49 protein-coding genes and 1 pseudogene are annotated in these 55654 nt (G+C 72.2%); 24 read left to right on the top strand and 26 right to left on the bottom strand.

The features are described from left to right. Positions 1-32: 32 nt before the first annotated feature. Genes ACZ4V1_RS03740 through ACZ4V1_RS03730 form a run of 3 tightly spaced genes read left to right on the top strand, consistent with a single transcriptional unit; the run spans position 33 to position 2800 of the window. Complete coding sequence (locus ACZ4V1_RS03740; RefSeq protein WP_468328726.1) at positions 33-959, top strand: metal-dependent hydrolase; 927 nt, start codon at positions 33-35, stop codon at positions 957-959. Continuing rightward, positions 956-2053: a PDR/VanB family oxidoreductase gene (locus ACZ4V1_RS03735; RefSeq protein ID WP_468328724.1), complete on the top strand. Its 1098-nt coding sequence runs from the start codon at positions 956-958 to the stop codon at positions 2051-2053. Before ACZ4V1_RS03740 ends, ACZ4V1_RS03735 begins: the two co-directional genes overlap by 4 nt. A gap of 57 nt (positions 2054-2110) precedes the next feature. Then, positions 2111-2800 (top strand): TetR/AcrR family transcriptional regulator, encoded by a 690-nt coding sequence (locus tag ACZ4V1_RS03730; RefSeq protein ID WP_468328721.1) that lies wholly within the window; start codon positions 2111-2113, stop codon positions 2798-2800. Here ACZ4V1_RS03730 and ACZ4V1_RS03725 read toward each other — a convergent pair. The 3 genes from ACZ4V1_RS03725 to ACZ4V1_RS03715 form a co-directional block, all read right to left on the bottom strand. Then, positions 2797-3153, bottom strand: a complete 357-nt coding sequence (locus tag ACZ4V1_RS03725; protein WP_468328719.1) for a 5-carboxymethyl-2-hydroxymuconate Delta-isomerase — start codon at positions 3151-3153, stop codon at positions 2797-2799. The genes ACZ4V1_RS03730 and ACZ4V1_RS03725 overlap by 4 nt on opposite strands. A gap of 55 nt (positions 3154-3208) precedes the next feature. Next, positions 3209-8581 carry a pullulanase-type alpha-1,6-glucosidase gene (pulA, locus tag ACZ4V1_RS03720; RefSeq protein ID WP_468328717.1) on the bottom strand — a complete coding sequence of 1791 codons (5373 nt, stop codon included), beginning with the start codon at positions 8579-8581 and terminating at the stop codon, positions 3209-3211. 143 nt (positions 8582-8724) lie between these two features. Further along, the gene (locus ACZ4V1_RS03715) at positions 8725-10098 is read right to left on the bottom strand and encodes an alpha-amylase (protein ID WP_468328715.1); all 1374 of its coding nucleotides are present in this window, start codon (positions 10096-10098) and stop codon (positions 8725-8727) included. Between the two features lie 217 nt (positions 10099-10315). On the opposite strand from ACZ4V1_RS03715, the gene ACZ4V1_RS03710 reads away from it, so the two are divergent. Continuing rightward, the gene (locus ACZ4V1_RS03710; RefSeq protein WP_468328713.1) at positions 10316-11326 is read left to right on the top strand and encodes a hypothetical protein; all 1011 of its coding nucleotides are present in this window, start codon (positions 10316-10318) and stop codon (positions 11324-11326) included. Between the two features lie 77 nt (positions 11327-11403). On the opposite strand, the gene ACZ4V1_RS03705 is transcribed toward ACZ4V1_RS03710, so the two are convergent. The 4 genes from ACZ4V1_RS03705 to ACZ4V1_RS03690 form a co-directional block, all read right to left on the bottom strand. After that, positions 11404-13086 carry a glycoside hydrolase family 13 protein gene (locus ACZ4V1_RS03705; protein ID WP_468328711.1) on the bottom strand — a complete coding sequence of 561 codons (1683 nt, stop codon included), beginning with the start codon at positions 13084-13086 and terminating at the stop codon, positions 11404-11406. 117 nt (positions 13087-13203) lie between these two features. Continuing rightward, positions 13204-14115: a sugar ABC transporter permease gene (locus tag ACZ4V1_RS03700; protein WP_468328709.1), complete on the bottom strand. Its 912-nt coding sequence runs from the start codon at positions 14113-14115 to the stop codon at positions 13204-13206. A 13-nt stretch (positions 14116-14128) separates the two neighbouring features. Then, positions 14129-15133, bottom strand: a complete 1005-nt coding sequence (locus ACZ4V1_RS03695) for a carbohydrate ABC transporter permease (protein ID WP_468328707.1) — start codon at positions 15131-15133, stop codon at positions 14129-14131. Positions 15134-15270: 137 nt separating this feature from the next. Further along, positions 15271-16542 (bottom strand): extracellular solute-binding protein, encoded by a 1272-nt coding sequence (locus ACZ4V1_RS03690; protein WP_468328705.1) that lies wholly within the window; start codon positions 16540-16542, stop codon positions 15271-15273. Between the two features lie 389 nt (positions 16543-16931). Between ACZ4V1_RS03690 and ACZ4V1_RS03685 the strand changes: the two genes are divergently transcribed. Both ACZ4V1_RS03685 and ACZ4V1_RS03680 read left to right on the top strand, forming a co-directional pair. After that, complete coding sequence (locus ACZ4V1_RS03685; RefSeq protein WP_468328703.1) at positions 16932-17966, top strand: LacI family DNA-binding transcriptional regulator; 1035 nt, start codon at positions 16932-16934, stop codon at positions 17964-17966. A gap of 89 nt (positions 17967-18055) precedes the next feature. Then, complete coding sequence (locus tag ACZ4V1_RS03680; RefSeq protein ID WP_468328701.1) at positions 18056-18910, top strand: phosphatase PAP2 family protein; 855 nt, start codon at positions 18056-18058, stop codon at positions 18908-18910. A 159-nt stretch (positions 18911-19069) separates the two neighbouring features. Here ACZ4V1_RS03680 and ACZ4V1_RS03675 read toward each other — a convergent pair whose 3' ends face one another. Further along, positions 19070-22078 (bottom strand): bifunctional [glutamine synthetase] adenylyltransferase/[glutamine synthetase]-adenylyl-L-tyrosine phosphorylase, encoded by a 3009-nt coding sequence (locus ACZ4V1_RS03675; protein WP_468328699.1) that lies wholly within the window; start codon positions 22076-22078, stop codon positions 19070-19072. A 196-nt stretch (positions 22079-22274) separates the two neighbouring features. Here ACZ4V1_RS03675 and ACZ4V1_RS03670 point away from each other — a divergent pair, with 196 nt between their 5' ends. The 3 genes from ACZ4V1_RS03670 to ACZ4V1_RS03660 all read left to right on the top strand — a co-directional run bounded on the left by ACZ4V1_RS03670 (position 22275) and on the right by ACZ4V1_RS03660 (position 23308). Continuing rightward, entirely contained in the window at positions 22275-22538 is a 264-nt protein-coding gene (locus ACZ4V1_RS03670; protein ID WP_468328697.1) for a type II toxin-antitoxin system Phd/YefM family antitoxin, read from the top strand. Continuing rightward, positions 22535-22789: a Txe/YoeB family addiction module toxin gene (locus tag ACZ4V1_RS03665; protein ID WP_468328695.1), complete on the top strand. Its 255-nt coding sequence runs from the start codon at positions 22535-22537 to the stop codon at positions 22787-22789. Before ACZ4V1_RS03670 ends, ACZ4V1_RS03665 begins: the two co-directional genes overlap by 4 nt. Before the next feature lie 72 nt (positions 22790-22861). Further along, positions 22862-23308 (top strand): VOC family protein, encoded by a 447-nt coding sequence (locus ACZ4V1_RS03660; protein WP_468328693.1) that lies wholly within the window; start codon positions 22862-22864, stop codon positions 23306-23308. 24 nt (positions 23309-23332) lie between these two features. Here the strand turns inward: ACZ4V1_RS03660 and ACZ4V1_RS03655 are convergent, their stop codons facing one another. From ACZ4V1_RS03655 to ACZ4V1_RS03645, 3 genes are all read right to left on the bottom strand, one after another. Beyond that, on the bottom strand, positions 23333-25087 hold the full coding sequence (locus ACZ4V1_RS03655) for an NAD+ synthase (RefSeq protein WP_468328691.1): 1755 nt from the start codon (positions 25085-25087) through the stop codon (positions 23333-23335). Between the two features lie 66 nt (positions 25088-25153). Then, positions 25154-25780, bottom strand: a complete 627-nt coding sequence (locus ACZ4V1_RS03650; protein ID WP_468328689.1) for a DUF305 domain-containing protein — start codon at positions 25778-25780, stop codon at positions 25154-25156. Further along, positions 25777-26445 (bottom strand): DUF3105 domain-containing protein, encoded by a 669-nt coding sequence (locus ACZ4V1_RS03645; protein ID WP_468328687.1) that lies wholly within the window; start codon positions 26443-26445, stop codon positions 25777-25779. The genes ACZ4V1_RS03650 and ACZ4V1_RS03645 overlap by 4 nt, the downstream gene beginning before the upstream one ends. A 275-nt stretch (positions 26446-26720) precedes the next feature. Between ACZ4V1_RS03645 and glnA the strand changes: the two genes are divergently transcribed. Beyond that, positions 26721-28082: a type I glutamate--ammonia ligase gene (gene glnA / locus ACZ4V1_RS03640; protein ID WP_055416613.1), complete on the top strand. Its 1362-nt coding sequence runs from the start codon at positions 26721-26723 to the stop codon at positions 28080-28082. Positions 28083-28151: 69 nt separating this feature from the next. Here the strand turns inward: glnA and ACZ4V1_RS03635 are convergent, their stop codons facing one another. Continuing rightward, positions 28152-29060 (bottom strand): hypothetical protein, encoded by a 909-nt coding sequence (locus ACZ4V1_RS03635; RefSeq protein ID WP_468328685.1) that lies wholly within the window; start codon positions 29058-29060, stop codon positions 28152-28154. 407 nt (positions 29061-29467) lie between these two features. Between ACZ4V1_RS03635 and ACZ4V1_RS03630 the strand changes: the two genes are divergently transcribed. Then, positions 29468-29695 carry a hypothetical protein gene (locus tag ACZ4V1_RS03630; RefSeq protein ID WP_468328683.1) on the top strand — a complete coding sequence of 76 codons (228 nt, stop codon included), beginning with the start codon at positions 29468-29470 and terminating at the stop codon, positions 29693-29695. A 52-nt stretch (positions 29696-29747) separates the two neighbouring features. On the opposite strand, the gene ACZ4V1_RS03625 is transcribed toward ACZ4V1_RS03630, so the two are convergent. From ACZ4V1_RS03625 to ACZ4V1_RS03610, 4 genes are all read right to left on the bottom strand, one after another. Beyond that, on the bottom strand, positions 29748-29954 hold the full coding sequence (locus ACZ4V1_RS03625) for a DUF397 domain-containing protein (RefSeq protein ID WP_468328681.1): 207 nt from the start codon (positions 29952-29954) through the stop codon (positions 29748-29750). Next, on the bottom strand, positions 29951-30805 hold the full coding sequence (locus tag ACZ4V1_RS03620) for a helix-turn-helix domain-containing protein (protein ID WP_468328973.1): 855 nt from the start codon (positions 30803-30805) through the stop codon (positions 29951-29953). The genes ACZ4V1_RS03625 and ACZ4V1_RS03620 overlap by 4 nt, the downstream gene beginning before the upstream one ends. A 127-nt stretch (positions 30806-30932) precedes the next feature. Then, on the bottom strand, positions 30933-32159 hold the full coding sequence (locus ACZ4V1_RS03615) for an MFS transporter (protein ID WP_468328679.1): 1227 nt from the start codon (positions 32157-32159) through the stop codon (positions 30933-30935). 127 nt (positions 32160-32286) lie between these two features. Continuing rightward, complete coding sequence (locus ACZ4V1_RS03610) at positions 32287-33339, bottom strand: endonuclease/exonuclease/phosphatase family protein (protein WP_468328677.1); 1053 nt, start codon at positions 33337-33339, stop codon at positions 32287-32289. Positions 33340-33653: 314 nt separating this feature from the next. On the opposite strand from ACZ4V1_RS03610, the gene panB reads away from it, so the two are divergent. The 3 genes from panB (at position 33654) to ACZ4V1_RS03595 (ending at position 36547) form a co-directional block, all read left to right on the top strand. Next, entirely contained in the window at positions 33654-34529 is an 876-nt protein-coding gene (panB, locus tag ACZ4V1_RS03605) for a 3-methyl-2-oxobutanoate hydroxymethyltransferase (protein ID WP_468328675.1), read from the top strand. 174 nt (positions 34530-34703) lie between these two features. Further along, complete coding sequence (locus ACZ4V1_RS03600; protein WP_468328673.1) at positions 34704-35732, top strand: ATP-binding cassette domain-containing protein; 1029 nt, start codon at positions 34704-34706, stop codon at positions 35730-35732. Continuing rightward, on the top strand, positions 35729-36547 hold the full coding sequence (locus tag ACZ4V1_RS03595; protein ID WP_468328671.1) for an ABC transporter permease: 819 nt from the start codon (positions 35729-35731) through the stop codon (positions 36545-36547). The genes ACZ4V1_RS03600 and ACZ4V1_RS03595 overlap by 4 nt, the downstream gene beginning before the upstream one ends. Positions 36548-36557: 10 nt before the next feature. Here ACZ4V1_RS03595 and ACZ4V1_RS03590 read toward each other — a convergent pair whose 3' ends face one another. After that, positions 36558-40016, bottom strand: coding sequence for an AfsR/SARP family transcriptional regulator (locus tag ACZ4V1_RS03590; RefSeq protein ID WP_468328669.1), 3459 nt, complete (start codon positions 40014-40016; stop codon positions 36558-36560). A gap of 229 nt (positions 40017-40245) precedes the next feature. Here ACZ4V1_RS03590 and ACZ4V1_RS03585 point away from each other — a divergent pair, with 229 nt between their 5' ends. Then, complete coding sequence (locus ACZ4V1_RS03585; protein WP_468328667.1) at positions 40246-41043, top strand: site-2 protease family protein; 798 nt, start codon at positions 40246-40248, stop codon at positions 41041-41043. Here the strand turns inward: ACZ4V1_RS03585 and ACZ4V1_RS03580 are convergent. Then, the gene (locus ACZ4V1_RS03580) at positions 41033-41224 is read right to left on the bottom strand and encodes a hypothetical protein (protein WP_468328665.1); all 192 of its coding nucleotides are present in this window, start codon (positions 41222-41224) and stop codon (positions 41033-41035) included. The genes ACZ4V1_RS03585 and ACZ4V1_RS03580 overlap by 11 nt on opposite strands. An 85-nt stretch (positions 41225-41309) precedes the next feature. Continuing rightward, complete coding sequence (npdG, locus tag ACZ4V1_RS03575; protein ID WP_468328663.1) at positions 41310-42017, bottom strand: NADPH-dependent F420 reductase; 708 nt, start codon at positions 42015-42017, stop codon at positions 41310-41312. Between the two features lie 208 nt (positions 42018-42225). On the opposite strand from npdG, the gene ACZ4V1_RS03570 reads away from it, so the two are divergent. Next, positions 42226-42828: a hypothetical protein gene (locus ACZ4V1_RS03570; protein WP_468328661.1), complete on the top strand. Its 603-nt coding sequence runs from the start codon at positions 42226-42228 to the stop codon at positions 42826-42828. A gap of 63 nt (positions 42829-42891) precedes the next feature. Here the strand turns inward: ACZ4V1_RS03570 and ACZ4V1_RS03565 are convergent, their stop codons facing one another. After that, complete coding sequence (locus ACZ4V1_RS03565; RefSeq protein ID WP_468328659.1) at positions 42892-43125, bottom strand: hypothetical protein; 234 nt, start codon at positions 43123-43125, stop codon at positions 42892-42894. A gap of 66 nt (positions 43126-43191) precedes the next feature. Between ACZ4V1_RS03565 and map the strand changes: the two genes are divergently transcribed. Together map and ACZ4V1_RS03555 are read left to right on the top strand one after the other, a co-directional pair. Then, positions 43192-44049, top strand: coding sequence for a type I methionyl aminopeptidase (map, locus tag ACZ4V1_RS03560; protein ID WP_121746690.1), 858 nt, complete (start codon positions 43192-43194; stop codon positions 44047-44049). Positions 44050-44179: 130 nt separating this feature from the next. Next, positions 44180-44827, top strand: a complete 648-nt coding sequence (locus ACZ4V1_RS03555) for a biliverdin-producing heme oxygenase (protein ID WP_468328657.1) — start codon at positions 44180-44182, stop codon at positions 44825-44827. 63 nt (positions 44828-44890) lie between these two features. Here ACZ4V1_RS03555 and ACZ4V1_RS03550 read toward each other — a convergent pair whose 3' ends face one another. From ACZ4V1_RS03550 to ACZ4V1_RS03535, 4 genes are all read right to left on the bottom strand, one after another. Next, complete coding sequence (locus ACZ4V1_RS03550; RefSeq protein ID WP_468328655.1) at positions 44891-45103, bottom strand: hypothetical protein; 213 nt, start codon at positions 45101-45103, stop codon at positions 44891-44893. A gap of 90 nt (positions 45104-45193) precedes the next feature. Beyond that, positions 45194-45838, bottom strand: a complete 645-nt coding sequence (locus ACZ4V1_RS03545; protein ID WP_468328653.1) for a PhzF family phenazine biosynthesis protein — start codon at positions 45836-45838, stop codon at positions 45194-45196. Between the two features lie 261 nt (positions 45839-46099). Next, positions 46100-47701 carry an HtaA domain-containing protein gene (locus tag ACZ4V1_RS03540; protein WP_468328651.1) on the bottom strand — a complete coding sequence of 534 codons (1602 nt, stop codon included), beginning with the start codon at positions 47699-47701 and terminating at the stop codon, positions 46100-46102. 55 nt (positions 47702-47756) lie between these two features. Next, positions 47757-49184 carry an HtaA domain-containing protein gene (locus ACZ4V1_RS03535; protein WP_468328649.1) on the bottom strand — a complete coding sequence of 476 codons (1428 nt, stop codon included), beginning with the start codon at positions 49182-49184 and terminating at the stop codon, positions 47757-47759. Between the two features lie 102 nt (positions 49185-49286). Here ACZ4V1_RS03535 and ACZ4V1_RS03530 point away from each other — a divergent pair, with 102 nt between their 5' ends. The 5 genes and pseudogenes from ACZ4V1_RS03530 to ACZ4V1_RS03510 all read left to right on the top strand — a co-directional run bounded on the left by ACZ4V1_RS03530 (position 49287) and on the right by ACZ4V1_RS03510 (position 53500). After that, the gene (locus tag ACZ4V1_RS03530) at positions 49287-50405 is read left to right on the top strand and encodes a heme/hemin ABC transporter substrate-binding protein (protein WP_468328647.1); all 1119 of its coding nucleotides are present in this window, start codon (positions 49287-49289) and stop codon (positions 50403-50405) included. After that, entirely contained in the window at positions 50402-51511 is a 1110-nt protein-coding gene (locus tag ACZ4V1_RS03525; protein ID WP_468328645.1) for a FecCD family ABC transporter permease, read from the top strand. Before ACZ4V1_RS03530 ends, ACZ4V1_RS03525 begins: the two co-directional genes overlap by 4 nt. A gap of 38 nt (positions 51512-51549) precedes the next feature. Beyond that, a complete protein-coding gene (locus ACZ4V1_RS03520; RefSeq protein ID WP_468328969.1) occupies positions 51550-52374 on the top strand; it encodes a heme ABC transporter ATP-binding protein in 825 nt (274 codons plus the stop codon). 27 nt (positions 52375-52401) lie between these two features. Next, a pseudogene (locus ACZ4V1_RS03515) lies at positions 52402-52539 on the top strand (iron transporter); the annotation flags it as partial. After that, a complete protein-coding gene (locus ACZ4V1_RS03510) occupies positions 52499-53500 on the top strand; it encodes an SCO2278 family lipoprotein (RefSeq protein WP_468328643.1) in 1002 nt (333 codons plus the stop codon). The pseudogene ACZ4V1_RS03515 and the gene ACZ4V1_RS03510, both read left to right, overlap by 41 nt. Positions 53501-53657: 157 nt before the next feature. On the opposite strand, the gene ACZ4V1_RS03505 is transcribed toward ACZ4V1_RS03510, so the two are convergent. Beyond that, positions 53658-54389, bottom strand: a complete 732-nt coding sequence (locus ACZ4V1_RS03505; protein WP_468328641.1) for a bifunctional DNA primase/polymerase — start codon at positions 54387-54389, stop codon at positions 53658-53660. A 149-nt stretch (positions 54390-54538) separates the two neighbouring features. Next, complete coding sequence (locus ACZ4V1_RS03500) at positions 54539-55189, bottom strand: TetR/AcrR family transcriptional regulator (RefSeq protein ID WP_468328639.1); 651 nt, start codon at positions 55187-55189, stop codon at positions 54539-54541. Positions 55190-55287: 98 nt separating this feature from the next. Between ACZ4V1_RS03500 and ACZ4V1_RS03495 the strand changes: the two genes are divergently transcribed. Next, complete coding sequence (locus tag ACZ4V1_RS03495; RefSeq protein WP_468328637.1) at positions 55288-55500, top strand: DUF6243 family protein; 213 nt, start codon at positions 55288-55290, stop codon at positions 55498-55500. Positions 55501-55654: the final 154 nt, after the last annotated feature.

The raw sequence follows: 55654 nt of genomic DNA, 5'->3' as shown, positions 1-55654 counted from the left end.
CCCGGAGCCCTACCCGTCAGTACATTGACGCCATGTCTAATACGCATGTCCCGCTCAAGGCGCGGAAGGTGTCCTTCGCCTGGGAGGACACCCCGCTGCACTGGGTGCCGGGGGACCCGTTCACGACGCACACCATCAATGTGCTGCACCTGCTGCTTCCCGCCGGGGAGCGCTGGTTCGTACACGTCTACAAGCAGGTGCTGCCGTACGTCCGGGACGAGCGGCTGCGCGAGGACGTCATCGGGTTCATCGGGCAGGAGGCGATGCACTCCCAGGCCCACGACGAGGTGCTGCCGCACCTCAAGGACCAGGGGCTCGATCCGACGCCGTACACCGCGCAGGTCGACTGGCTCTTCGAGAAGCTGCTCGGCGACCGCACCCTGCCGCCGGGCCGGCCGCGCCGGTGGTGGCTGATGGAGCGGGTCGCGCTGATAGCGGCCATCGAGCACTACACGGCGTTCCTCGGCGACTGGGTGCTGAACGCCGACGCGCTCGACCGGCGGGGCGCCGATCCGACCATGCTGGACCTGCTGCGCTGGCACGGCGCCGAGGAGGTCGAGCACCGCTCCGTGGCCTTCGAGGTGTTCCTGCACGTGGACGGGGGTTACGCGAGGCGGGTGCGCACCTGGGCGACCGCCTTCACGGCGCTGGTGTTCCTGTGGCAGCGCGGGACCAGGTTCTTCATGGAGAACGATCCGGCACTCATCGACGGCCGCGCCACCTTCCGGGACTTCCACCGGCGCGGCCGGCAGGGCCTGCTGCCCTCGACCGGCGCCGTGGTCCGCTCGGTGCCGCGCTATCTGAGCCGTGCCTACCACCCGTCCCAGGAGGGCTCGACCGAGCAGGCGGCCGCCTACCTGGCCGGCTCTCCCGCCGCACTGGCCGCCGATAAGTCACAGCCCTCGCAGAACCCGCAGAAGCCGCAGAAGCCGCAGACCCCGCAGGAGGACGCCGTATGAAGCCCAAGCCGATGGCGCTGCTGCTCGCGGCCGGTGCCGCGCTCGTCGTCCGCCGGGCACTGCGGCGCCGCGTCCAGGGCTCGCCGCTGTGGCCGATGCCCGCGCTGGAGCCGCCGGTCTCCGGGCAGCCCCGCTCGCGCGCGCTGACGCTGCTGGTCACCGCGCACGAGCGGATAGCCGACGGGGTGGTCCGGATCCGCCTGGAGGGACACGACCTGCCGCGCTGGGAGCCGGGCGCCCACCTGGACCTGGTGCTGCCGTCCGGGCTGGTGCGGCAGTACTCGCTGTGCGGCGACCCCGAGGACACCTCGTCCTACACCGTCGCCACGCGCCTGGTCGAGGACGGGCGGGGCGGCTCGCGCGAGGTGCACGAGCAGGTGCGGGAAGGCGTCGAGCTGGAGGTGCGCGGACCGCGCAACCGCTTCCCCCTGGTCGACGCCCCCGCCTACGCCTTCGTCGCCGGGGGCATCGGCATCACGCCCGTCCTGCCCATGCTGCGGGCCCTGCCGGAAGGCACCGACTGGCGGCTGCTGTACGGCGGGCGGACACGGGCCTCGATGCCGTTCCTGGAGGAGATCGAGAAACTGGACCCGGGCCACGGGCGAAGCGAGACGGGGGCACCCCCGGCCCAAGGCGGGGGGAGGGTCACCGTCGTCGCCGAGGACGAGGACGGGCGCCCGGGGCTCGACGCCTTCCTGGCGGACCTGCCCGAGGGTGCGGCGGTGTACTGCTGCGGCCCGGAGGGCCTGATGGCGGCGGTCGAGGAACGCCTCCCGGAGGGCACCACGCCGCACCTGGAGCGGTTCGCCCCGCGTACGACGGCCGGTGGCGACGGGGAGTTCGAGGTCGAACTGCACCGCAGCGGGCGCACGCTCACCGTGGACGGGGACACCTCGGTGCTGGCCGCCGTGCGCGCCGAGCTGCCGAACACCCCGTACTCCTGCGAGCAGGGCTGGTGCGGGACCTGCCAACAGAAGGTGCTGGAGGGCGAGATCGATCACCGGGACGAACTGCTGACCGATTCGGAACGCGGCGACTCGATGCTCATCTGCGTGTCACGCGCCCGGGGGACGCGGCTCGTGCTGGACATGTGAACGCCTGCGCCCGGTCCGGCTCGTTCGGGGGCCGGAATCGATCGGTAAGGTGTTCGTATGACTACCGGGGTGCGCCGCAGAATGGGCGTCGAGGAGCGGCGGCAGCAGTTGATCGGCGTCGCCCTCGATCTGTTCAGCCGCCGCTCGCCCGACGAGGTCTCCATCGACGAGATAGCGTCGGCCGCGGGCATCTCGCGCCCGCTGGTCTACCACTACTTCCCCGGCAAACTCAGCCTGTACGAGGCCGCGTTGCAGCGTGCCTCGGACGATCTGGCGGCCCGGTTCGTGGAGCCGCGGGAGGGTCCGCTGGGCGCGCGTCTGCTGCGCGTCATGGGCCGCTACTTCGACTTCGTCGACCAGCACGGACCCGGCTTCTCCGCCCTGATGCGCGGTGGCCCGGCCGTCGGCTCCTCCACGACCAACGCGCTCGTGGACTCCGTACGCCAGGCCGCGTATGTCCAGATCCTTTCGCACCTGGGCGTCACCGATCCGCCCGCGCGCCTGGAACTGGTCGTCCGTTCCTGGATCTCGCTCGCCGAGTCGACGGCCCTGATCTGGCTGGACGGGCGCCGCATCCCGCGCGCCGAACTGGAGGCCCAGCTCGTGCACGACTTCGCCGCGCTGGCGGCGGTGAGCGCCGCCTACGACGAGGAGATGGGCGCCCTGCTGCGCCGTCTCATCGAGGACGAGCCGGCCGACGGCCCCTTCGCGGACCTGGTCGGCCGGCTGATCACACTGGCCGGCTAGCTCTCGGACTTCCGGTACGACGGGTCCAGGTCCCGGACCTCGGCGGAGGCGTGCAGGGCGAGGCCGTCGCCCGGCTTCACGTACTGCCGCAGCAGTTCCAGGACGGCCTCGGTGAGACGTGCCTTGGTCTCTTCGGTGCGGCCCGCGAGCAGTCCGAGGGTGACGTGTACGACGGCGTGCCCCTCGGTGTCGGGGCCGACCGTGGTGTCCTCGCCGCGGCGGAACTGCGTCTTGCACGCCGGCGGCTTGGCGGCCGCGATGTCGACCACGGCGGTGTGCAGCGCCCGCGCGAACGCGGGCCGGTCGAAGCCGTCCGCCAGCTGAGCGGAGTAGTCGACGGTGATCTGCGGCATGAGCCCTCCCGTTGCGTGAACAGCAGGGCTCACCCTAACCGCAGTGCCGCGACCGTCAGCCGGCCCGCTGGAACACGGCGACCGTACGGCCCGGCACGGCGAACGTGCCGGTCTTCGCCGCGTACGAGGATCCCTTCACCACCGGGTCCGCGCCCGCCTCCTGCACCGGATGCAGCCGGTAGCCGGTGCCGGCCGCCGCCTCGATCCGCTGCTCCTGCTGCCGCGGGGTGGCGTTGAAGACGACCACGAGGTCACCGAGGCGCATGGTGATCACACCGGGCGTCTCGTCCTTCCCGGAGAGCGGGAAGGAGAGCCGGGACTGCACCTGCCCCGCCGTGGCGAGGGAGAAGACCCGCTCGCTCGTACGGATCTTCAGCAGGTCCCGGTACGCCGCCGAGGCGCCCGTGATCTGCGGGCAGCCGACCTTCACCGTGCCCAGGAGCGGCTTGGCGTAGGGCCACTTGTCCTCGTTGTCGGCGGCCGGGGGCAGGCCGCGGCCGAAGCCGTTGCCGTCGGCGCAGTTCCAGTGGACGGCGTTGAACCAGTCGCCGCTGTCGTAGGAGTTGCGGTCCAGCGACTTGGAACGCAGCAGGTCGGTACCGGCCTGGGAGAGCGCCGGGCCCTGGGAGAGGCCGGCGGCCGCCATCGCGAGGACCTGCATGCGGGCCCGGTCGTCGGCGCTCACGGTCGCCGGCAGTTTGAAGGCGAGCGCGTCGAACAGGGACTCGTTGTCGTGCGCGTCGGCGTAGGCGAGGGCGTCGCCCGGGGCCTCGGCGTATCCGGCGGGGGCACCGTTGTAGTCGACCTCGGAGCCCTTGACCTCCTTGCCGTCGGTGTCCGTGAAGGTGTAGTCGGCGAGGTTGCCGGTCAGGCCGACCTTGATCAGGTCCTGGTAGTGCAGCAGGCGGGCCTTCTGCTCGGCCGGGGTGCCGTTGGCCTCGGCGGAGTTGGGTTCGGTGAACAGGCCGGAGGCGAAGCCCTGGACGCCGGGGTCCTCGTCGAAGGGGCCGCCGCCGCGCACGGCGTCGCGGGCACGGTCGGAGAAGGTCGCGACGCCGGTGCCGGCCATGTTCTTCTGGGTGGCCTGCGTGAAACGGGCGTCGTCGGCGACCTCGCCGAAGTTCCAGCCCTCGCCGTACAGGATGATCTTCTTGCCGTCGACGCCGTCCTTCTTCAGGGTCAGCGCGTCGAGGGCCTCGCGGACCGCGAGGATGTTGGCCTTCGGGTGGTGGCCCATGAGGTCGAAGCGGAAGCCGTCGACCTTGTACTCCCTGGCCCAGGTGACGACCGAGTCGACGACCAGCTTGCCCATCATGGCGTTCTCGGTCGCGGTGTTCGCGCAGCAGGTGCTGTTCGCCACCGAGCCGTCGGCGAGGAGCCGCTGGTAGTAGCCGGGGACGATCCGGTCGAGGACGCTGGTCTTCGCCTGGCCGCTCGCCGCGGTGTGGTTGTAGACGACGTCCATGACGACCCGCAGGCCGTCCTCGTTGAGCGCCTTGACCATCTTCCGGAACTCGACCGTGCGGGCGGTGCCGTCCGGGTCGGTGGCGTAGGAGCCCTCGGGGACCGTGTAGTGGTACGGGTCGTAGCCCCAGTTGTAGGCGTCCTTCGCCGCCGCCTTCGCCACGCACTCCTGCTGCCTGCCGGAGTCGGCCGGGAGCGCGGCGAGGTCGCAGTCGACGGTCGCCTGGTCGGACCTCTTCTCGGGGATGGTGGCGATGTCGAAGGCCGGGAGGAGGTGGACGTACGACGTGCCCGCCTCGGCAAGTGCGCGCAGGTGCCCGGAGCCGTCGCTCTCCTCGTCGGTGAAGGCGAGGTAGGTGCCCCGGTGGTCCGGGTCCGCCGTCCGGTCCGCGACGGAGAAGTCGCGGATGTGCAGCTCCTGGATCTGGGCGTCCCTGAGCGGCACGGCCTCGGGCTTGTCGTAGCCGTGCCAGCCGCGCGGGGCGAGGGAGCGGTCGTCCAGGTCGACGAGGAGGCTGCGTTCGGAGTCGGTGGTCAGGGCGAGCGAGTAGGGGTCGGTGACCTTGTTGGTGACGACCTTCCCGGCCTCGGGTGCCCACACCTTCACGGCGTAGCGATAGTCCTTGCCCTTCCAGGAGCGCGGGCCGCGCACGGACCAGACGCCGGTGTCGCCGTCGCGCCGCATGCGGACCGTGCGGTCGCCGATCTCCAGCTTCACGTCCTGTGCGGTCGGCGCCCACACGGAGAGGGTGGGCCTGCCGTGGCGGAAGACCGGTCCGAGGTCGGCCTTCGTCGCGTCGGCCGCGTACAGGTCGTCCAGGGCGCCGGCGATCTGCACGCCCGTCGCCGCGAGCACGGCTCCGTTGGCGGCGCGCTGGGAGGCGACGACCTGGCCGCGCAGGGCCTCGCGCACCCGGTCGCGGTCGCGCGGGTCGACGGACCAGGCGGTTTTGTCCGCCAGGTGCGGGAACTTCGCCTTCTGGGCGTCGGTGAGTGCTGTCTTGGCGAGGCGGAGCCAGGTGGTCTCGTCGTCGCCGGTCAGGGTGCCGTTCTCGGCCTTGACCGTGCCGGTGCGGGAGGCGAGCAGTTGGGTGGAGGCGGCGCCCTCGGAGCCGTTCCAGGCGACGGTGTTCCGGTCGATCCAGACCGCCTTGGCGGTGGTGAGGTCGACGGCCGCCGCCGAGCCGGCCGGCTGCGGCAGCAGGTACTTCTCCTCGCCGCTCACCAGCCACACCTCGTGCCCGTCGGCCTTGAGGTCCAGGGCCTGGTCGGTGGGCAGGTCCTTCTCGTCGCCCTTGTGGACGATGTAGCCGAGACTGGTGGCACCCTCGGTGAGCGGTACCTCGAAGACCGCGCCATAGGAGTCGGTCTTCACCGGCGTCAAGGGCTTCGACCAGTCGGTGGGGTTCGCGGCACCGCCCCAGACGTGCAGTCCCCAGCCGTCGTAGTTCCCGTCGGCGCGGTGGTAGTGCAGGACGGCCCTGGTGGTGTCCTGGGCGGGGTAGTCGGGCCGCTCCGTGCCGACCGGCTCCTTGCCCTGCTCGATCCACACCTCGCCGGTCCGGGTGACGTCGATGGTGCGGTCGGCGGCTACGTCCTTGTTGCCGTCCTTGTCGATGACGAGGAAGCCGACGTCTCTCGCGCCGGGCTTGAGCTTGACGTAGGCGAAGGCGCCGTAGGCGTCACGGCCGGTGAAGGGGTGGCTGTCGGGCCAGGTGGTCGCCTCGCCGTCGGCGAGGTCGCCCCAGGCGTAAAGGCCCCAGTCCTGGTAGTTCCCGTCGTCCCGCTTGTAGTGGACGATCGCGTAGTCGCGGGAGGCGGCCGTGGTGCTCGCGGTGCGGCCCGCCGAGTCGACGACGACCGCCTTGTAGCGCAGGGCGGTGCCGGCCGGGGTCTCCTCGCCGATGGTGTGGGTGACCTTGTAGGGGGCGTGGTCGGCGGAGCCGAGGGTGCGCCACTTGCCATCGCCGGTCTGGGCGGCGAAGACGACGCGGTTGAGCTGTCCGCCGTTGACGCCGGCCGTCAGTTCGACGGTGCCGGTGGCGCCGGGCTCGGGGGCGGTGAGGGTGACCGTCGGCTCGGTCGCGGGCTCGCCGAGCTTGCCGGCGGCCCTGAGGACGATGGCCGACCCGGCGGGGACGGTGACCGTGACCTTCTTGTCGGCGCCGGACCGCGCGTCGTCGGCGGTGCCGTAGAGGGCGCGGAAGGTCATGTCGGCCGAGCCGGTCGCGAAGGACGCGGTCTTCGCCTCGTCGGCGTTGTTGAAGGCGACGACGTACTCGGTGCCGCGTGCGGCGTCGGTGCGGGAGAAGGCGTAGACGCCGGCGCCGTCGGCCGCGTAGCGCTCGGTCTGGACCCCGTCGGCGAGGGCCGGGTGGGCCTTGCGGAGCTTCGCGAGAGCGCTGATCTGCCGGTAGAGCGGTGCTCGCGTGTCGTAGGCGTCGTCGGCGTGGGTGCGGTCGGTGCCGAGCTGGTCGTCGTCCAGGTAGTCGGCGGTGCGGGAGGCGAACATGGTCTGGCGGGCGTCCTTGTCGCCGCCCGCGCCGGTGAAGCCCTGCTCGTCGCCGTAGTAGACGACGGGGTTGCCCCGGCTGAGGAACATCAGCTCGTTGGCGAGCCTGTCCTTCTTCAGCAGTTCGGCGTCGGTGGCCTTCGGGTCGTCCTGCTCGAGGAAGGTGCCGATGCGGCCCATGTCGTGGTTGCCGAGGAAGGTGACCTGCTCGTAGGCGTTGGCCTTGTCGGTCGTGTACTTCCAGTCGTCGCCGAAGACGGCCGCGAGCTTCTTGGCGCTGCCGCCCTGGGAGGCGTAGGCGCGGGCCGCGTCCTGGAAGGGGAAGTCCAGGGTGGAGTCCAGGCGGCCCTGGGTGACGTACGGGGAGGTGACGGAGGTGTCGGCGGAGTAGACCTCGCCGAACATGAAGAAGTCGTCCCGGCCCTTCTTCGCCGCGTAGGCGTCGAGCGCGGTGGCCCACTGGGTCCAGAACTCCATGTTGACGTGCTTCACGGTGTCGATCCGGAAGCCGTCGATGGCGAAGTCCCTGACCCACCGCTGGTAGATCTTCTCCATGCCGCTGACGACCTCGGGACGCTCGGTCCACAGGTCGTCGAGGCCGGAGAAGTCTCCGTAGGTGGCGGACTCGCCGGCCCAGGTGGAGTCGCCCCGGTTGTGGTACATCTCCGGGTCGTTGAGCCACTTCGGGACCTTGAGGTCCTTCTTCGCGGCGGGGACGGCCGGAGTGCGGGGGAAGGAGCCGGCGTCCACGCGGGGGAACCGCCGGGAGCCGTCCGCGTAGTCGGCGTCGTCGAAGGGCTCGCCGTCCTTGGTCAGGTACGGGAAGGCGCCCTTGGAGAGGTAGTCGTAGGACTTCTCCTCGTAGTCGACGACGTCGGCGGTGTGGTTGGTGATGACGTCGAAGAAGACCTTCATGCCCTTGGCGTGCGCCTTGGAGACGAGGTTCTTCAGGTCCTGGTTGGTGCCGAAATGCGGGTCGACCTGGGTGAAGTCGGTGATCCAGTAACCGTGGTAGCCGGCGGAGGCGTTTTCCCCCGTGCCCTGCACGGGCTGGTTCTTGAAAATGGGCGCCATCCAGATGGAGGTGGTGCCCAGCCCCTTGATGTAGTCGAGCTTGTCGGTCAGGCCCTTGAGGTCGCCGCCCTGGTAGAAGCCCTTGTCGGTGGGGTCGTAGCCGGTGGCGAGGCGGGTGCCGGTCAGGCCGCCCCTGTCGTTGCGGGTGTCGCCGTTGGCGAAGCGGTCCGGCAGGACGAAGTAGAACTGCTCGCGGGTGAGGTCGTGCCGGGCGTCCGCCTTGGCGAGCTTGGCGTCGGACGGGGGCGGGGGCGGGGCGTCGGCCCGCGCGGCGAGGGGCGGGAGGAGGGCTGCGGCGAGCGCGGCCACGGTGACGGCCGCGACCCGTCTCGCTCGTGCGGTGCGGCGCGTGTCAGGCACCGGCCTTCTCGGTATCACGGGCGTGAACTCCTTGCGATGACGGCTCGATCGGGTCCGACCCCGGCGAGACGGTAGCGCCCGCGCAAGACTTGCGGCAAGGGTCGCGAAAGCAGTGGAAAGAACTTTCACCAACTCTCACGACCCCTGTCCGGTACGTCCGTTCAGCAGGCGGACTTGCCCGCGTACAGCGCGAGCGCCGTGTCGGCGCCGAGGGTCGCGGTGAACTGCCCGGAGCCGTTCACGGTCACCGGCCTGTCGCTCTGGACGTCGCAGTACGTCCCGGCCGGCAGCGAGGTCTGGTAGGTGCGGGTCAGCGCGCCCGGCTCGTGGTTGAGGGCGACGTAGCCCTTGTTTCCGCGCCCGAAGGCGATGGCGTCGTTGCCGTTGTCCCACCAGTTCGCGACGGCCTGCCCGCGGGTGGCGTTGCGGAAGGCGACCATCGACTCGATCTCCGGCCAGGCGTGCTGGCACTTCCAGCCGTCCTGCCAGCAGGCGTTCACCCGGCCGCCGTTCGGCGGTCCGGCGTCGTCGTCCGACCACTCGTAGCCGGAGTTGACGTCGGGGGCGCCGTAGGGCCAGGCCAGCATGAAGACGTTGGCCAGGGTGTAGGTGGCGTTGTCCTTGTAACTGAGCGTGGAGCCGTTGCGCTCGGTGTCGTGGTTGTCGACGAAGACACCGGAGACGCCGCTGTTCAGGTAGCCCCAGCCCTCGCCGTAGTTCTTCAGGTAGGCGAGGTTCTCGTTGTCGAAGACGCGCTTGAGGTCGTAGGCGTAGCGGAACTCCTGCACGTCGCCGTTGCCGGTGTACTCGCCCGGCTGGACGGCCTCGCCGGCGCCGTGGATGACCTCCTGCTTCCAGTACACGCCCGGGTTGCTCAGCCGGGACTTGACGGCGGCGAGGTCGGCCGCCGGGATGTGCTTGGCCGCGTCGACGCGGAAGCCGTCGACACCGAGGGAGAGCAGGTCGTTCAGGTACCCGGCGATCTTCGAGCGGACGTATTCCTCGCCGGTGTCGAGGTCGGCGAGACCGACCAGTTCGCAGTGCTGGACGTTGTACCGGTCCCGGTAGTCGCCGATCTGGGAGCGGCAGTCGTCGAAGTCGTACGAGGAGTACAGGCCGGGGTAGTCGTACTTGCCGTACGAGGAGCCGCCGGTGCCGGTGCCGCTGCCCGCCGACATGTGGTTGACCACGGTGTCGGCGACGACCTTCACACCGGCCGCGTGGCAGGTGTCCACCATGTTCTTGAAGGCGTTGCGGTCGCCGAGCCGCCCGGCGATCTTGTAGCTGACGGGCTGGTACGAGGTCCACCACTGTCCGCCCTGTATGTGCTCGGCGGGCGGCGAGACCTGGACGTAGCCGTATCCGGCGGGGCCGAGGGTGTTCGCGCACTCCCGGGCCACGGAGGCGAAGTTCCACTCGAAGAGGACCGCGGTGACGTCCTTGGCGCCGGGCGGGGAGGCCTGCGCGGACGTCGGGGTCATGACAAGGGTGGCCGCCGCCAGAGCGACGGCCCCCGTGAGGGCTCTGCGTGCCATGTGGGGTTTCCTTCATCGTCGAAGGCGTCGTGGGGAGCCGAAGGCGTCCGAAGGCCCGCTTGAAGACTCTTGCTGAAACCTTCAGAAACCTTGCGGTGACGCAGATGTTAAGGGTTCACCGACCGAAAGGGCAGCGGTCGGTGCGAAGTCGAGGCGAGAAGTCCCGCCGGGGGCCCGGCAGGAGGGCTCTGTCGGTGCCCGGCCGCATACTGCCCCCATGCGGATCACCGAGGAAGCGCTCAAGCAGGCCTGGCACCGGCTGGCAGCGGGCTCCGACCTGCTCGACGACGCCATGTTCCCGCCCACCGGCACGTCGTACGAGCAGTACGAGGACCACGCGGCGGACGGGTACGCCGGCCTCTTCCTCGTCCTCGACGAGGACGGCACGGTGAGCGGCTACAGCGGCCCCCACGACGAGGTCTTCATCACCTCGGACCCCGACGAGGCGCTGTACCTCCTCGCCGAGGAGGCCGTCCGCGGGCTCGACGGGACGGTCACCGGCCAGGCCGGGCTGATGGACCGGATAGACGCCTCCTGGGGCCGCGGGTTCCGCGGCGGCGGCGCGGACGGTACCCGGCCGGCCCGGCCGTGCGGACGCGACCCGCTGGAAGGCTTCGCCTGGATCGCCGGCTCGTGGCGCGAGCAGGCCCCCTACACCACCCTCGCGTTCTTCCGCGGCGAGAACGTCAGCGCCGAGCGGATCGCCCTGCTCCACGGGGCCGACCCCGAGCAGGTCGCCGCCGGAACACGCCTGTCGGACCTGCGCGGCGCGGACGGCCGCGGCGACTGGCACGCGCTCGGCAGTTCGTACTGCTTCGGACAGGCGGGCGACTGGGCGTTCCTGCTGTACCACGACACGCCGCCCGGCGCCTGCGCCGACGCCGACACCCTCGCCGAGCTGGGGATCACGGAGACCGTGCGCCTGAGCGCCTGTTGCGCGAAGGCCATCTACACCTTCGACTACATGCGCGACGGCCGCAGCGTCGACGACGACGGAATCGTCGAACTGATCTACTACGACCGGGGCCGCACCCCGTATGTCCGGGGTGGGCGACTCGACTTCCTCAACCGGGCCATCCGCCGTGCCGAACTGGACCACCCCGAGCTGACCGACGAGTTCGCGCTGTACTTCCACGCCCTGGAGACCTCGCTGGGCCTGGGGCTGCCGCGCGAGGACATCGAGGAGGGGACGGTCCGGGCCGCCCGGTGGGCGCGCCGCGACGGCTGACGCGCGGGAGCCGCGCACAGGGCGGGGGCCCGCCGCTCCCCGGAGGAAACGGCGGGCCCCTCTCGGCGGGCGGGCGGTCAGGCCCGCGACCACCACACCGTCGTGTCCGCCGGCACCTTGGCCTCGCCGGCCGCCTCGGTCACCTCACCGCTGGCCAGCAGCACCCGCCCGTACGCGGGCATCGCGACCGACTCGCCGGTGGTGTTGGCCACGCACACGAACTCCCCGCGCCGGAAGGCGACGACCCCCTCGGGCGCGCGCAGCCACTCGACGGCGTCGCCCGCGCCCAGGTCCGGCTGCTCGCGGCGCACCGCCAGCGCGGTGCGGTACAGCTCCAGGGTCGAGCCGGGCTCGCCGGTCTGCGCCTCGACGCTCAGCTCTCCCCAGCCGGCCGGCTGCGGCAGCCAGCTGCCGCCGTCACCGAAGCCGTACGAGGAGCCCTCGCGGGTCCACGGGATCGGCACCCGGCAGCCGTCGCGGAAGCCGTCCTGCCCGGCGCCCCGGAAGTACGCCGGGTCCTGGCGCACCTCGTCGGGGAGGTCGACGACGTCCGGCAGGCCCAGCTCCTCGCCCTGGTAGACGTAGGCCGAGCCGGGCAGGGCCAGCATCAGCAAGGTCGCGGCGCGGGCCCGGCGCAGGCCCAGTTCGCGGTCGCCGGCCAGGCGGATCTGGGTGCCGAGGCCGGGCGGGTTGGCGAAGCGGGTGGCGTGCCGGGTGACGTCGTGGTTGGAGAGGACCCAGGTGGCGGGGGCGCCGACGGGGCGCATGGCGTCCAGGGTGCGGTCGATGACCGTCCGCAGCTCCTCGGCGTCCCAGTGGGTGCCCAGGTACTGGAAGTTGAAGGCCTGGTGCAGCTCGTCGGGGCGGACGTAGTTCGCGGTGCGCTCGACCGTCGGGGTCCACGCCTCGGCGACGAAGATGCGCTCGCCCGAGTACTCGTCCAGGATGAGCCGCCACTGGCGGTAGATGTCGTGGACACCGTCCTGGTCGAAGAACGGCATGACATCGTTGCCCAGCAGCTTCACCTGCTCGTGCGATCCAAGGTCGGGCAGGCCCTTGGCCTTCACCATGCCGTGGGCCACGTCGATGCGGAAGCCGTCCACGCCCATGTCCAGCCAGAACCGCAGGATGGAGCGGAACTCGTCACCGACGGCCGGGTGCTCCCAGTTGAAGTCGGGCTGCTCGGGGGCGAACAGGTGCAGGTACCACTCCCCCGGCGTGCCGTCGGGCTCGGTGACCCGGGTCCAGGCGGGGCCGCCGAAGATGGACTCCCAGTCGTTGGGCGGCAGTTCGCCTCTCTCGCCCTTTCCGGGGCGGAAGTGGTAGCGGTCCCGGGACGGCGAGCCGGGCCCCTCGGCGAGGGCCCGCCTGAACCACTCGTACTGGTCGGAGGAGTGGTTCGGGACCAGGTCGACGATGACGCGCAGGTCCAGCGCGTGGGCGTCGCGGATCAGCGCGTCGGCGTCGAGCAGGGAGCCGAACATGGGGTCTACGGCCCGGTAGTCGGCGACGTCGTAGCCGGCGTCGGCCTGCGGCGAGGCGTAGAAGGGGCTGAGCCACACGGCGTCCACGCCCAGGTCGCGCAGGTACGGCAGGCGGGTGCGGACACCCTCCAGGTCGCCCATGCCGTCGCCGTCGCTGTCGGCGAAGCTGCGCGGATACACCTGGTAGATGACCGCGTCCCGCCACCAGTCGCGGCGCCCCGCGACGGTGGCGGTGGCGGAGGTGGGGGCCGGTGCGGCGGAGTGCTGCTGGCTCATGGCGTCCTTGATACGTAACGGAGGTCTGGTCATGGAGGCGTGAGGGGGAAGAGGCGGCCGGCCGCGGTGCTGCGGGGTCGGATGGGCACCGCGGCCGGACGTTTTCCCGGCCGGGCGTCAGCCCTTGGTGCCGCCGGCGGTCAGGCCGGTCACCAGGTTCTTCTGCACGAGGTAGAAGAACGCGGAGACGGGTATCGCGACGAGCACGGCGGTGGCGGCCATCAGGTGGCGCTGCGCGTCGTGCTCGCTGACGAAGCTCTGCAGACCGACCGCGAAGGTGTACTTCGTGTCGCTCAGCATGAACGTGGAGGCGAAGGCGACCTCGCCGAAGGCGGTGATGAAGCTGTAGAAGCCGGCCACCGCGAGGCCCGGCCGGGCGAGCGGCAGGATCAGCCGGAAGAAGGTGCCGAAGGGGTTCAGCCCGTCGACGCGGCCGGCCTCGTCGATCTCGAACGGGATGGTGTCGAAGTAGCCCTTGAGCAGCCACGCGCAGTACGGCACCGCGGTCGAGCAGTAGACGAGGATCAGGCCGAGGTAGCTGTCGACGAGCTGGAGCTCGGACAGGATCTGGTACATCGGCACGATCAGCACGGCGATGGGGAACATCTGGGTGACCAGCAGCACCCACATGAGCTTCTTGTAGCCCGGGAAGCGCATCCGCGAGACCGCGTAGCCGGTGGTGGCGGCGACCATGACGCCGATGACCGTGGTGCCCAGCGAGACGATCAGCGAACTCTTCAGCCAGTCGAAGAACTGCGTGTGCTGGAGGACGAACGCGTAGTTGTCGAAGGTCATCTTCGACCAGATGCGCTCGGGGTGCAGGTAGTCGTTCTTGTCCGGACCGAGGGAGAGGTAGACCAGCCAGGCGACGGGGAAGAGCGCGATGAGGCTCGCGACGGTCAGGACGCCGTGGGAGGCCAGGGACGCGGCGCGGCTGCGTTCGCCGCGGCCACGCACCCGGCGCGGCGGCGCGGTAGACGCGGTGACCTGCTCCGCCGGGGCCTCGGTCGGCGCGGTGGTTGTACTCATGGCGGCTCCTGCCTCAGTTCGCGAGCTGCTGCTCATTGCGGTTCAGCCAGCGGCGGTAGAAGGAGGTGAAGACGATCAGGATGGCCAGCAGCAGGATGCCGTAGGCCGCGGACTGCGCGAAGTCGCGCGGCTGCTGCCCGAAGCCCAGGTGGTACGCCCAGGTGACGAGGATCTGCGCGTCGGGGGCGGTGTTGCCGAACAGCAGGAAGATCACGGCGAACTGGTTGAAGGTCCAGATGATGCCGAGCAGGACGACGGTGGAGCTGACGGACCTGAGGCCGGGCAGGGTGACGTAGCGGAACCGCTGCCAGGCGTTCGCGCCGTCCATCTCGGAGGCCTCGTACAGGGTGTTGTCGATGGACTGCAGGCCGCCGAGGAGCGAGACCATCATGAACGGCACACCGCACCACGTGTTCACCATGATCGCGGAGAACCGCTGCCAGAAGGTGTCCTCAAGCCACGCGGGCGTCGGCAGGTGCAGCCAGTCCAGGGCCGAGTTGATGACGCCGGCGTCGGCGAGCATGAAGCGCCAGCCGAAGACGGTGACGAAGGTGGGCACGGCCCACGGCAGGACCAGGATCAGCCGGTAGAAGGTGCGGCCGCGCAGTTTCTGGTTGAGCAGCAGGGCGAGGCCGAGGCCGATGCAGAAGTGCAGGCCGACGCAGACCGCCGTCCACACGATGGTCCAGATGAAGTGCGACCAGAAGCGGTCGTAGGCGGTCGGGCCCCACAGGATGTCGGCGTAGTTGTCCAGGCCGATGAACTCGTAGGTGGCCTCGATCTCGTTGACGCCGATGGTGCGCCCGGTGTTGAGGCTGTTGGCGTCGGTGAGGGTGAGGTAGAGGCCGTACCCCAGGGGGTACAGGACGAGGACGCCGATGACGACGGCCACCGGCGCGATCATGGCGTAGGCGTACCAGTGCTTCTGGTATCCGTCTTTCAGACGGCGGCCAAGGCCGGGCCGCGGCGTGCGGTCACCGCGGCGCTTGCCGGTCGCGCGGTCGATGGCGACTGTCATGGTTCGACACCTTCGGGAGCATCGGGACGAGCGGGACGAGCGGGACGGTCAAGGGGTACGGCGCGCAGGCCGGTGGCCGCCGGGCCCCTCCCCCCACGGGGGCCCGGCGGCCGCGCGGACTCACTCGCCGCGCGGACTCACTTGCTGAAGTCCGGCACCAGCTTGGCGATCGCGGTCTCGGCGTCGCTCAGACCCTCGTCCAGGGACTTCTTGCCGCCGGCGATCTGGGGCAGCTGTTCGTCGAGCGGGGTCCACAGGGAGCTGTACTCCGGCAGGGCGGGGCGCGGCTGGGCGGCGGGCAGGACCGTCTGGAAGCCGGCGATGCCCGGGTCGGCCTTGACCTTGTCGGTGTAGGCGTCGTCGCGGGTCGGCAGCGTGGAGTTCTTCAGGGCGATGGTCTCCTGGGACTTCGCCGAGGTCATGAACTTCACGAACTTCAGCGACGCCTCCTGGTGGGCCTTGTCCGAGCCGGCGTACACCGACAGGTTGTGGCCGCCGGTCGGGGCGCCCGCCTTGCCGGTGGAGCCGGCCGGGACGGTGGCGATGCCGAGGTTGCCCTTGTCCTTGAAGGCGGAGCCCTTGTAGAAGTTGGTGATCTCCCACGGGCCCTGGATGATCGAGGCGACCTTGCCGCTGACGAACGCCTCCTGGATGTGGGCGTAGGCGTCGGCGGTGACGTCGGCCTTGTGCAGGCCCTTGCCCTCGAAGAGGCTCAGCCAGGTGCCGTACGCCTTCTTCGCCTCGGGCGAGTTGACGGTGATCTTCTTGCCCTCGGCGTCGACCGTGTCGGTGCCCTCGCCGTACAGGAACGGCTGCGCGTAGTAGCCGGCCGTGGAGGCCCAGTAGCCGTCGGCGCCGGTCTCGTCCTTGATGGTGGCGGCGGCCTTCTTCAGGTCGTCCCAGGTCTTGGGCGCCTCGACGCCGGCCTTCTCGAACAGTTCCTTGTTGTAGACGAAGGCGAGGGTGTCGGTGACCAGCGGGACGCCGTAGGTCTTGTCCTCGTACTTGGCCTGCTCGATCAGGTTGGGCTGGAACTTGTCCTGGTCGGCGAGGGCCTCGGTGCCGTCCAGCGGCAGGAAGAAGCCCTTCTTGGCGAAGGCGGGGGTCCAGCCGACCTCGGCGCGCAGCACGTCGGGGGCGCCCTTGGAACCGGCGGCGGTGTCGAACTTGTTCTGCGCCTGGTCGAAGGGGACGTTGACGTAGTTGACCTTGACGTCCTTGTTGGCGGCCTCGAACTCCTTGACCAGGGCCTTGTAGGTCGGCGCCTCGTTGGTCGCGTTCGAGGTGTCCCAGTACGTGATGGTGACCGGTCCGCCCGACTCGCTGTCGCTGTCGCCGTCCCCGCCGCACGCCGTCGCCGCGAGAGCGAGGGACGCCACCAGCGCGGTGGCCGCTATGCCACGCCGCATGAGTTCTCCTTGAGGGTGAAAGCCCGTGTGGTGCAGGGTGCGGGCCCGTCCGCCGCTCCTGCCGCTGCCGGCCGCGTCGTTGCCGCCGCCGGGCGACGTGAACGTAACAGCGCTGTAAGCCCGGCGAAAGGTCTTGCAGCAAAAAAGTGCAAGAGATCTCCGAAGTTATCCGGACGTGACCTCCTGGCGACCGTCACGAGACGGTTGTTTACGGGGGTCGAGCGGTATCGGGCCGGTTGTGCAAGACTCTGCAAGCTCTTGCCATCACTTTCTGAGGGAGCGCGATGACGCAGCAGCCCGCGCCGAGGCGTCCGACGGGCCGTCCAACAGGCCGCCCACGGCGTCCGATCGGTGGGCAAGGCGGCGGCCGACAGGTACAGTCCACCCCTGTGACCACACGGCTTGCCGACATCGCTGCCCAGGCGGGGGTGAGCGAAGCGACCGTCAGCCGCGTCCTCAACGGGAAGCCGGGCGTCGCCGCCACCACCCGCCAGTCCGTTCTCGCCGCTCTCGACGTGCTGGGCTACGAGCGCCCGGTACGGCTGCGGCAGCGCAGCGAGGGCCTGGTGGGCCTGATCACCCCGGAGCTGGAGAACCCGATATTCCCGGCGCTGGCCCAGGTCATCGGCCAGGCGCTGACCCGCCAGGGCTACACGCCGGTCCTCGCCACCCAGACCCCGGGCGGTTCCACGGAGGACGAGCTGACGGAGATGCTGGTCGACCGCGGGGTCGCCGGCATCATCTACGTCTCCGGGCTGCACGCCGACACCACCGCCGACATGCAGCGCTACGAACGGCTGCGCGCACAGGGCGTGCCGTTCGTCCTCGTCGACGGTTTCTCGTCGAAGGTGCAGGCGCCGTTCATCTCCCCCGACGACCGCGCCGCGATGAGCCTCGCGGTCACGCACCTCGTCTCGCTCGGGCACACCCGCATCGGGCTGGCTCTCGGCCCCAAGCGGTTCGTGCCGGTGCAGCGCAAGATCGAGGGCTTCGTCCGCACCGTCCACGAGCAACTGGATCTGAGTGCCGAGACCGTGGAGACGGAGCTCGTCCAGCACTCCCTCTACACCCTGGAGGGCGGCCAGGCGGCGGCCACCGCGCTCATCGAGCGCGACTGCACGGCGGTGGTCTGCGCCAGCGACATGATGGCACTGGGCGCCATACGGGCCGCCCGGCAGCGCGGCCTGGACGTGCCCAAGGACTTCTCGGTCGTCGGCTTCGACGACTCGCCGCTGATCGCCTTCACCGACCCGCCGCTGACGACCGTCCGCAAGCCGGTCCCGGCGATGGGACAGGCGGCGGTGCGCACCCTGCTGGAGGAGATCGGCGGGACGCCCGCGCCGCACAGCGAGTTCGTGTTCATGCCGGAGTTGGTGGTGCGCGGCTCGACGGCGTCGGCGCCGGGCGAGCGCAACCGGTCCTGATTCCCGTCCCCCCGAGGTGGCCGGATGCGGCCCGGATCCGATGGAGGGATGATCGGTGGGAGAGGGCTTTTCTGGCAGACTTCATGCCTATGGGTGACGCGACCGTGAGGACCTCGGAACGGCTGGACGAGGCCGTTCCGCACCCCGTCACGGAGGAGACGGGGCAGGGTCCGCTGCGCCGTCTGCGCGCACCGCGCCGGCCCCGGCTGTGGTTCGAGATCCTGCTGATCGCCGTCAGTTACTGGACGTACTCCCTCGTCCGGAACGCGGTGCCGGAGCAGCGGTCACAGGCGCTGCGCAACGCCGACTGGATCTGGCGCGCCGAACAGCAGCTCGGCATCGCCGTCGAGCAGTCCGTCAATCACGCCGTGAACTCGGTGACTTGGCTGGTCGTCGGCATGAACTACTACTACGCCACGCTGCACTTCGTGGTGACCCTGGGTGTGCTGGTGTGGCTGTACCGCGGCCATCCCGGGCGGTACACCGCGACCCGGCTCGTGCTCTTCGCCACGACGGGCGTCGCCCTGGTCGGCTACTACCTGTATCCGCTCGCCCCGCCCCGCCTGATGAACGGCGGGCACTTCATCGACACGGTGATGGTCCACGAGACGTGGGGTTCGATGGCGTCCGGCGACCTGAAGAACATGTCGAACCAGTACGCGGCGATGCCGTCGATGCACATCGGGTGGTCGGTGTGGTGCGGGCTGACGATCTTCGCGCTGGCCTCGGTGCCGTGGGTGCGGGTGCTGGGGCTGGTGTATCCGGCGCTCACGCTGGTCGTGATCGTCGCCACCGCCAACCACTTCTGGCTGGACGCGGTGGGCGGGGTGCTGTGTCTGGGGTTCGGGTACGCGGTGGCGGCCGCCTGGTACGGGCGTCTGCCGTACGCGTTGCCGCGGACGGTGGCGGCGCGGTGGGGGAACTGGTCGCCCACGCGGGCGTAGCACCGGCCCCGTCCGGTCACCCGCGCGGGCGCCGGGTCCTGGTCGTCTGAGCCATCGCCCACCCGGCCGCACGGCCCGGCGGCGGGCACCGCAGCGGCGGCGGGCCGGCACGTCCCGTCGTCCGCCCGCGGGGCGGGCGGGAAGTGCCGGACCGGCCCCTCAGGAGGTGTAGAACAGTTCCTCCACCACCGCCCGGGCCCGGCGGGCCGTACGGCGGTACTCGTCGAGCATGTCGCCCGCGTGGCCGGGTCCGTGGCCCAGGTAGCGGCCCACCGCCGCCAGCTCGCGGGGGTCGGTCGGGAAGGTGTCGGCGGCCCGGCCGCGTACCAGCATCACCGCGTTGCGGACGCGCGTCGCCAGGACCCACGCCTCGTCGAGCGTCCCGGCGTTCTCCGCCGAGAGGAGCCCGGCGTCGCAGGCGGCGGACAGGGCCTGCCGCGTCCGGGTGGTCCGCAGCCCCCGCTCCGTGTGCCCGTGCCGCAACTGGAGCAGCTGCACGGTCCACTCCACGTCGGACAGCCCGCCCGGCCCCAGCTTGGCGTGCAGCTTGGGGTCGGCGCCGCGCGGCAGCCGCTCGGACTCCATCCGGGCCTTGAGCCGCCGGATCTCCCGTACGGCGTCCTCCCCGAGCCCGTCCGCCGGGTAGCGCAGGGGATCGATCAGCTCGACGAACCGGCCCCCGAGGTCCGCGTCGCCGGCGACGAACTCGGCCCGCAGCAGCGCGTGCCGCTCCCACACCAGCGACCAGCGACGGTAGTAGGCCTCGTACGACCTGAGGGTCCGCACCAGCGGGCCGGACTTGCCCTCGGGCCGCAGGTCGGCGTCGATGAGGAGGGGCGGGTCGGCGCTGGAGACCTGGAGCAGGCGGCGCATCTCGGAGACGACCTTGTTCGCCGCGTCCGCCGCCTCCCTCTCGTCGACCCCGTCCCGCGGCTCGTGCACGAACAGCACGTCCGCGTCCGAGCCGTAACCCAGCTCGTGCCCGCCGAACCGGCCCATGCCGATGATCGCGAACCGGGTCGGCAGCGTGTCGCCCCAGCCTTCCCGCACGACGGCCCGCAGCGTCCCGGCCAGGGTCGCCGCCGTCAGGTCGGACACGGCACCGCCGACCAGGTCCACCAGGGCGCCCTGGTCGGCCTCGACGGGCTGCGCCTCGGTGCCGTAGGAACCGACGATGTCCGCGGCGGCCGTACGGAACAGCTCCCGGCGCCGGACCCCGCGCGCCGCCGTCACCGCCTGCACCGCACCGTCGGCGCGGCGGACCGCGGCGAGTATCTCCTGCTCCAGCTGGAGCCGCCCACGCGGTGCCAGCCCTCCGGAGTTGCCGTCCCCGAGCAGCGCGACGGCCTCGGGGGCGCGCATCAGCAGGTCGGGGGCGAGCCGCCCGGCGGACAGCACGCGGGCGAGGTTCTCGGCCGCCGCGCCCTCGTCCCGCAGCAGCCGCAGGTACCAGGGTGTCTGGCCGAGCGCGTCGGAGACCTTGCGGAAGTTGAGCAGGCCGGTGTCCGGGTCGGCGGAGTCGGCGAACCAGCCCAGCAGCACCGGCAGCAGGGTCCGCTGGATGGCCGCCTTGCGGGTGACGCCGGACGCCAGCGCCTCCAGGTGCCGCAGCGCGGCGCCCGGGTCGGCGTACCCGAGGGCGACCATCCGCTCCCGCGCCGCCTCGGCGCTCAGCCGGGCCTCGCCGGGCGCCAGCTGGGCGACGGCGTCGAGCAGCGGCCGGTAGAACAGCTTCTCGTGCAGCCGGCGTACGACGGAGGCGTGCCGCTTCCACGCCCGCAGCAGCCCGTCCACCGGGTCGGTGCGCAGGCCGAGGGAACGGCCGAGGCGGCGCAGGTCGGCCTCGTCCTCGGGCACGAGGTGGGTGCGCCGCAGCCGGTGGAGCTGGATGCGGTGCTCCATGGAGCGCAGGAAGCGGTACGCCTCGTCGAGCTGGGCGGCGTCCGCCCGGCCGACGTAACCGCCCGCGGCGAGGGCCTCCAGCGCGTCCAGCGTCGTGCCGCTGTGCAGCGAGGTGTCGGAGCGGCCGTGCACGAGCTGGAGGAGCTGCACGGCGAACTCGACGTCCCGCAGGCCCCCCGGGCCGAGCTTGAGCTGCCGGTCGACCTCGGCGACGGGGATGGTCTCCACCACCCGGCGGCGCATCTTCTGCACGTCCGGGACGAAGTTCTCCCGGTCGGCGGCCTGCCACACCAGCGGCTGGAGGGCCGCGACGTACTCGGCGCCGAGCCCGGGGTCGCCGGCCACCGGACGGGCCTTGAGCAGTGCCTGGAACTCCCAGGTCTTGGCCCAGCGCTGGTAGTAGGCGAGGTGGCTGCTGAGGGTGCGCACCAGCGGGCCGTTGCGGCCCTCGGGGCGGAGGTTGGCGTCGACGGGCCAGATGGAGCCCTCGACGGTGGTCTCGGAGCAGATCCGCATCAGGTGCGAGGCGAGCGCGGTCGCGGCCCGCATCGCCTTGGCCTCGGCGTCGGTGCCCCCGGTGCCTTCCGCGGGTTCGCCCACGAAGATCACGTCCACGTCGGAGACGTAGTTCAGCTCGTGTCCGCCGCACTTGCCCATCGCGATCACCGCGAGCCGGCACCGCGCGGCGTCCTCGGGCGCGGCGGCCTCGGCGAGGGCGAGGGCGGCGCGCAGGGTGGCGGTGGCGAGGTCGGCCAGCTCGGCGGCGGTCTCGGCGACGTCGATGGTGCCGCACACGTCGCGGGCGGCGATGGACAGCAGACAGCGCCGGTAGGCGACGCGCAGGGAGACGGGGCCGGTGGCCTCGGCGAGGCCGTGCTCGAACTCCGCCACCCCGCGGTGCAGGTCCCGCGGCTCGTAGGTGACCAGTGCCTGCCAGTCCCCGGCGTGCCGGGCGAGGTGGTCGGCGAGCGCCTCGGAGGCGCCGAGCACACCGAGGAGACGGTCGCGCAGCGGCTTGGCCGCTATCAGGGTGTCCAGCAGCTCCCTGCGTGCGGTGGGGTCCGGCTGCGCCTCCAGGAGCCGGACCAGGCCGTACAGGGCGAGGTCCGGGTCGGCGGTGGCGCCCAGCGCCTCCAGCAGGACCGGGTCGTCGCGCACCGGTGCCAGCTCCACGCCGTCCAGCAGCCGCTCGGCGGCCGAGGGATCCGTGAAGCCGTGCCGCAGCAGCCGTGTGAAGGTACTGCTCCTGCGCCCCGGCGCCGTCATCTCGGCCTCCTGTCGGACCTGTGGGATCAAGGTCGTAAGGCCCGAGCGTAACCGGGGAGCCGCGGGTGAGCGCCGGGACGTACCGATGGCGGTGCCGGGTCCGGTTCCGTGCCGATCCCGGCCCCCGGCCCGCTCTCCGGTGGCCCGCTGCGCACTCGTACGATATCTTGTACAAGCCGCGAAGGGAGGCACCGGTATGTCCATCACCGCCAGCGAAGCCCGTCAGAACCTGTTTCCGCTGATAGAGCAGGTCAACGAGGACCACGCCCCGGTGCACATCACCTCCCGCAGGGGAAACGCCGTGCTCATGTCCGAGGAGGACTTCACGGCCTGGACGGAGACGGTCCACCTCCTGCGCTCCCCCAGGAACGCCCGCCGTCTGCTCGACTCCATCGCCGAGGCCGAGTCCGGTGCCGCGCGCCGGCACGAGCTGATCGACCCGGACGCGGAGCGCACGTGAGGATCACTTTCACGTCGCACGGCTGGGAGGACTACGTCCACTGGGCCGAGAGCGACCGGAAGGTGACCAAGCGGATCAACAAACTGATCACCGACATCACACGTGACCCGTTCAAGGGCATCGGCAAGCCGGAGCCGCTGAAGGGCGACCTGTCGGGCTACTGGTCACGTCGCATCGACGACACACACCGTCTGGTGTACAAGCCCGCCGACGACGTGCTGGTCATCGTGCAGGCGCGGTACCACTACTGACAGAGCCCCGCCACCACCGACAGACCCATACCGCGACATCGTGCTCGACCAGGACGTCGAAGGAGTCATGCCATGGACTTCACGCTCGAAGTGATCCCGCTGCCCGTCACCGACATCGACCGGTCCCGGGACTTCTACCGGGACAAGGTCGGCTTCCACGTCGACATCGACCAGGAGGTCATGCCGGGGATGCGCATCGTCCAGCTCACGCCGCCCGGCTCCGGCTGCTCGATCGCCCTCGGCGAGGCCATCTGGGACATGGCACAGGGCCAGACCCGGCCGGAGTCCGGTTCCTACCAGGGCCTCCAGCTGTGCGTCACCGACATCAAGGCGGCCCACGCGGAGCTGGTGGGGCGCGGCCTGGAGGTCTCCGAGCCGGTGCAGTACGCGCCGGACGACGGCGCCACGTTCATGTACTTCAAGGACCCGGACGGCAACGGCTGGGCGGTCCAGGAGTACCGCCGCCGGGCGACGGAGCCGCTGCACCAGATGCTGGCGGACCAGAAGCGGCAGCGCTAGCCGGCCGGCCCCGGTCCGGCGGCGTCAGCCGGTCTCCCGCCACCGGTTGGTGATCGGGAGCCGGCGGTCCTTGCCGAAGCCCTTCGGCGAGATCTTGGTGCCCGGCGGGTACTGGCGCCGCTTGTACTCCGCGGTGTCGACCATGCGCAGCGTCCTCGTCACCAGGTCGCGGTCGTACCCGGCGGCCACGATCTCGTCCGCGCCCCGGTCCCGGTCGACGTACAGCTCGAGGATCGCGTCCAGCACCGGGTAGTCCGGCAGCGAGTCCGTGTCGACCTGGCCCGGGCGCAGCTCGGCGCTCGGCGGCTTGGTGATCGAGTTCTCGGGGATCGGTGGGGTCTGGCCGCGGGCCCCGGCGGCGCGGTTGCGCCATTCTGCGAGGCGGAAGACGGACGTCTTGTACACGTCCTTGATGGGCCCGTACGCGCCCACCGAGTCGCCGTACAGCGTCGAGTACCCCACCGCCAGCTCCGACTTGTTGCCGGGAGCGAGGACCAGGTGGCCCTCCTGGTTGGAGATCGCCATCAGCAGCGTCCCGCGCAGCCGCGACTGGAGGTTCTCCTCGGCCAGCCCGGTCAGGTCCAGCGACCCCATGTACGCGTCGAACATCGGCTCGATCGCCACGGTGCGGTAGTTCAGCCCGGTGCGCCGCGCCATCTCCGCCGCGTCGTCCCTGGAGTGCTCGGAGGAGTACTTCGACGGCATCGAGACGCCGTACACGTGCTCCGCGCCGAGCGCGTCGCAGGCGATCGCCGCGACCAGCGCGGAGTCGATGCCGCCGGACAGCCCGATCAGCGCCGAGCGGAAGCCGTTCTTCGCGACGTACGCCCGCAGCCCGACGACGAGGGCCGAGTAGACCTCCTCGTCGTCGTCCAGCCGCTCCGCGTACCCGCCGGCCGGCTCCGGCGGGTACGCCGGCACCGGCTCCTCGGACAGCACGACCCGGTCGACGCGCAGCCCGTCGTCCAGCACGCCCGCCGGTGCGTCCGGGTCGGCGGCCGGCAGCTCCAGGTCGACGACGACACAGCACTCGGAGAACTGGGGCGCCCGCGCCACCACCTCCCCGTCCCGGTCGACCACGATCGAGTCGCCGTCGAAGACCAGCTCGTCCTGCCCGCCGGTCATCGCCAGGTAGGCGGTCGTGCAGCCGGCCTCCCGGGCGCGCCCCCGCACCAGTTCCAGCCGGGTGTCGTCCTTGTCGCGCTCGTAGGGCGAGGCGTTGACGGAGAGCAGCAGCCCGGCCCGGGCCGAGCGCGCGGCCGGCACCCGGCCGCCGTCCTGCCACAGGTCCTCGCAGACGGCCAGCGCCACGTCGACGCCGCGCACCCGCACCACGGGCATGGTGTCGCCGGGCACGAAGTAGCGGAACTCGTCGAAGACGCCGTAGTTGGGCAGGTGGTGTTTGGCGAAGCTCAGCGCCACCTCGCCGCCGTGCAGCACGGCCGCCGCGTTCTGCGGGGCGCCGGCCGGCTGGCCGTACTTCGGCTGGGCGGTCGCGGAGCGGTCGAGGTAGCCGACGACCACCGGCAGCGTACCGAAGCCCTCCTCCGCCAGGCGCGCCGCGAGGGAGCGCAGGGCCGCGCGGGACGCCTCCACGAAGGACGGCCTCAGGGCCAGGTCCTCGACGGGATACCCGGTCAGCACCATCTCCGGGAACGCCACCAGGTGCGCTCCCCGCTCGGCCGAGTGCCGGGTCCAGCGGACGACGGACTCCGCGTTCGAGGCGATGTCGCCGACGCACGAGTCGATCTGGTTCAGGGCGAGTCGTAGTTGAGGCACGCGCACAGTCTAATCGTCAGAACGACACGATGGGGGTGCCTCACGTACTGCCGCCCACCCGCCCGCTCATGTCCCCGGCTTCGCGCCCCGCTCCTTCAGCAGGTCCGTCATCAGCCGGATCTCCGACTCCTGCGAGTCCACCATCCCCTGGGCCAGCCGCCTCTCCACGCCGACCGCGCACTTGTCCGCGCACCCCTGGGCCATGTGGACGCCGCCCTTGTGATGCTCGGTCATGAGCTGGAGGTAGTAGACCTCCGCCTGCTTCCCGTCGAGCGCGGCCAGCTTCTCCATCTCGGCGTCGGTGGCCATCCCCGGCATCAGCGAGCCCTCCCCCGCCGACGGCACGTCGCCCATGCCCATCCAGGTCATCGGAGGGTCGGACGACACCTTCGGCAGCCCCCACAGGTCGAGCCAGCCGATCATCATGCCGCGCTGGTTGGCCTGGGTCTGCGCGATGTCGTACGCGAGCCGTCGCACTTCCTCGTCCTTGGTGCGGTCGCGCACGATGTACGACATCTCGACGGCCTGCTGGTGGTGCACCGACATGTCCCGCGCGAAACCGGCGTCCGCGGAGTCGGCGGAGGGGACGCGGCCCGCGCCGTCGTCCCCGGCGACGGCGTAGGTGATGGCGCCGGCCGCGACTAGGGCCGCGGCGGCGGCCCCCGCGGTCCAGCCGGCCCGCTTCGGTGTCACTGCGACAGTCCGTTGGTGCAGGCGGCCCCCGGCTCGGGGGTCTGCTCGCCCTGGACGAACTTCTCGAAGAACTTGTCCACGTTCGGGTCGTCGGCGCCGGTGACCGTGCGCTGGTGCCCCCAGGCGGTGAGCATGATCGGGTCCTTCTGCCCGTCGGCCGGGCTCATCAGCGTGTACGGCGTCTTCTTCACCTTCTCCGCCAGCTTCTCCACGTCGGCCTCGGGTGCCTTGTCGGAGTACGTCACCCAGACGGCGCCGTGCTCGAGCGAGTGCACGGCGTTCTCGTTGTTCAGCGGCTTGGTGTAGACGTCGCCGTCGCAGTTCATCCAGACCTGGTTGTGGTCACCGCCGACCGGGGGCTGGACGGGGTAGGACACCTTCTTGGCGACGTGGTCGCGGGACAGCGTCCCCTCCCATTTCCGCACCCCGTCCTTCCCGGCGACGAACTTGCCGGAGGTCTTGCCGTCGGAGGCGGTGTCGCTCGAGGAGTCGTCGGACTGCGACCGGACCAGGACGACCCCTCCGACGACGAGACCGGCGACGACCACGGCGCTGACCGCGATGGTGAGGACGCGGTTCCGGCGGTCGCGGGCCTCCTCGGCGCGCCGCATCTCGGCTATGCGCGCCTGGCGCGCCGTGTTGCTGCTCTTCTTGGCGGAACCCATGGGGTTTGCCCTTCTGGGAAAGGGAGGCGATGAAGTCCGCTGATCGTAATGGCGAAGGAGGGCTGATTCGTAGGGTGATCACAGGATCTGTCGCTGCGGGACGCCAGGAATGGCCCGATCGAACAGGTGGCCTCTACGCTGCGGGGAGGGCCGGTGGTCCGATCGAGGTCCGCAACGCGGACGAAACCGTGCTGTGGTGTGATGCTCGGGTGCCCGACCGCCTCCCCCCGTACCGGAGACAGGCGGCCTGACCAGCAAGGATGGGGAAGCGGAAGATGGACAAGCAGCAGGAGTTCGTGATCCGGACGCTGGAGGAGCGCGACATCCGGTTCGTACGCCTGTGGTTCACGGACGTACTGGGCTTCCTCAAGTCCGTCGCCGTGGCCCCGGCCGAGCTGGAGCAGGCCTTCGACGAGGGCATCGGCTTCGACGGCTCCGCGATCGAGGGCTTCGCCCGGGTCTACGAGTCCGACATGATCGCCAAGCCCGACCCGTCGACCTTCCAGGTCCTGCCCTGGCGCGCGGAGGCCCCCGGCACGGCCCGCATGTTCTGCGACATCCTCATGCCGGACGGCTCCCCGTCCTTCGCGGACCCGCGCTACGTCCTCAAGCGCGCCCTGGCCCGCACCTCCGACCTGGGCTTCACCTTCTACACCCACCCGGAGATCGAGTTCTTCCTGCTGAAGGACAAGCCCGTCGACGGCACGGTCCCCACCCCCGCCGACAACTCCGGCTACTTCGACCACACCCCGCAGAACATCGGCATGGACTTCCGCCGCCAGGCCATCACGATGCTGGAGTCGATGGGCATCTCGGTGGAGTTCTCCCACCACGAGGGCGCCCCCGGCCAGCAGGAGATCGACCTGCGCTACGCGGACGCGCTCTCCACGGCCGACAACATCATGACCTTCCGCCTGGTCATGAAGCAGGTCGCACTGGAGCAGGGCCTCCAGGCCACCTTCATGCCGAAGCCGTTCTCGGAGTACCCCGGCTCCGGCATGCACTCGCACCTGTCCCTCTTCGAGGGCGACCGCAACGCCTTCTACGAGTCCGGCGCCGAGTACCAGCTCTCCAAGGTCGGCCGCTCCTTCATCGCGGGCCTGCTGCGGCACGCGGCGGAGATCTCGGCGGTCACCAACCAGTGGGTGAACAGCTACAAGCGCATCTGGGGCGGCAGCGAGCGCACCGCCGGCGCCGGCGGCGAGGCCCCCTCCTACATCTGCTGGGGCCACAACAACCGCTCGGCCCTGGTCCGCGTCCCCATGTACAAGCCCGGCAAGACCGGCTCGGCCCGCGTCGAGGTCCGCTCCATCGACTCCGGCGCCAACCCGTACCTGACCTACGCCGTCCTCCTGGCCGCCGGCCTCAAGGGCATCGAGGAGGGCTACGAACTCCCGCCGGGCGCCGAGGACGACGTCTGGGCCCTGTCCGACTCGGAACGCCGCGCACTGGGCATCGAGCCCCTCCCGCAGAACCTCGGCGAGGCCCTCGCCCTGATGGAACGCAGCGACCTGGTCGCCGAGACCCTCGGCGAGCACGTCTTCGACTTCTTCCTGCGCAACAAGCGGCAGGAGTGGGAGGAGTACCGCTCCCAGGTCACCGCCTTCGAGCTGCGGAAGTCGCTGCCGGTGCTGTGACGCTCCGCTGGAGGTGGGGTCGAAGGGGCACGCCGCCCCTTCGGCCCCACCGACTCGCCTGCCGGCGGCTCAGTCGTGCGGGACTTCCTCGATCACCTTTTCCCCGAACCGCCACGAGCCCCGGTTGCCCAGTGCCTCCGCGCGCAGGCCCGTCTCCCAGGCGATCCGTGCGGCCCGCTGCTGCGGGACGTCCGGGTACTCCTCGGGCTGCACCTTGATGTAGCCGCGCCGGTCGGCAGGCTGGGTACGCAGGACCTCGCGCAGCCTCTCCTCCTGCTCCTCCCGCGTGCCGGCGTTGCCGGTAGCGCGCTGGTACACCCTGCTCATGCCGCCCGGCCGCTTCCTCTCGTCGCGTCGCCTCGCGGCGTCCGATCCGCGCCATGCCATCCACCCGACGGCACCCAGCGCGGCGAGGGCCGGCGCCCCCGCGCCGAGCAGCTCACCAGTGGCGTCCGCCTGCCCCGGCGTCCGGGGTCGAAGCGCGCCCCGGGGGTCCTCGACCACGGTCACCACCTGACCGACGTCGTAGAGATCGGACGTCGTCTCCATCTCGGGCCCGGGCACGCGGGAGCCGTCTTCCCTCCGCAGCTCGTAATGGGAGTGACGGGCCTTGCGTCCCTGCGCCGGATCGATTCTCTCCTTCACCACCGTGGCAGTGACTCTCTCCCCACGGTGCTGAAGCGTGAGGTCGTCGCGCGCCAGGTCGAAGACGTACACCGACATCACGGACGTGATCACGACGAACAGGGCCGCATACGTGCTCGACTCACGCGTTCCGAGCCTCCGGATCAGCACGACGAGCAGCAGCCCGTGCAGGATCCACAGAGCGATCTGAGCGAAAGGCCCGGACCCGTCCACGAGGAGGAACATCGACGCGATCACGACGAGCACGTAGCAGCCGATGCCGACCGCCAGCAGAACGGGATGCCTCGCACGCCTCCTGCGCGCCTCCTCCCCTGCTTGCCGGACGCTGGTCATGCTTGTTGCTCCATTCCTCCGGTGTCCTACTCCCCCTCAGCCGGGACCCGGCCCGGGGCCGACCCCGAAAATCCCTCGGACCTGCACACCGTTCATCGCACGGTCGCACGGAAAGGGCGTGGGGGAGGCGGATGGGGCCGGCTGTACGCATCGCGACTCGGGGAGGGCTCCCCTACCGGTGGGTAGCGTGAAGACACCGGCTCTTTCCCTGACCGCACGGGCACACTGATGGATGCGAAGACGCCGGGAACGAGCCTCCGACAGCGCGCGGATAGTCGGCCGTTCACCAGCGTGCTTTGATCAGTGCGCGGCACGCCGGTGATCGGTTCCGGATTCCCCCAACTCCGCGTTCCGGGCGTGCGTGCCTCACCGCTCCCATTTCGTTCGCACGAAAGGAAAGACCTGCCATGAACCTCGTCCCCCAGGTCGAAACGGCTGAAATCTCCGACGCGGACCTGGACCAGGTGTCCGGCGGCAACGTCGACGCCGGCGCGGCCGTCATAACGGCCGGTGGCGCCGTCGGTGCCGGCCTCTACGCGGAGGCCGGCCCGTTCGCCGTCAGCGCCGGTCTGGGCGCCTCGGCGGCCCTCGGCGGCACCGCGGCGCAGGGCCACGCGCACACGACCATGGTCTGAGCCGCCCGGCTGACGCGCGCGTGAGGCCCCGGACCATTGCGTCCGGGGCTCTTCACTTGCCGGTGCCCGCCACGAACGCGGCCCACATGGCCGGGGCCATGGCCAGGTGGGGGCCGTCGGGGCGCTTGGAGTCGCGGACGTGGATGGTGGCGGGGGTTATCGCGACCTCTACGCAGTCGTTGCCGTCACCGCTGCTGCTGTGACTGCTCCTGAACCACGCCAGAGCGGGAGCGGCCGGGGTTGCGGGGATGCGGATCATGACTCTCCAAGCAACTGTTCGATGACGGCCCGCGACTCTCGGGGCGTGAGAGCCTGGGCCCGGATCATTCCATAGCGCAGTTCGAGGATTCTGAGCTGCTTCGGATCGGTCACCGGCCGCCCGGCGAACGCCCCCTCGGAGCGGCCCACCGCGCTGCCGTCGGGGAACTTGAGCACCTCGACCAGCCCGCCCGTTCCGACGTGCTCCTCGCAGTCGGTCGGCATGACCTGGATCGACACGTGCCGCAACTCCCCCAACTCCAGAAGGCGTTCGAGCTGGCGACGCCACACCATTCTGCCTCCGACCGGACGGCGGAGCGTCGCTTCCTCCTGGACGAAACAGAGGGTCGGCGCCGGTGACCGCTCGAAGACCGAGCGGCGGGCCAGCCGCGCGGCGACCATGCGTTCAGTCTCCTCTTCCGTGTAGGCGGGCAGCCACGCGTCGAACAGCGCGCGCATGTGCGCCTCGGTCTGGAGCAGACCATGGACGTTGTGGGTGCTGTACAGCCCGATCTCGACCGCACTGGCCTCCAACTTGGCCAGTTCCCGGACACGCTTCGGGTACCGGACCCTCGCGACGTCCTCCCACATCGCCGCCAGCAGGCCACCGGCCCCCAGCACCTCGTCGGCCCGCTCCAGATACTCCCGCCGCGGAATCCGCTTCCCGCCCTCGACCTTGTAGACCAGGTCCTCCCCGTACCCCACCGCCGTCCCGAACTCGGCCGCCCGCATCCCCACCGCCTCGCGCCGCAGCTTCAACTGCCGCCCTACGGTGGCGATGACCGCCACGCCCCACTCGTCGTCCGGGTCGACCTCCCAGCCCGGCTCCTCCGCGCCGCCGTCCACCGACATCCGCATCCCTCCGCCGTACGCGTCGTATCGCGAGGGGCCACACGGTAGGGGCCGCACTACGCCCGTGGGCGGGAACGAGCCTCCACGCACGCCAACGAGTGACGGGCCGGCAGCGCTGTCCGGGCCGTCACCGCCGTACCGCCTCCGCCCCCTCGGGCACGTGCGTCGCGACCACGCGCTCGCGCCCGCCCGCCGGAGCGGCAGCGCCCCGCCGCCGGTCCACGGCGTACGCCGCGCCCGCGACGCCCAGCCCGAGCACCGCCAGCCCCGCGCCCGCCGTCGCCGGGGACGTGGCGCCGAAGCCCGCCGCGAGGGCGAGGCCGCCGATCCAGGCGCCGCCGGCGTTGGCGAGGTTGAAGGCGGCCTGGTTGGCGGAGGAGGCCAGGGAGGGGGCCGCCGCGGCCTTCTCCATGACCATCAGCTGGAGCGGGGAGCCGGTGACGAAGGCGGCCATGCCGAGCAGGGCCACCGCGACGGCCGCGCTGGCCTCCGTACGCATCAGGAGCGGGAAGAGGGCGAGGACCACGACCAGCGAGGCCAGACCGCCGAAGAGGGTGCCGCGCAGGGAGTGGTCGGCCAGGCGGCCGCCCAGCAGGTTGCCCGCGGTGGCGCCGACGCCGAAGAGGGCGAGCAGCAGCGTCACGCTGGTCTCGGCGAAGCCGGCGGCGTCCGTGAGCATCGGCGTGATGTAGCTGTACGCCGCGAAGAGTGCGCCGAAGCCCGCGACCGTCGTGCCGAGCGCCAGCCAGACGGGGACGGAGCGCAGAGCGGCCAGTTCGCCGCGCAGGCCGGTGGTGGGGGCGGGGGCGTGGTCGCGGGGTATCAGGGCGACCAGCGCCGCTATCGCCGCGACGCCGATGGCGCTCACGCCGAGGAACGTCGCCCGCCAGCCGAGGTGCTGGCCCATGGCGGTGGCGGCGGGAACGCCGACGATGTTGGCGACGGTGAGGCCGAGGAACATCAGGGAGACGGAGCGGGCCCTGCGTTCCGGCGCCACCATGCCGGTGGCGACCACGGCGCCGACGCCGAAGAAGGCGCCGTGCGGCAGACCGCTGACGAAACGGGCGGCGAGGAGGGAGACCTCGCCGGGGGCGAACGCCGACAGCGCGTTGCCGGCGACGAAGAGCGCCATCAGGGCGATCAGGACCGTACGACGGGACATCCGCGCGGTCGCCGCCGCGAGCAGCGGGGCGCCGATGACGACGCCGAGCGCGTAGGCCGAGACCAGGTGGCCGGCGGCGGGGATCGAGATGTGCAGGTCGTCCGCGACTTCGGGCAGCAGTCCCATCATCACGAACTCGGTGGTACCGATGCCGAAGGCGCCCACGGCAAGGGCGAGCAGGGCCAGGGGCATGAAGGGACTCGCCTTTCGAGAGCGGAGGTGTGCGTACGGGACGGGCGTCCGGACGTCTGCGCGTCCGAAACCCCTATGTTCCCGTACGGAACAAAGCCTCTCAGGGCGAGTATTCCGCCGACGAATCTCAGGAGGCGGTTGTGTCGACCTTCACACGCGCGGCGATCGGGAGGTGATCGCTGCCGGTGGCGGGGAGGGTCCAGCTGGTCGTCGGTTCCACGCCGCTGACCAGGATCTGGTCGATGCGGGCCATCGGGAAGGAAGCGGGCCAGCTGAAGCCGAAGCCGTCACCCACGGCGCCCTGCGGGGAGCGCATCTGGGAGGTGATCGCCGTGAGCGCGCGGTCGTTCATGGTGCCGTTGAGGTCGCCGAGCAGGATCTTGCGGGGCAGCTTCTCGTCGGCGATGGCCTCGCCGAGGGCCTCGGCGCTCCTGTCCCGCTGCCGGGCGGTGAACCCGGCCTCCAGCTTCACCCGTACGGAGGGCAGGTGGGCGACGTACACCGCGACCGGCCCGGACGGGGTGGCGACGGTGGCGCGCATCGCGCGCTTCCAGCCCAGCCGGATGTCGACGGCCTTCACGTCGCTCACCGGATACTTGCTCCACAGCCCGACGGTGCCGACGACCGCGTGGTGCCGGTACTTCGACTCCAGCGCCTTCTCGTACGTCGGTACGGCGGACGCCTTCAGCTCCTCCAGGGCCAGCACGTCCGCGCCGGAGGCGGCCACGGCGCGGGCGGTGCCGGCCGGATCGGCGTTGTCGGCGTTGACGTTGTGCGTGGCCACCGTGAGGTCGCCGCCGGTGCCGGTCTTGTCGAAGAGCAGGCCGCCGAAGAGGTTGAACCACACGGAGATCGGCAGCAGGAGCGCGATCAGCGCCGTCGCCGACTTGCGGACGAGGGCGATCACCAGGAGTACGGGGACCAGCAGGCCGAACCACGGCAGGAAGGTCTCCGAGAGGCTGCCGAGGTTGCCGATGGCGTTCGGGATGCGCGAGTGGCCCGCCATGACGACGGCCAGGACGACGGCCACCGCCGCGGTGATCAGGCCCCGGCGCCAGATCCGCGGGTCCCCGCGCCAGCCGGTGACCGCCCGGTCGAACAGGCGCCGAAGCCGGGGTTCCCGGCGCTCGGGCCCCGAGCCGCCGCCGTCCGTCTCCGTGATGTACGCCTGCTGCGCCATACCGTCGCCTCACAACCTGCCGTGCAACACCGTCGCCCCCCGTGACTCAGCACCCTAGGGGATGATCGGTTCCGATCCCGCCGTCCCGTGACGGCCGTACTGGCACGAGGACGTAGGAGTCGGCTTCCGGAGTTCCGAACGGCGTCGGCACGGACCGCTCTGTGACACAACGATCACATTCGCCCCCCTCCGCCCCGCCCCGGACGCGGCCGTGTCGAAGGTCCCCTAGCCGTCGGGAGGCACGAGGTGCCACCATGGAAGGGATCCGGGGACGCCGTCAGGGTGCCTCGAGATGACATGAAGGAGCCGTTGCCATGACGCAGCTTTCGGCTGCCCCGACGCCGCAGCGCAAGCCCGCCGACGGGAGCAAGGCGCTGTACGGGGGCAAGAGCAACCGTCGCATCACCGTCCGGGACATCACCGCCGCCAAGGAGCGCGGTGAGAAGTGGCCCATGCTCACCGCCTACGACGCGATGACCGCGTCCGTCTTCGACGAGGCCGGCATCCCGGTCATGCTCGTCGGCGACTCCGCGGGCAACTGCCACCTCGGCTACGACACCACCGTGCCCGTCACGCTGGACGAGATGACCATGCTCTCGGCCGCGGTCGTACGGGGCACCGGCCGCGCCCTGATCGTCGGCGACCTGCCCTTCGGCTCCTACCAGGAGGGCCCGGTGCAGGCGCTGCGCTCGGCGACCCGGCTGGTCAAGGAGGCCGGGGTCGGGGCGGTCAAGCTGGAGGGCGGTGAGCGGTCGCACGAGCAGATCCGGCTGCTCGTCGAGTCCGGCATCCCCGTGATGGCGCACATCGGCCTCACCCCGCAGTCCGTCAACTCGATGGGCTACCGGGTCCAGGGCCGGGGCGAGGAGGCGGCCCAGCAGTTGCTGCGCGACGCCAAGGCGGTGCAGGACGCGGGCGCCTTCGCGGTCGTCCTGGAGCTGGTGCCGGCCGAGCTGGCCGCCGAGGTGACGCGGACGCTGCACATCCCGACGGTCGGTATCGGCGCGGGTCCGGACACGGACGCGCAGGTGCTGGTGTGGACCGACATGCTCGGGCTGACCGGCGGCCGGATGCCGAAGTTCGTCAAGCAGTACGCCGACCTGCGCGGCGTCATGGGCGACGCGGCGAAGGCGTTCGCCGAGGACGTCGTCGGCGGAACGTTCCCGCAGGAGGAGCACTCCGTCCACTGAGCCATCGCGGTACGACACCGGCCCCGCCGATCTTCCCCCGTCGGCGGGGCCGGTGGTTTTCCCGGGCTCCCCTCCCCCCCGGCCACTCGTCCCGTCGGCGGGATGCCGGTGGGGCCGGACCGCTGTCGGCGGTATGTCGGTCGTTTGTCGGTGGGGGCTGACAACGTCGTCGGCATGAAGCGAATCGACGACAACCCCCCGACCGCCGCGGGCAGCGCGGTCACCGTGCGGGGGCTGGTCAAGCACTACGGCGAGACCAAGGCACTGGACGGTGTCGACCTCGATGTGCGCGAGGGCACCGTGATGGGTGTGCTCGGGCCGAACGGGGCCGGCAAGACCACCCTCGTCCGCATCCTGTCCACCCTCATCACGCCCGACACCGGCCGGGCGCACGTCGCCGGCTACGACGTCGTACGGCAGCCGCGGCAGCTGCGGCGGGTGATAGGCCTCACCGGGCAGTACGCGTCCGTGGACGAGAAGCTCCCCGGCTGGGAGAACCTCTACATGATCGGGCGCCTGCTCGACCTGTCCCGCAGGGACGCCCGCGCCCGGGCCGACGAACTGCTGGAGCGGTTCTCGCTCACCGAGGCCGGCAAGCGGCCCGCGGCCACCTACTCGGGCGGTATGCGGCGCCGGCTCGACCTGGCCGCCTCCATGATCGGGCACCCGGCCGTCCTCTACCTGGACGAGCCCACCACCGGCCTGGACCCGCGCACCCGCAACGAGGTGTGGGACGAGGTCAAGCGCATGGTCGGCGACGGCGTCACCGTACTGCTCACCACCCAGTACATGGAGGAGGCCGAACAGCTCGCCTCCGAGCTCACCGTCGTCGACCGCGGCAAGGTCATCGCGAACGGCGGCATCGAAGAGCTGAAGGCCAGGGTCGGCGGGCGCACCCTGCGCGTCCGCCCGGCGGACCCGCTTCAGTTGCGCCCGCTCGCCGCCTACCTGGACGAGCTGGGCATCACCGGGCTCGCCAGCGCCACGGTGGACGCGCAGCGCGGTGCCGTCCTGGTGCCGATCCTCAGCGACGAGCAGCTGACCGCCGTGGTCGGCGCGGTCACCGCGCGCGGCATCACGGTCTCCTCCGTCACCACTGAACTGCCCAGCCTGGACGAGGTCTTCCTGTCCCTCACCGGCCACCGCGCCAGTGCCCCGCAGGACCCCGCGCCCGCCGAAGCCCGCGAGGAGGTCGCCGTATGAGCGCCGCCACCGTAACCCCCGCTCCCGCCGCCGACGCCCGGATCTCGCTGCGCGGGCACGTCCGGCACACCGGAGCCCTGGTCCGCCGCAACCTGCTGTGGATCCGGCAGGACCCGGAGTCGATGTTCGACGCCGTGCTGATGCCGGTCGTCTTCACCCTGCTGTTCGTGTACGTCTTCGGCGGGTCGATCGGCCAGGCGCTGGGCGGCGGCCAGGACGGCTACGTGCAGTACGTGATCCCCGGCATGATCGCGATGATGAGCATGACGCTGTCCCAGGGTGTCGGCACCGGGTTCAGCCAGGACTTCAACTCCGGTGTCATGGACCGTTTCCGGTCCCTGCCGATCGGGCGCGGCTCCGTGCTCTTCGCGAAGATCTCGGTGGAGATGCTGCGGATGCTGTTCGCGACGACGGTGCTGATGATCGTCGCCGTCCTGGTCGGCTTCGACATCCGGAACTGGGGCGGACTGTTCGCCGCGGTCGGCCTGTCCGCGGTGTTCGCCTCGTCGATCATGTGGGTGTTCCTCACCCTGGGCGTGATCCTGAAGAACGCCCAGTCCGTGCAGGCGATGGGATTCATGGTGCTGTTCCCGCTCCAGTTCGGCTCGTCCATCTTCGCGCCGACGCAGTCGATGCCGGGCTGGCTGCAGGCCTTCACCGACTACAACCCGCTGTCCACGCTCGCCGACGCGGCGCGCGGGCTGATGGTCGGCGGCCCGGTCGCGCACGACCTGTGGATGACGCTCGGCTGGTCGGTGGCGATCACGGCGGTGATGGCGCCGGTCGCCATCCACAAGTTCCGTACGAAGACCTGACCCGGCCCGGTCAGACGAGGGCGCCGGCCTCCTCCGCGGTGAGGCCGGCGCCCTCGGCGTAGGCGGCCTCGTACGCCTCGGCGCCGAGCACCTCGCGGACCCGCCCGGCGGCCCGGGCGCGCGCGTCCCGCTCCAGGCCCATCGAGACGTGGTCCGGCGGCAGCAGCGCGTCGGCGGCGCCGATGCAGCGCGCGGCGTCCGCGGCCCGGCGACCGCCGTCCACGCGGGCCAGCGCCATCGCGGCGATGGTCAGGTACCCGGAGCGCATGTGCGGGGCGATGGCGGCGGACAGCGGGTCCTCGGCCCGTTCCAGCGACGCGCGGACCTTGTCCAGGCACTCCTCGTGCCGGTCCTCCAGCGTGGCGATCCATGCCTCGGCGGCGAGGATGAAGGCGTCGAAGACGATGAAGTGGGAAAGGGCGAAGTCCTCGCGCAGCAGCCGCAACTGCACACGCGCCTCGGCGATCCGGCCGGTCATGCCGAGCCAGCCGGCGAGGAAGAGCCGGGCGGCCGGCATGGCGCCGCTGTGCCCCGCCCCGTCGGTCCGGCCGATCACCCCGTACAGGATGCGCTCGCCCTCCTCCCCGTCACCCGCCTCCAGCAGCACGCTGCCGAGGCGGGCCTCCAGCACGTCGACCTGGGCGTGCGCGCCGAGCCGTTCGGCGTGCTGCGCGGCGGCCCGGTAGTCGGCGGCGGCGAGGCGGAACGCACCCTTGCGTTCCCGGGCCTCGGCGCGGGCGGAGAGGGCCTCGGCGGTGCCCCAGGCGTCGCCGAGGCGGCGGTAGATCTCCAGTGCCTCGTCGGCGTCGCCGGCCGCGTCGCCCGCCCACTCGGTGCGGTTGGCGAGGAAGTTGGCGCGCATCTGGAGGCTGCCGGCCAGCGCCCAGTCGTATCCGGGCGTCTCACGGCAGGTGCGCACGGCGGCGTCCATGATCACGCGCAACCGCTCCATGTCGCCGGAGAGCATCACGGCGAAGAACCAGAGCAGGCCGGGCGGGGTGCAGGTCTGGGGCATGCCGGGTTCGTACGTCTGGGAGATGACGCGCAGTTTCCGCTTGGCCGCCGGCTTCTGCCAGGCGTCCAGTTCGGTGTCCATGCAGGCGAGGTGGGCGAGGTGGACGCCGCGCCGTGCCTCGGCGAGCACCTCGCCGGTCATCGGGGGCGGCGCGGCCGTGCACCGCTCCCACACCGGTTCGGCGCGCTGGACGGGCTCGGCGAAGGGGTCCGGGCCAAGCGCCATGACCTCGCTGAACCAGTTCCGGGCCTCCACCCGCAGGTCGCGCATCTGCCAGTACCAGACCAGCGACAGGGCCAGGCTGAGCGCCTCCTGTTCGTCGCGCTCGGCGATGGCGTGGCGCAGGGCGGTGCGCAGGTTCTCGTACTCGCGCTCCAGCCGCTCGATGGCGGCGAGCTGCCGCGGGCCGCGCAGCAACGGGTCGGTGGTGCGGGCGAGTTCACGGTAGTACGTCAGGTGCGCGCGCTCGGCGGCGGCCCGTCCGTCGGTCTCGTCGAGGCGTTCCGCGGCGTATTCGGCGACGGTCTCCAGGAGCCGGTAGCGCATGCCGTCGCCGCCGGACGGCGCGGCCACCACCAGGGACTTGTCGACCAGGGAGCCCAGGGCGTCCAGGGCGGCGGGCCCGCACACGGCCTCGGCGGCGGCGAGGTCGCAGCCGCCCGCGAAGACGGACAGGCGGCGCAGTACGTCCCGTTCCGGCTCGTCGAGGAGGTCCCAGGACCAGTCGACGACGGCGCGCAGGGTCTGCTGCCGGGGCAGGACGGTGCGGCTGCCGGAGGTGAGCAGGCGGAAGCGGTCGTCGAGCCGGTCGGCGATCTGGCGCGGGGTCATCATCCGCAGCCGGGCGGCGGCCAGTTCGATGGCCAGCGGCAGTCCGTCGAGGCGGCGGCAGATCTCGGCGCAGGCGGCCGCGGTGTCCTCGTCGGCGTCGGTGCGAAAGCCCGGGCGGGCGGCGGCGCCCCGGTCGGCGAGCAGCCGCAGCGCGGCCGGCTCGGGCAGCGGCTCCACCGGACGCAGCGACTCCCCCGGTACGCCGAGGGGCTCGCGGCTGGTGGCGAGGACGGTCAGGTTCGGGCAGCGGGTGAGCAGTTCCTCGGTGAGGCGGGCGGCGGCGTCGACGACGTGCTCGCAGTTGTCGAGGACGATCAGCATGCGGCGCCGGCCGCAGTGCTCGACGAGCCGCTCGACGGCGGTGGCCCGCCGGTCGGCGGCGGCGACGGCCCGCATCTCCTCGGCGCCGGCGCCGTACAGCACGGTCTCACGGGCGCCGAGGGCGGTCAGCACGGCCTCCGGCACGGCTCCGGGGTCGTCCACGGGGGCGAGCTCGGCCAGCCACACTCCGTCCCGCGCCGGGTCCCCGGCGCCCTCGGCGACCTCCTGGGACAGCCGCGTCTTGCCCGCGCCGCCGGGCCCGAGGAGGGTGACGAGGCGCGCGGCCGTCAGATCGGCGCGCAGGGCCTCGATGTCGGCGTCCCGGCCGACGAAGGAGGTGAGCCGGGCGCGGAGGTTGCCACGGGGCCGGGGGGCGGCCGGAGCGGCGTCGGTGCCGGGGCCGCCGGGCGCCGCGGGAGCTACGGGCGCGGCGTGCGCCGCGGCCGGCGGGGGCGTCGGCGGTGTCCCCGGCGTCGCGGTCTCCCCGGTTGCCGCGCTCGTCTCGGACATCGCGCTCGTCGCGCTCGTCGCGGGCGTCGCGGGCGTCGCGGGCGTCGCGGGCGTCGCGGGCGTCGCGGGACTGAGCAGTTCCCCGTGCAGGGCTCGTAGTTCGGGCCCCGGGTCGGTGCCGAGCCGGTCGGCGAGCAGCCGGCGTACGGCCTCGTAGGCGGCCAGCGCCTCGGCGGTGCGGCCGGTGTCGCGCAGGGCGCGCAGCCGCAGTGCCTGGAGGGGCTCGTCCAGGGGGCGGCCGTCGCACAGCGCGGTCAGCTCGGGCAGGGAGCGCTCGGCCTGGCCGAGGTCCAGGGCGGCGGCGTGGCGGGCGCGCAGGGCGTCCAGGTGCCGCATCTCCCAGCGGGCCGCCTCGGCGGTGCGGTCGGGCAGGTCGGCGAGGGCGGGGCCGCGCCACAGGGTGAGGGCGTCGTCGAGCACGACGGCCGCCTTGGCGGGGTCGCCGTCGGCCAGCGCGCGGGCGCCCTCGCCGGCCAGCCGGTCGAAGCGGTGCAGGTCGACGTCGTCGGGGGCGGCGGCGAGCCGGTAGCCGCCGTCGGCCGAGGCGACCGCGTCCGCGCCGAGCGTCCGGCGCAGCCGCCCGACCAGGGCTTGCAGGGCACCCGGCGCGTCGGCCGGCGGGTCGCCGTCCCACACCTCCTCCACCAGCAGCCCCGCGGCCACGGTGCGGCCGGGCCGGAGGGCGAGGACGGTCAGCAGCCCGCGCAGCCGCGCCCCACCGAGCGGGACGGCCGTGCCGTCGGGGCGGAGTACCTGTGTGGTGCCGAGGATGCGATAGCGCACGGGGTCCATTGTCCCCGCTGCCGTAGAAGCCGGTCACGGGGTTTTGACGGCGCGGCGTGAGGTCCCGGTACCAGGGCCTGTCCGGCGGACCGGAACGTGGGGAGGGCGGCGCTGTTCCCCGGAACCTGCCACCGCCCGCGAGACGTTTTCCCGATGCGCCCGGTACGGTCGGGCAGTCCCCGCCCGCCCCGGCCGGCCCCGCCCGGGTTTCACGTGTGTCCGACAGCCAGGGAGTCCCATGACCACCGCCACCGCCCGCCCCAGTGACCGGCGGATCAGTCCGGTGTTCCTCGGGATCGCCGCCGTCGCCGCGGTCACGGGCTGGGCCACCTGGACCGGGTTCGCCGAACAGCCGGGCCTGGCCGTGTTCCTGTTCGTGACGGCCGCGTGGGTCGTGTCACTGTGCCTGCACGAGTACGCGCACGCGCGCACCGCGCTGCACAGCGGCGACATCTCGGTCGGCGCGAAGGGCTACCTGACGCTGAACCCGGTGAAGTACACGCACGCGCTGCTGAGCATCGTGCTGCCCGTGCTGTTCGTGATCATGGGCGGGATCGGTCTGCCGGGCGGTGCCGTCTTCATCGAGCGCGGGCGGATCCGGGGGCGGTGGCGGCACAGTCTGATCTCGGCCGCGGGCCCGCTGACGAACGTCCTGTTCGCCGTGGTGTGCACGGCCCCGTTCTGGCTGGACGCGCTGGACGGCGTGCCGCGCGACTTCCGGATCGCGCTGGCCTTCCTCGCGCTGCTCCAGGTCACGGCGGCGATCCTGAACTTCCTGCCGGTGCCGGGCCTGGACGGCTACGGGGTGATCGAACCGTGGCTGTCGTACAACGTACGTCGGCAGGTGGAGCCGCTCGCGCCCTTCGGGCTGCTGATCGTGTTCGCGCTGCTGTGGATCCCGGCCGTCAACGGCGTGTTCTTCGACGCGGTCGACGCGCTCCTGCGCGGCCTCGGCATCGGCGAGATCGACACGTACTGCGGCTTCGAGCTGTACCGCTTCTGGCAGACGGACGAGCTGTGCTCGGTCAGCCCGTGACGGACGTGGAGCCGCGGGCCGCCCTGCCGCGCCTGACGTAGTACCAGCACATGTTGGAGGACAGCCCCGACAGCAGCACCCACACGACGCCGATCAGCACGCTGCCCTGCACGAAGGAGACGACGGCGGCGGCCACGGCGAGTACGCAGACGGCCAGGGCGTAGAGGGCGAGGCGGGGCATGGTGCGGGCTCCTGTCGGGGACACGGCGGGTACCGCGGGTGTCGTGTCGCGGTTCTGCTGGCACCCACCAGTGTCCCCCATCGCCTCACACGTCCGTGACGCGGAGCCCGGCGTGTGCCTTGTAGCGGCGGTTGACGGAGATCAGGTTGGCGACCAGCGACTCGACCTGGTGGGCATTGCGCAGCCGCCCGGCGAAGACGCCCCGCATGCCGGCGATGCGCCCCGCCAGGGCCTGCACGGTCTCCACGTCGGCGCGCGCCTCGCCCAGCACCATGACGTCGGTGTCGATCTCGTCGATCTCCGGGTCCTGGAGGAGGACGGCGGACAGGTGGTGGAAGGCGGCGGTGACCCGGCTTTCCGGCAGCAGGGCGGCGGCCTGCTCGGCGGCGCTGCCCTCCTCGGGCTTGAGCGCGTAGGCGCCCTTCTTGTCGAAGCCGAGCGGGTTGACGCAGTCGACGACGAGCTTGCCGGCCAGTTCCTCGCGCAGGGATTCGAGGGTCTTGCCGTGGCCGTCCCACGGTACGGCGACGATCACGACGTCGCTGCGCCGGGCGGTCTCCGCGTTGCCGGCGCCCTCGACGCCGTGCCCGATCTCCTCGGCGGCGGCCTCGGCGCGCTCGGCGGCACGCGAGCCGACGATCACCTTCTGGCCGGCCTTGGCAAGGCGGTAGGCGAGGCCCTTGCCCTGGGGGCCGGTGCCGCCGAGCACGCCGACGACCAGCCCGGAGACGTCGGGCAGGTCCCAGGGGTCCTTGGCGGGGGCCTTCTGTGCAGCACTGTCGGTAGAGGTCATGGGCCGACCCTACGTCCGTCCCGGCCGCCGGGCGGGTTCAGGTCCCACCCGGCGCCGCGCCGTCCCCGGGCCACTCCCGGGTCGCCCCGGCGCCACCTCCGCGCCGTCCCCGCGGCGTCCCCGCGCCGTCCCCGCGCCGTCCCCGGGTCGGGCGAATCCGCGGCGAATGCCGGGCCGTACGGGCCGGGTTGCGGCAGGATGCGGGCGCATGGACGCCGTACGGGTCGCGCTGCTGCGGGAAGTGCTCGCCGGGACCGAGTGGCTGGGGGCCACCCGGAGGTTCGCGGGGGCGCTCAGGGGGTCGGTGGTCCCGCACGGCGGCGGCCTGCTGCTGGTGGGCACCCCCGAGTACGAGCCCTGGCATCTGGCGGCGCACCTGGTGGACGAGGCCGCCTGGTCGGGGACACCGGAGCTGGCCCCCACCCTCGTACGGCACGACGCGCGCCCTTCGGACCCGGCGCATCTCGCGGTGGGGCCGGGGCGGCTGGCGGCGGCCCGGCGCGGGGAGACGCTGCTCGTGGTGACGCCGGACGATCCCGACGCCCCGCTCCTCGAACGGGTGCACGACGCCCGCCGGGCCGGGGCGACGGTGCTGGCGCTGGGCACCGGCGAGCGGGAGCTGACGGCCATGGCGCACGAGACGCTGACCGTGCCGGAGGGCGCCGAGCTGGACCTGGACACGGTGCAGCACCTGGTCAGCGCGGCCGCCGGGGAGAACGCGGTGCCGCCGCCCCGGAGCCGCCGCCGGTTCCGCGACCGCCTGTCCCGCCTGGCCGACCACCTGACCGCGCCGCCGCCGTCCGGCTGGTAGCGCCCGCCCCCGGGTCCGCGTGCCGGCCGGCCGGCACGGCGGTGCCGGTGCGCGGACGGACCGTCAGTCCTCGTCCGCGCGCCCCGCGGCCGAGGGGTCGTGCCACCTGGGGTCGTTCTCCCACTCGAGGTTGCGCTCGCGGGCGGTCCGCATCGCCTGCTCGGCCTCCGTGCGGGAGGCGTACGGCCCGAAGCGGTCCTTTCCCGGACAATCCGGGCCCTCCTCGACCTTCCGGTGCTCCAGGCAGTAGTACCACTCGCCCGGCTTTCCCACCGTGCGCTTCTTGAACAAGGCCATGACCGGCTCCTTTCGCCCACCTGCCAGGGACATGCTCTCGCATGCCCGCTGGTTAGACTCGCTGACATGTCTGGCCAGTCGCTGCTCGTACCAGGGGAGCTGTCTCCCACCCGTTCCGTACCCGGAAACATCCGCCGGCCCGAGTACGTGGGCAAACCCGCGCCGACGCCGTACACCGGCCCGGAGGTGCAGACGCCCGAGACGATCGAGGCGATGCGCGTGGCCGGGCGGATCGCGGCGCGCGCGATGGAGGAGGCCGCGAAGCTCATCGCCCCCGGCGTGACGACGGACGAGCTGGACCGGGTGGCGCACGAGTACATGTGCGACCACGGCGCCTACCCCTCGACCCTCGGCTACCGCGGTTTCCCCAAGTCCCTGTGCAGCTCGGTCAACGAGGTCATCTGCCACGGCATCCCCGACTCCACGGTGCTGCGCGACGGTGACATCGTCAACCTCGACGTGACGGCGTACATCGGCGGCGTGCACGGCGACAACAACGCGACCTACCTGGTCGGCGACGTGGACGAGGAGAGCCGGCTGCTGGTCGAGCGGACCCGGGAGTCCCTGGCCCGCGCCATCAAGGCGGTCAGGCCGGGCCGGCAGATCAACATCATCGGCCGGGTCATCGAGTCGTACGCGAAGCGGTTCGGGTACGGGGTGGTGCGGGACTTCACCGGCCACGGGATCAACTCGTCGTTCCACTCCGGGCTCATCGTCCCGCACTACGACAGCCCGCACGCCACCACCGTCATCCAGCCCGGGATGACCTTCACGATCGAGCCGATGCTGACGCTCGGGACGCACGAGTACGACATGTGGGACGACGGCTGGACGGTCGTGACGAAGGACCGCAGGCGGACGGCGCAGTTCGAGCACACGCTCGTGGTGACCGACTCCGGAGCCGAGATCCTGACCCTTCCGTAGCCACACCTCGCTTCTTCGCGGGCCCGCTCTCCTCGGAGGGTGGGCCCGCTCGTCTGTGGGTAGGCTTTTACCGACAGGACGTCGGAAAGCCTGTTGACTTAGGTAAGCCTAACCATAGAAGATCGGTCGTATGGACAGCTTCTCGGCGCTCCTGAGAGCCGCCACCCACGAGCAGCACGAAGAGGCGAACACCTCGTCGTTCATGAGCGACCTGCTGAGCGGCAGGCTGGGAGTGGACGCCTTCACGCGCTACACCGAACAGCTGTGGTTCGTGTACGAGGCCCTGGAGTCCGGGGCCGCACGGCTGACACCGGACCCGGTGGCGGGACCCTTCATCCGTCCCGAGCTGATGCGGCTGGCGTCGCTGGAGCGGGACCTGGCCCATCTGCGGGGCCCCGCCTGGCGGGCGTCCCTCACCGCGCTGCCGACCACACGGGCCTACGCGGACCGGGTCCGCGAGTGCGCCGAGTCCTGGCCGGCCGGGTATGTCGCCCATCACTACACCCGCTACCTCGGGGACCTCGCCGGGGGCCAGGTCGTCCGCGACCGGGCGGAGCGGACGTGGGGCTTCGCCAGGAAGGGCGACGGGGTCCGCTTCTACGTCTTCGACGGGATCACCAACCCGGCCGCGTTCAAGCGCGAGTACCGGGCGCTGCTGGACGGCATCCGCGCGGACGACCTGGACAAGCAGCGGGTCGTCGCCGAGTGCAAGCGGGCCTTCGCCCTGAACACGGCGGTCTTCCGCGCGCTCGCCGAGGAGTTCCCGCTGTCCGCGTGAACGCTCCGGGTCCCCCTCGGCCGCGGTGGCCGAGGGGGACCCGGAACGAACGGCCCGCCTGCCTCAGTTGTCGATGTCGTAGTCGTCGCTGCGGCAGTTGATGCCGCCGAAGTACAGGTCGCCGGTGCTGGGCGTGGTGATCGCGCCGAAGTACGGGCTGCAGGTGGCGTCCTCGTCACCGTGCATCGAGCCGTCGAAGGCGGTGGCGGTCGCGGCGCCGCCGGCCGTCATGGCAGCGGTCAGCAGGACGGTGGCGAGGGCGGAGCGGATGCGCATGGAGTGCCTCTCACGTAAGGGAACGGTCACGCGAGAGGTAACCCCTCGCGCTCGCGCGCACACGCGGTTCCACCCGTACGGCGGCGACCGTCACCGTTCCAGACGCACCCGGCCGCCGACCTCGATCCACCCTTCGGGCTGCGGCGCCGTCAGAATCTGCGAACCGGTCCCCTGCGTGATGTTCAGGGCCCGCCCCAGCCGCTCGGTCAGCAGCAGCGCCGCCGCGCCGGTCGCCTCGTCCTCGTCGATGCCGTCGCCGCGCCCGGGGAACGCGCGGGCCCGCACCCGCCCGGCCGGCTCGTCCTCCCAGGCCCACGCGTACACCCACTCCCCGGACGGCGGCACGGGCAGGTCGTCGACCTCGGCGACGGTGGCGTACTGGCGCAGGGTGCGCGGCGGGGCCCACTCGGGGCGGGCCTCGATCCAGCTGAACTCGCCGTCCAGCCGGGCCCCCACCACTCCGGCCGGGGTGACGAGCTCGGGCACGTCGAGCAGCCAGGCGGTGCCGACGCAGGGGTGGCCGGCGAACGGCAGGCGGAGAGTGGGCGTGTAGATGTCGACGACGCCGCGCTCGGGGTCGTCGACGAACACGGTCTCGCTGAAGCCGAGCTTGGCGGCGAGCTCCTGCCGCCCGGCCGGGTCCGGCAGCACGGAGCCGTCCCGGACGACGCCGAGTTCATTGCCGTATCCGCCGTTCGGCGCACAGAAGACGCGCAGTACGTCGTAGTCAGTCACCGGGGCATTCAAGCATCGTCGTCCGGCGGCCAGGCCGGCGTGGGGGTCTCGTCGTACGGCAGGCCGGCGAGCGGGTCCGCGTACGCCCTTGCCGGGGCGGCTCGTTGGCGTGTGGTGTCCGGTCCTCCGGGGTGCGCCGACAGCAGCGGCGGCGGGCCGGGGCGGCCGCGGACTCCAGGACCAGTGGTCCGGAAGTGCGTTCCCTCGCCGCCCGCTTCATGCGGACGCTATCGAGGGAGGGCCGCCCCGGCCCGCAACGGATCACTCCCGCGTCCGCCGCTTGCGCGCCGCGAACACCGCGCCCGCGCCGAGCGCGACCGCCACGCCGGCCGCCGCGCCCAGGGCCGGGCCCGGGAGGTCCGTGCCGGTGGAGGCCAGGCTGCCGCCGCCGACGGTGCCGCCCGTGGTCGTGCCGGTGCCGCCGATGGTGGAGCCGGTGCCGCCGGCCGTCGGGCCGGACGTGCCGCCGGTGCCGCCCGCGGTGCCCGAGCCGCCGCTGCCGCCCGTTCCGCCGGTCGTGCCCGTGCCGCCGCCGTCCGGCAGCCGCGCGTCGTCGCTCAGGGCCACCGACAGGTCGACGGCGTCGAGTGCCGTGCCGGCCGGGTAGTTGCCGAAGACCTCCGCGCCGGCCGCGGTGAGCGTGGCGGCGACGCCCTCGACGGTGATGACGTCGTTCCGGGCGGTAAGGCCGGCGGACTCGGCCTTCAGGTCGGCCAGGACGACGCCCTCGGCCCGGGTGCCGAGGCTGTTCACGTCGGCGGTCAGCTCGCCTGCGCCGCCGTCGAGGGTGGCCTTGAGGTTGCTCAGGGTCAGGTCGAGACCGTAGGCGCCGTCCGCCCGGTGACCCTTGAAGTTCACGGCGCCCCGGAAGGAGGCGGTGAGCCTGTCGGCGTCGGTGTCGTAGGTGCCGGTGGCGTCCGCGAAGGTGAAGGCGCCGTTTCCGGCCGCTTGGGCGGCCCCGCCCGAGACGGTGACCCGGCCCTTGGCGATGGGGCCGACGACGTAGGCGCGGAAGGACTCCTTCACGCCCCAGCCGAGGGTGCCGTCGGCTATCTCGCCCTTGGCGGGGGCCTCGGTGGGCGCGCCGGTCCCGGGGGCCGTGGCGGAGGGGGAGGCGCCGGTGCCCGCGGTCGGGCCCGGCTCGGAGGGGACCGGCTGGGAGGGGCCCGGCTGGGACGGGGTGGTCCCGGTGGCCGTCGGCTCCGGGCCCCCGGTCTGCGTCTGCGTCGGCGTCGGCGTCGGGGAGGGCTCGGTGGTGGGGTCCTGCGTGGAGGGCGTGGGGCTGGGCGCCGGGGGCGACTTCCGCGTCACCGTCAGCGGGTCGCCCGCGGCGCCGCGGTAGCTCGCGCTGCCGAAGACCTCCGCGGCCTCCTCGGTCAGCGTGGTCGTCATGTCCTTCATCTCGCGGGTGACGGCGACCGTGGCGAGCGGCACGTCGTCCTCGGTCGTGCCGCCCCGGGTCACGTCGGCGGTGATCTCGGCGTCCTCGCTGTCGAACCTCACGTCCGACAGCGTGAGCGCGAAGCCGTGCGCCTCGGACTCGATCGCCAGGCTGCCCTTGAAGGCGAGAGTCGTGGAGTGGGTGGCCGAGTCGTAGGCGCCCGTACCGTCCACGAAGGTGAACGCGCCGTTGCCGGCGGCCTGCTTCGCACCGTCGGCGGGGGTGAAGCCGCCCTTCGCGAAGGTGGTGACGTAGGTGCGGTAGGACTGCTTGACGCCCCACGTCAGCTCGTAGTCCTCGAGCGGGACCTCGGCGGCCGAGGCGGTGGTCGCGCCGGCCGCGGCGAGGGCGGTGGCGCCGAGCGCGGCGGCCGTCGCCACGGCGGCGGCGAGTGCGGTGGAACGGCGGCGTCTGACGGGCATGGCTCGGTTCTCCTCGAGTGGTGGGGCCGCGGGTGGGCGGTCCGGTGTCGTGGGTTCAGCCCTCGTCCGAGGGGGACGCGGCGGGCCGGGCGCGGCGCCTGCGGACGGCGACGGTCACGAGGGCCGCGGCCACCAGCAGCAGGGCGCCGGCCGTGAGGGAGACGGGCAGGGCGGGGAAGCCGCCGCCGTCGGTGGCGCTCGCGACGGGTCCGGCCGGGTCGCCGGGTCCGGCGGTCTGCTTCGGCTGCGGGCTCGCGCTCGCCGTGGGGGCGCTGCCCAGGTCGGGCAGGGCGGGCAGTTCCGCGTCGGCGGTGAGGGCGACGGCCAGGGAGACCGGGTCCATGTCGGTGCCCGCCCGGTACAGGCCGCCGAAGGCCTCGGCGCCGCGCGCGGTGAGCTTCGCGGGGGCCTCGGTCACCTTGACCAGGCCGTCGGCGGGCTTCATGTCCCCGGCGGTGAAGGTGACCAGGGGCACCTTCTCGCCGGTCAGGTCCGGGCTCTCCACATCGGCGTACAACGTGCCCCTGCCGTCCTCGATGGTGGCCCGTACCGCGCTGAGCCCCAGGTCGAGGCCGTGCGCGCCGGTGAAGCGCACCGCGCCCTCGAAGGCGGCGGTGAGGTCGCCGTCCTTGTACGTCCCCTCACCGCCGGGAAAGCGGAAGAGGGCGCCGCCGTCCTGGGCTCCGGCGGTGAGGGCCCACCTTCCGCCGGCGATGTCGCCGGTGACGTACTCGCGGAAGGTGCGGCGTACGCCCCAGTCGACGGCGCCTTCCCGGATCGCGCCGCCCGAGGTCGCCTTGGGCTCCGGTGACTCGTCCGGAGCGGTGGGCGAGCTCGACGGCCGCTGCTCCTGCTGCCGCGCCGCCGCCTGGACGTCCGTCGACAGGCTCACCGGGTCGAGCGCGGTTCCGGCGGTGTAGTACCCGGCGAAGGAGCGCGCGCCCTCGGCGGTGAGGGTGGCGGGCACGTTGTTCAGGGCCACGGTGCCACCGCCTCCCCGCATGTCGATGCCATCGAGGGAGAGGGAGGCGAAGGGCACCTGACGGGACGTCGTGACCGCCCCGGTGTCCTTCGCCTTGCTGGTGACGTCCGCGTAGAGCGTGCCGGTGGAGCCGGAGACACTCACGGTGGGACGGCCGACGGTGAGGTCGAGCCGGTACGCGCCCGCGCCGGTGCGGTGGCCGAGGAAGCGGACGCCGCCGGAGAAGGCGGCGCGGAAGGCGCCCGTGTCGCCGTCGTAGGTGCCGGTCGCCGAGTGGAAGCGGAAGGCGCTGCCGCCGACGGTGGCCGCTCCCCCGGTCAGGGAGTAACTCCCCTTGGCGACCGGCCCGGTGACATAGCCCTGGAACGACGACTTGATGCCCCAGTCGAGCCGTCCGCCCTGCACCGTCCGGCTCTCGGCCCGTGCGGCGGCCGCGGGGAGCAGGGCCCCGAGGACCGCCACGCACAACACGGTGACCAGGGTGCGAAGACGGGCGGGCATGCGAAGTCCTCCGGGATCGGGGGCCGGTAGCGAGCTAAGGTAAGGCTAACCTAAGCTCAAACGTACCGACACTGGCGGTCGACGAGAGGAACGGACACCACCGTGCGACGCTTGCGAAACCGACTGGCGGGAGCCCTGCTGTCCGTGCTCGCCCTCACCCTGACCGCGACCGGATGCGGAGGCTCCTCCGGGGCGGCGTCCGACACCGGGACCGGACCGGGGTCCGGGACCGGCTCCGGAGCCACCGCGCAGAAGGACCCCGTGGCCAACCGGGTCGAGCCGCTCGCGAAGAGACCCCGGCCGAAGCTCCCGGTGACCGTCCGCTCCGCCGACGGCGAGCGGGTGACGGTGGAACGGGCCGAGCGCGTCGTGCCACTCTCCGGCAGCCTCAGCGAGATCGTCTTCACGCTCGGGCTCGGCGACCGGGTCGTCGCCCGGGACGTCACCGCCACCTTCGAACAGGCGGCGAAGCTCCCCGTGGTCACCCGGGGCCACGACGTCTCCGCCGAGAGCGTGCTGTCACTCAGGCCCGACCTGGTCATCGCCGAGACCACCTCCGGCCCGGAGGAAGCCGTGGACCAGATCCGCGCCGCCGGTGTGCCGGTGCTGTTCGTCGAGGCGGCGCGGGGGCTGGACGACGTGGGGCCGCGCATCCGGGCGGTCGCCGACGCCCTCGGCGTACCGGCGGCCGGGAAGGAACTGACACAGCGCTCGCAGGAGCGGATCGCCGCCGTCCGCAAGGACGTTCCGGACGGTGACCGGCCTCGCGTCGCGTTCCTGTACCTGCGCGGCTCGGCCTCCGTCTACCTCATCGGCGGCGCGGACTCCGGCGCCGGCTCGCTGATCGAGGCGGCCGGGGCGGTGGACGCCGGGGCCGCCTCGGGCCTGGCGAAGGACTTCACCGCCATCACCAGCGAGGCGCTCGTCAAGGCCGCGCCCGACGCGATCCTCGTGATGAGCAAGGGACTCGAATCGGTCGGCGGCGTCGACGGCCTGGTGAAGATCCCCGGTGTCGCCCAGACCCCGGCCGGCCTGGACCGCCGGATCGTCTCGGTCGAGGACGGCGTACTCCTCAACTACGGCCCGCGCACCGACCGGGTACTGAAGTCGGTCGTGGACCAGCTTTACGGCGAGCACGGCGGCGGGGACGGCGGGGGCGGTGACGTCGGAGACGTAGACGTAGACGGAGACGTAGACGGCGCGGGCGGCGGCGACCGATGAGCGTACTGGACAAGCCCGTTCACCCCCGGGGGCCCGCCGGGCCGCCCCCGTCCCCGTTGCCGTCCCCGCTCCGCACCCGGCGCACCACCCCCTGGCTGCTGACCGCCGCCCTGGCGGCCGGCCTCCTGCTCCTCGTCCCGGTCGCGGCCGGCACCGGCGCCTACCCGGTCCCGGTCGGCGACGTGCTCGGCTCGCTGCTCCACCGGACCGGGCTCGGCGGTACGCAACTGGACCGGGTGGCCGAGTCGGTGCTGTGGAACGTGCGGTTCCCGAGGATCGTGCTGGCGCTGCTCGTCGGCGCCTCGCTGGGCTGCGCGGGCGCGCTGATGCAGGGCGTGTTCGGCAACCCGCTCGCCGAGCCGGGGGTCATCGGCGTCTCCTCGGGAGCGGCGGTCGGCGCGGTCGCCACCATCGCGTTCGGCCTGAACTTCCTCGGCAACTGGACGGTGTCCGTGTTCGCCTTCGTCTCCGGTCTGGTCACCGTCCTGGTGGTGTACGCGATGTCCCGCTCGGGCGGCCGTACGGAGGTCGTCACACTGATCCTCACGGGCATCGCGGTGAACGCCTTCGCGGGGGCTCTGATCGGGCTGTTCCTGTTCTTCGCGGACACGGCGGCGGTCAACCAGATCACCTTCTGGCAACTGGGCTCGCTCGCCCAGGCGACCTGGCCGAAGGTGCTCGCGGTACTGCCGTGTGCGGCCCTCGGGCTCGGGCTCGCCCCGCTGTACGCCCGCCGCCTGGACCTCCTCGCGCTCGGTGAGCGCCCGGCCCGGCATCTGGGCGTGGACGTGGAGCGGCTGCGGATCGTGCTGGTCCTGGTGATCGCGCTGCTGACCGCGGCGGCCGTGAGCGTGGCGGGGGTGATCGGCTTCGTGGGGCTCGTCGTCCCGCATCTGCTGCGGATGGCGGCCGGTCCCGGGCACCGGTTCCTGATCCCGGGCAGCGCGCTGCTGGGCGCGCTGGTGCTGCTCGCCGCCGACCTGGCCGCCCGCACGGTCGCCGAGCCCGCCGAGCTGCCGCTCGGGGTGCTGACGGCACTGCTGGGCAGCCCGTTCTTCTTCTGGCTGCTGCGCCGCACCCGGCGCGGGCAAGGGGGTTGGGCGTGAGGGCCGCGAGCACGAAGGCCGTGCGGGCCAGGGGGCTGCTGCGCCTCGTACCCTCCCGCCCGCTGCCGCCGCCCCCGGCCGCGCCCGGCGACGTCCTCGCCGAGGCCGAGGGCCTGCGCGTCCACCTCGGCGGGCGGCCGGTCCTCGACGGTGTGGACGTCACCGTCCGCGCGGGCGAGGTGCTCGCCCTGGTGGGTCCCAACGGGGCGGGCAAGTCCACCCTGTTGGGCGCCCTGGCCGCCGATGTCCCGGCCGCCGAGGGGGTCGTACGCGTCCACGGCCGCCCGGTGACGGAGTGGTCGGCGCCCGAACTGGCGCTGCGCCGGGCCGTGCTGCCCCAGTCCGCGTCGCTGTCCTTCCCGTTCCCGGTGGCGGAGGTGGTCCGGATGGGCCGGGCGCCCTGGGCGGGGAGCGGCCTGGCGGACGAGGACGACGCGGCGGTGGCCGAGGCGATGGCGCGTACGGAGGTGGCCGGCTTCGCCGGGCGGCCGTTCTCCGCGCTCAGCGGCGGCGAGCGGGCCCGGGTCGCGCTGGCCCGCGTGCTCGCGCAGCGCGCTCCGGTGCTGCTGCTCGACGAGCCGACGGCGGCTTTGGACCTGCGGCACCAGGAGCTGGTGCTGCGGCTGTGCCGGGAGCGGGCACGGACCGGGGACGCGGTGGTCGTCGTCCTGCACGACCTCTCGCTGGCGGCGGCGTACGCGGACCGCGTCGCGGTCCTGCGCGCGGGCCGTGTCATGGCCGACGGGCCGCCCTCGGAGGTCCTGTGCGAGAAACTGCTGTCCGAGGTCTACGACCAGCCGGTGGACGTGCTTCCACACCCGCGCACGGGGGCGGTGCTGGTCGTCCCGCGACGTGAGCCGTGACCTGCGTGCGCGGGCGTTTCGTGACGCCAGGTCACGGTGTGGCCGCTGTACCCGGTCCCGGCGTCCGGGCGCCACCTCCCCCCGGTAGGGTTCGCCTCCGGGAAGGGGAAGGTGAAGGAACCTGATGAGCAGGGATCGCGGCCCTCGTTGGCCCCGCAGGCTTGACCGGAGCGCGCTGATAGCGGCCTCGGCGACCGCTTTGTCGTTGACGGCGAGCGGATGCGTGGTGGTGCACGGCGAGCGTGAGGTGCTCCCGTCGGCCACCCGGGCCGAGGCCGCGAAGGCGCTCGAGCGGTTCACCGCCGCCTACAACGCGGCCGACGAGGCGTACGACCCCTCCCTGGACGCCGACCACACCACCGGCGCCCTCGCGGCCATCGACTCGGCGCGGCTGAAGGCGGGCCGGATCAACAACCCGGACGGCAATCCGTCACACACGCCGCTGGAGCTGTCGGACGCGAAGTTCACGATCCCGAAGAAGGCGGGCTGGCCGCGCTGGTTCGTCGCGGACACCAAGGCCAACAAGGGCGGCGACGCCCGCTGGTTGCTGGCCTTCACCCGCGACGGCCTGGAGGAGACCTGGCAGGCGGCGTACCTGACGCTGGTCGCGCCCGGCAAGGTGCCCGAGTTCAAGACCGACCGGGACGGCTGGGCCGAGGCCGTCCCCGCCAACTCCGCCGATCTGGCCGTTCCGCCGGCCGGCCTGGGCAAGGAATACACGATGTACCTGAAGGACGGCGGGAAGACCTTCGCGGACGGTGCCCACACCAGTTCCTGGCGGAAGTTGCGCGAGAAGCGGTCGACCCGTCCCGGCCTGGTCACGCAGTACATCGACGAGCCGCTGTCCAACGGCGACTACGCGCCGCTGGCGCTGCGCACCGAGGACGGCGGGGCGCTGGTGTTCTTCAGCACCCGGCACTTCGAGAAGCAGACCGCCGCGCAAGGAGCGTCGGTGCCGACGCCGAACAAGGACGTGCTGGCGCTGACGGACGGCGAGATCAAGCAGTCGCTGACGATGGAGTTCGTCTCCAACGAGATCGCGCTCGACCCGGCGCAGGGGACGGGCAACGGACAGGTGTCGGTACTGGGGCGGGTCCAGGGCCTGACGTCGGCGAAGGGCGAGTAGGCGGCCGAGGCCAAGAGGGCGCGAAGACCCGTAGGCGAAGACCCGATGGGCGAAGACGCGTAGGCGAAGACCCGTAGGCGAAGACCGGGCAGCGGCCGGGAGCAGCGCTCTCGTTGGGCGTTGGGCGTTGAGCGTTGAGCGTTGAGCGGTACGGCATTCAGCGGCGCAGGGGCCAGGCCGTGCCCGGCTGGTCGCTCTCCTCGCCGGCGTGCCGGGCGCAGGCGTCGGTGAGGGTCTCCAGCAGGGTCAGCGGGTCCGGCAGCGGGTGCTCGGGGCCGCGAACCCAGCGCACCGCCCGGTCCTCGCCGGGCAGGCTGGCGGGCGGTACGAGGACGTAGGAGCCGCGGCAGTGCCAGCGCAGGCCGGGATGCTCGTCCATGGTCTCGGGGTGGCAGTCCAGCTCGCAGGGCCACCACTCGTCCTCGTCCTCGGGGGTGCCGCGGGTGAGGGTGAACAGCAGCATGCGGCCGTCGTCGCTCTCCGCGACCGGGCCGACCTCGATGCCGGCGTCGAGCAGGCGGCGGAGCGCCTCGCGGCCGGCCTGGAGGGGGACGTCGAGGACGTCGTGCACCATGCCGGTCGCGGTGATGAAGTTGGCCTCGGGCTCATGGCGGGCCCACCGCTCGATCTGCGCGCGGTCGGTGGTGGACTGCGTCTGCCAGGCGAACGACACCGGGTGCCGGGCGGGGGTGGGGCAGCCGACGCGGTCGCACGAGCAGCGGTATCCGGCCGGGTGCGCGGCGGGCGCCAGGGGCAGTCCCGCACCGGCGGCGGCGAGCAGCAGATCCTCCCGGCCACCGTCACCGGCGGCCTCCTTGGGGCGGCGTCCGCGCAGCCACTGGGAGAGTTTGCCCTGCAGACCGCTCCGACCGCCGAACTCCGCGCTCATCTATCCCCTTCGCCTCGCCGTCGTGCGCACCAGCATGCCCTATGGTCGCACCATTCCGCGCTTCGGGGTCGGGAAGGGACAAATTCCCCCTGGTCACCCCTTGTCCGTTCCCCCTGGTCACCCCTTGTCCGTCCCCCTGGCACCCGTGATCAGCGCGGGGCGAGTCCATGGAGCGCGTAGTCGACCAGCGTGTCGGTGTAGGCGTGCGAGATGGGCCCGGTGTGCTGCAGCCAGCGCTGGGCGAGCGGGGAGACGAAGAGTTCCAGTCCGATGCGCGGGTCGATGTCCGGTCGCACCTGGCCGGCGTCCTGGGCGGCGCGCAGCCGGTCGGCGTGCAGTTGGAGGGACGGCTCGAGGAGCCTGGCAATGAACTCCCGGCCGAGCTGCTCGTTGACGACGCCCTCCGCGGCCAGGGCGCGGTAGGGGGCCTCGAACTTCGGGTCGCGCAGTTCGTCGACGGTGGCGCGCAGCACGCCCTTGAGGTCGGCGGCGATGTCACCCGTGTCCGGGATGGTGTACGCCTCCTCGCCGGCGGCCTCCACGGCCCGCTCGCCCAGGTCGAGGAAGGCCTCCAGCAGGACGTCGGCCTTCGAGGCCCACCAGCGGTAGATCGTCTGCTTGCCCACGCCGGCCCGGGCGGCGATGCCCTCGATGGTGGTCTTGGGGTAGCCGACCTCGGCGACGAGGGCGAGGGCGGCGTCGTAGATGGCCTGACGGGACCGCTGGCTGCGCCGGGTGGCGTCGGGGTGCGGCCGGTCGGGCGCGGGAGTCGGGACGTGGGCTGGTTTCTGGGCGGCCATGTCTCGAATTTACCAGGTTGACAAGACGGTACGTCTCGCTGGACAGTGAAACACGAGTGAGCGAGACGCAACGTCTCGCGCTGTGAGAGGAGAATCCGATGACGCGAGGCGGCGCCGGAAACATGCCGGGCGTCGGCGGGACCCGCCGAAAGCTCGGCCGCAACGCCCTGCGCGGCAGCGACCGCCACGGCCGGATCGGCGGCGGACTGGACCCGCGGAGCCAGAAACGGGAACTGCTGCGCAAGCTCCAGGAGCGGCAGCGGCAACAGCGGACGCAAGGAGACGGATCCGCGAGCGACGAGGCGTCGTGAGCGGGACGAGCGGCCCTTTGGGGGGGGGGGGGGGGGGGGGGGGGGGGGGGGGGGGGGAGGAGAGGGGAGGGGGGGGGGGGGGGGGGGGGGGGGGGGGGGGGGGGGGGGGGACCCCCCCCCCCCCCCCCCCGGGGGGGAAACCCGAAAAGCTGTG

This window comes from Streptomyces sp. NPDC028991, from assembly GCF_055564775.1.
This window is presented reverse-complemented; position numbering and strand designations above follow the sequence as displayed.

Bases quoted from the DNA above. Each gene is read 5' to 3' on its own strand.
- glnA (WP_055416613.1), top strand. From the start codon at position 26,721: ATGGACAAGCAGCAGGAGTTCGTGATCCGGACGCTGGAGGAGCGCGAC.
- ACZ4V1_RS03600 (WP_468328673.1), top strand. From the start codon at position 34,704: ATGAAGCGAATCGACGACAACCCCCCGACCGCCGCGGGCAGCGCGGTC.
- ACZ4V1_RS03625 (WP_468328681.1), bottom strand. From the start codon at position 29,954: ATGATCCGCATCCCCGCAACCCCGGCCGCTCCCGCTCTGGCGTGGTTC.
- ACZ4V1_RS03610 (WP_468328677.1), bottom strand. From the start codon at position 33,339: ATGGCGCAGCAGGCGTACATCACGGAGACGGACGGCGGCGGCTCGGGG.
- map (WP_121746690.1), top strand. From the start codon at position 43,192: ATGTCTGGCCAGTCGCTGCTCGTACCAGGGGAGCTGTCTCCCACCCGT.
- ACZ4V1_RS03595 (WP_468328671.1), top strand. From the start codon at position 35,729: ATGAGCGCCGCCACCGTAACCCCCGCTCCCGCCGCCGACGCCCGGATC.
- ACZ4V1_RS03735 (WP_468328724.1), top strand. From the start codon at position 956: ATGAAGCCCAAGCCGATGGCGCTGCTGCTCGCGGCCGGTGCCGCGCTC.
- ACZ4V1_RS03500 (WP_468328639.1), bottom strand. From the start codon at position 55,189: ATGGCCGCCCAGAAACCAGCCCACGTCCCGACTCCCGCGCCCGACCGG.
- ACZ4V1_RS03510 (WP_468328643.1), top strand. From the start codon at position 52,499: ATGAGCAGGGATCGCGGCCCTCGTTGGCCCCGCAGGCTTGACCGGAGC.
- ACZ4V1_RS03550 (WP_468328655.1), bottom strand. From the start codon at position 45,103: ATGCGCATCCGCTCCGCCCTCGCCACCGTCCTGCTGACCGCTGCCATG.
- ACZ4V1_RS03535 (WP_468328649.1), bottom strand. From the start codon at position 49,184: ATGCCCGCCCGTCTTCGCACCCTGGTCACCGTGTTGTGCGTGGCGGTC.
- ACZ4V1_RS03700 (WP_468328709.1), bottom strand. From the start codon at position 14,115: ATGAGTACAACCACCGCGCCGACCGAGGCCCCGGCGGAGCAGGTCACC.
- ACZ4V1_RS03505 (WP_468328641.1), bottom strand. From the start codon at position 54,389: ATGAGCGCGGAGTTCGGCGGTCGGAGCGGTCTGCAGGGCAAACTCTCC.
- panB (WP_468328675.1), top strand. From the start codon at position 33,654: ATGACGCAGCTTTCGGCTGCCCCGACGCCGCAGCGCAAGCCCGCCGAC.
- ACZ4V1_RS03645 (WP_468328687.1), bottom strand. From the start codon at position 26,445: ATGGGTTCCGCCAAGAAGAGCAGCAACACGGCGCGCCAGGCGCGCATA.
- ACZ4V1_RS03590 (WP_468328669.1), bottom strand. From the start codon at position 40,016: ATGGACCCCGTGCGCTATCGCATCCTCGGCACCACACAGGTACTCCGC.
- ACZ4V1_RS03680 (WP_468328701.1), top strand. From the start codon at position 18,056: ATGGGTGACGCGACCGTGAGGACCTCGGAACGGCTGGACGAGGCCGTT.
- ACZ4V1_RS03660 (WP_468328693.1), top strand. From the start codon at position 22,862: ATGGACTTCACGCTCGAAGTGATCCCGCTGCCCGTCACCGACATCGAC.
- ACZ4V1_RS03495 (WP_468328637.1), top strand. From the start codon at position 55,288: ATGACGCGAGGCGGCGCCGGAAACATGCCGGGCGTCGGCGGGACCCGC.
- ACZ4V1_RS03740 (WP_468328726.1), top strand. From the start codon at position 33: ATGTCTAATACGCATGTCCCGCTCAAGGCGCGGAAGGTGTCCTTCGCC.
- ACZ4V1_RS03540 (WP_468328651.1), bottom strand. From the start codon at position 47,701: ATGCCCGTCAGACGCCGCCGTTCCACCGCACTCGCCGCCGCCGTGGCG.
- ACZ4V1_RS03570 (WP_468328661.1), top strand. From the start codon at position 42,226: ATGGACGCCGTACGGGTCGCGCTGCTGCGGGAAGTGCTCGCCGGGACC.
- ACZ4V1_RS03525 (WP_468328645.1), top strand. From the start codon at position 50,402: ATGAGCGTACTGGACAAGCCCGTTCACCCCCGGGGGCCCGCCGGGCCG.
- ACZ4V1_RS03730 (WP_468328721.1), top strand. From the start codon at position 2,111: ATGACTACCGGGGTGCGCCGCAGAATGGGCGTCGAGGAGCGGCGGCAG.
- ACZ4V1_RS03635 (WP_468328685.1), bottom strand. From the start codon at position 29,060: ATGACCAGCGTCCGGCAAGCAGGGGAGGAGGCGCGCAGGAGGCGTGCG.
- ACZ4V1_RS03695 (WP_468328707.1), bottom strand. From the start codon at position 15,133: ATGACAGTCGCCATCGACCGCGCGACCGGCAAGCGCCGCGGTGACCGC.
- ACZ4V1_RS03580 (WP_468328665.1), bottom strand. From the start codon at position 41,224: ATGCCCCGCCTCGCCCTCTACGCCCTGGCCGTCTGCGTACTCGCCGTG.
- npdG (WP_468328663.1), bottom strand. From the start codon at position 42,017: ATGACCTCTACCGACAGTGCTGCACAGAAGGCCCCCGCCAAGGACCCC.
- ACZ4V1_RS03715 (WP_468328715.1), bottom strand. From the start codon at position 10,098: ATGGCACGCAGAGCCCTCACGGGGGCCGTCGCTCTGGCGGCGGCCACC.
- ACZ4V1_RS03620 (WP_468328973.1), bottom strand. From the start codon at position 30,805: ATGTCGGTGGACGGCGGCGCGGAGGAGCCGGGCTGGGAGGTCGACCCG.
- ACZ4V1_RS03585 (WP_468328667.1), top strand. From the start codon at position 40,246: ATGACCACCGCCACCGCCCGCCCCAGTGACCGGCGGATCAGTCCGGTG.
- ACZ4V1_RS03710 (WP_468328713.1), top strand. From the start codon at position 10,316: ATGCGGATCACCGAGGAAGCGCTCAAGCAGGCCTGGCACCGGCTGGCA.
- ACZ4V1_RS03565 (WP_468328659.1), bottom strand. From the start codon at position 43,125: ATGGCCTTGTTCAAGAAGCGCACGGTGGGAAAGCCGGGCGAGTGGTAC.
- ACZ4V1_RS03615 (WP_468328679.1), bottom strand. From the start codon at position 32,159: ATGCCCCTGGCCCTGCTCGCCCTTGCCGTGGGCGCCTTCGGCATCGGT.
- ACZ4V1_RS03670 (WP_468328697.1), top strand. From the start codon at position 22,275: ATGTCCATCACCGCCAGCGAAGCCCGTCAGAACCTGTTTCCGCTGATA.
- ACZ4V1_RS03690 (WP_468328705.1), bottom strand. From the start codon at position 16,542: ATGCGGCGTGGCATAGCGGCCACCGCGCTGGTGGCGTCCCTCGCTCTC.
- ACZ4V1_RS03705 (WP_468328711.1), bottom strand. From the start codon at position 13,086: ATGAGCCAGCAGCACTCCGCCGCACCGGCCCCCACCTCCGCCACCGCC.
- ACZ4V1_RS03555 (WP_468328657.1), top strand. From the start codon at position 44,180: ATGGACAGCTTCTCGGCGCTCCTGAGAGCCGCCACCCACGAGCAGCAC.
- ACZ4V1_RS03630 (WP_468328683.1), top strand. From the start codon at position 29,468: ATGAACCTCGTCCCCCAGGTCGAAACGGCTGAAATCTCCGACGCGGAC.
- ACZ4V1_RS03675 (WP_468328699.1), bottom strand. From the start codon at position 22,078: ATGACGGCGCCGGGGCGCAGGAGCAGTACCTTCACACGGCTGCTGCGG.
- ACZ4V1_RS03725 (WP_468328719.1), bottom strand. From the start codon at position 3,153: ATGCCGCAGATCACCGTCGACTACTCCGCTCAGCTGGCGGACGGCTTC.